At 58.2% G+C, this 54,427-nt stretch carries 55 protein-coding genes, 2 tRNA genes and 5 pseudogenes (1 of these 62 cut by a window edge); 29 read left to right on the forward strand and 33 right to left on the reverse strand.

The window, feature by feature from the left end:
- The 5 genes from rpmD to EGH25_RS04300 form a co-directional block, all read left to right on the forward strand.
- Positions 1 to 163, forward strand: the final stretch of a protein-coding gene (rpmD, locus tag EGH25_RS04280) for a 50S ribosomal protein L30 (protein ID WP_266086411.1). Its footprint begins 296 nt before the window's first position; only the last 163 of its 459 coding nucleotides appear in the window; the start codon falls outside the window, past its left edge; its stop codon occupies positions 161 to 163.
- Positions 163 to 609 (forward strand): uL15m family ribosomal protein, encoded by a 447-nt coding sequence (locus EGH25_RS04285; protein ID WP_266086412.1) that lies wholly within the window; start codon positions 163 to 165, stop codon positions 607 to 609. Before rpmD ends, EGH25_RS04285 begins: the two co-directional genes overlap by 1 nt.
- Before the next feature lie 19 nt (positions 610 to 628).
- Positions 629 to 2,101 (forward strand): preprotein translocase subunit SecY, encoded by a 1,473-nt coding sequence (gene secY / locus EGH25_RS04290; protein ID WP_266086413.1) that lies wholly within the window; start codon positions 629 to 631, stop codon positions 2,099 to 2,101.
- A gap of 3 nt (positions 2,102 to 2,104) precedes the next feature.
- Entirely contained in the window at positions 2,105 to 2,614 is a 510-nt protein-coding gene (locus EGH25_RS04295) for a GNAT family N-acetyltransferase (RefSeq protein ID WP_266086414.1), read from the forward strand.
- A gap of 56 nt (positions 2,615 to 2,670) precedes the next feature.
- Positions 2,671 to 2,745 (forward strand) — tRNA-Ile (locus EGH25_RS04300).
- 1,352 nt (positions 2,746 to 4,097) lie between these two features.
- Here EGH25_RS04300 and EGH25_RS12250 read toward each other — a convergent pair.
- A pseudogene (locus EGH25_RS12250) lies at positions 4,098 to 4,236 on the reverse strand (DnaJ domain-containing protein); the annotation flags it as partial.
- Positions 4,237 to 4,329: 93 nt separating this feature from the next.
- On the opposite strand from EGH25_RS12250, the gene EGH25_RS04310 reads away from it, so the two are divergent.
- On the forward strand, positions 4,330 to 4,887 hold the full coding sequence (locus EGH25_RS04310) for a DUF192 domain-containing protein (protein WP_266086416.1): 558 nt from the start codon (positions 4,330 to 4,332) through the stop codon (positions 4,885 to 4,887).
- A gap of 56 nt (positions 4,888 to 4,943) precedes the next feature.
- Here the strand turns inward: EGH25_RS04310 and EGH25_RS04315 are convergent, their stop codons facing one another.
- From EGH25_RS04315 to EGH25_RS04320, 3 genes are all read right to left on the reverse strand, one after another.
- Positions 4,944 to 5,069, reverse strand: a complete 126-nt coding sequence (locus tag EGH25_RS04315; protein ID WP_266086417.1) for a hypothetical protein — start codon at positions 5,067 to 5,069, stop codon at positions 4,944 to 4,946.
- Positions 5,070 to 5,209: 140 nt separating this feature from the next.
- Positions 5,210 to 5,353 carry a hypothetical protein gene (locus tag EGH25_RS12255; protein ID WP_420841088.1) on the reverse strand — a complete coding sequence of 48 codons (144 nt, stop codon included), beginning with the start codon at positions 5,351 to 5,353 and terminating at the stop codon, positions 5,210 to 5,212.
- Positions 5,354 to 5,834: 481 nt separating this feature from the next.
- Positions 5,835 to 6,428: a DUF8170 family protein gene (locus EGH25_RS04320; RefSeq protein WP_266086418.1), complete on the reverse strand. Its 594-nt coding sequence runs from the start codon at positions 6,426 to 6,428 to the stop codon at positions 5,835 to 5,837.
- A 132-nt stretch (positions 6,429 to 6,560) separates the two neighbouring features.
- On the opposite strand from EGH25_RS04320, the gene EGH25_RS04325 reads away from it, so the two are divergent.
- The 4 genes from EGH25_RS04325 (at position 6,561) to EGH25_RS12360 (ending at position 8,664) form a co-directional block, all read left to right on the forward strand.
- Positions 6,561 to 6,962: a winged helix-turn-helix domain-containing protein gene (locus EGH25_RS04325; RefSeq protein WP_266086419.1), complete on the forward strand. Its 402-nt coding sequence runs from the start codon at positions 6,561 to 6,563 to the stop codon at positions 6,960 to 6,962.
- A gap of 20 nt (positions 6,963 to 6,982) precedes the next feature.
- Complete coding sequence (locus tag EGH25_RS04330; RefSeq protein WP_266086420.1) at positions 6,983 to 7,636, forward strand: hypothetical protein; 654 nt, start codon at positions 6,983 to 6,985, stop codon at positions 7,634 to 7,636.
- A gap of 62 nt (positions 7,637 to 7,698) precedes the next feature.
- Positions 7,699 to 8,244: a DUF7342 family protein gene (locus EGH25_RS04335; RefSeq protein WP_266086421.1), complete on the forward strand. Its 546-nt coding sequence runs from the start codon at positions 7,699 to 7,701 to the stop codon at positions 8,242 to 8,244.
- A 213-nt stretch (positions 8,245 to 8,457) separates the two neighbouring features.
- Positions 8,458 to 8,664: a toxin-antitoxin system TumE family protein gene (locus tag EGH25_RS12360; protein WP_476729810.1), complete on the forward strand. Its 207-nt coding sequence runs from the start codon at positions 8,458 to 8,460 to the stop codon at positions 8,662 to 8,664.
- A 126-nt stretch (positions 8,665 to 8,790) separates the two neighbouring features.
- Here the strand turns inward: EGH25_RS12360 and EGH25_RS04340 are convergent, their stop codons facing one another.
- Positions 8,791 to 10,176 carry a signal recognition particle protein Srp54 gene (locus EGH25_RS04340; RefSeq protein WP_266086422.1) on the reverse strand — a complete coding sequence of 462 codons (1,386 nt, stop codon included), beginning with the start codon at positions 10,174 to 10,176 and terminating at the stop codon, positions 8,791 to 8,793.
- A gap of 114 nt (positions 10,177 to 10,290) precedes the next feature.
- Between EGH25_RS04340 and EGH25_RS04345 the strand changes: the two genes are divergently transcribed.
- Positions 10,291 to 10,614 (forward strand): PadR family transcriptional regulator, encoded by a 324-nt coding sequence (locus EGH25_RS04345; protein WP_266086423.1) that lies wholly within the window; start codon positions 10,291 to 10,293, stop codon positions 10,612 to 10,614.
- A gap of 71 nt (positions 10,615 to 10,685) precedes the next feature.
- Here EGH25_RS04345 and EGH25_RS04350 read toward each other — a convergent pair whose 3' ends face one another.
- Together EGH25_RS04350 and EGH25_RS04355 are read right to left on the reverse strand one after the other, a co-directional pair.
- Positions 10,686 to 10,889: a hypothetical protein gene (locus EGH25_RS04350; RefSeq protein ID WP_266086424.1), complete on the reverse strand. Its 204-nt coding sequence runs from the start codon at positions 10,887 to 10,889 to the stop codon at positions 10,686 to 10,688.
- Between the two features lie 387 nt (positions 10,890 to 11,276).
- Positions 11,277 to 11,906 carry a helix-turn-helix domain-containing protein gene (locus EGH25_RS04355; protein WP_266086425.1) on the reverse strand — a complete coding sequence of 210 codons (630 nt, stop codon included), beginning with the start codon at positions 11,904 to 11,906 and terminating at the stop codon, positions 11,277 to 11,279.
- 126 nt (positions 11,907 to 12,032) lie between these two features.
- Here EGH25_RS04355 and EGH25_RS04360 point away from each other — a divergent pair, with 126 nt between their 5' ends.
- Together EGH25_RS04360 and EGH25_RS04365 are read left to right on the forward strand one after the other, a co-directional pair.
- Entirely contained in the window at positions 12,033 to 12,404 is a 372-nt protein-coding gene (locus tag EGH25_RS04360) for a hypothetical protein (RefSeq protein WP_266086426.1), read from the forward strand.
- 40 nt (positions 12,405 to 12,444) lie between these two features.
- Positions 12,445 to 13,791 (forward strand): MmgE/PrpD family protein, encoded by a 1,347-nt coding sequence (locus EGH25_RS04365; protein ID WP_266086427.1) that lies wholly within the window; start codon positions 12,445 to 12,447, stop codon positions 13,789 to 13,791.
- 16 nt (positions 13,792 to 13,807) lie between these two features.
- Here the strand turns inward: EGH25_RS04365 and EGH25_RS04370 are convergent, their stop codons facing one another.
- The 3 genes from EGH25_RS04370 to EGH25_RS04380 form a co-directional block, all read right to left on the reverse strand.
- On the reverse strand, positions 13,808 to 14,923 hold the full coding sequence (locus EGH25_RS04370; protein ID WP_266086428.1) for a citrate/2-methylcitrate synthase: 1,116 nt from the start codon (positions 14,921 to 14,923) through the stop codon (positions 13,808 to 13,810).
- A gap of 103 nt (positions 14,924 to 15,026) precedes the next feature.
- A complete protein-coding gene (locus EGH25_RS04375; RefSeq protein ID WP_266086429.1) occupies positions 15,027 to 16,544 on the reverse strand; it encodes a stage II sporulation protein M in 1,518 nt (505 codons plus the stop codon).
- Positions 16,545 to 16,586: 42 nt separating this feature from the next.
- Complete coding sequence (locus EGH25_RS04380) at positions 16,587 to 17,498, reverse strand: carbamate kinase (RefSeq protein ID WP_266086430.1); 912 nt, start codon at positions 17,496 to 17,498, stop codon at positions 16,587 to 16,589.
- A 31-nt stretch (positions 17,499 to 17,529) separates the two neighbouring features.
- Here EGH25_RS04380 and EGH25_RS04385 point away from each other — a divergent pair, with 31 nt between their 5' ends.
- From EGH25_RS04385 to EGH25_RS04395, 3 genes and pseudogenes are all read left to right on the forward strand, one after another.
- On the forward strand, positions 17,530 to 18,870 hold the full coding sequence (locus EGH25_RS04385; RefSeq protein WP_266086431.1) for a GTPase: 1,341 nt from the start codon (positions 17,530 to 17,532) through the stop codon (positions 18,868 to 18,870).
- A gap of 223 nt (positions 18,871 to 19,093) precedes the next feature.
- A pseudogene (locus tag EGH25_RS12260) lies at positions 19,094 to 19,273 on the forward strand (CAP domain-containing protein); the annotation flags it as partial.
- A 48-nt stretch (positions 19,274 to 19,321) separates the two neighbouring features.
- Positions 19,322 to 19,732, forward strand: a complete 411-nt coding sequence (locus EGH25_RS04395; protein WP_266086433.1) for a TRAM domain-containing protein — start codon at positions 19,322 to 19,324, stop codon at positions 19,730 to 19,732.
- Here the strand turns inward: EGH25_RS04395 and EGH25_RS04400 are convergent.
- The 3 genes from EGH25_RS04400 to EGH25_RS04410 all read right to left on the reverse strand — a co-directional run bounded on the left by EGH25_RS04400 (position 19,729) and on the right by EGH25_RS04410 (position 20,794).
- Complete coding sequence (locus EGH25_RS04400; RefSeq protein WP_266086434.1) at positions 19,729 to 20,121, reverse strand: universal stress protein; 393 nt, start codon at positions 20,119 to 20,121, stop codon at positions 19,729 to 19,731. The two genes, EGH25_RS04395 and EGH25_RS04400, sit on opposite strands and share 4 nt — an antisense overlap.
- A 291-nt stretch (positions 20,122 to 20,412) precedes the next feature.
- Positions 20,413 to 20,485, reverse strand: a tRNA-Arg gene (locus EGH25_RS04405).
- 42 nt (positions 20,486 to 20,527) lie between these two features.
- Positions 20,528 to 20,794 carry a twin-arginine translocase TatA/TatE family subunit gene (locus EGH25_RS04410; protein ID WP_266086435.1) on the reverse strand — a complete coding sequence of 89 codons (267 nt, stop codon included), beginning with the start codon at positions 20,792 to 20,794 and terminating at the stop codon, positions 20,528 to 20,530.
- Positions 20,795 to 20,869: 75 nt separating this feature from the next.
- Between EGH25_RS04410 and EGH25_RS04415 the strand changes: the two genes are divergently transcribed.
- Positions 20,870 to 21,790: a Vms1/Ankzf1 family peptidyl-tRNA hydrolase gene (locus EGH25_RS04415; RefSeq protein ID WP_266086436.1), complete on the forward strand. Its 921-nt coding sequence runs from the start codon at positions 20,870 to 20,872 to the stop codon at positions 21,788 to 21,790.
- A 45-nt stretch (positions 21,791 to 21,835) separates the two neighbouring features.
- Here the strand turns inward: EGH25_RS04415 and EGH25_RS12265 are convergent.
- The 6 genes and pseudogenes from EGH25_RS12265 to EGH25_RS04440 form a co-directional block, all read right to left on the reverse strand.
- Positions 21,836 to 23,932 (reverse strand): annotated as a pseudogene (locus tag EGH25_RS12265) (elongation factor EF-2); the annotation flags it as partial.
- A 21-nt stretch (positions 23,933 to 23,953) separates the two neighbouring features.
- A pseudogene (locus tag EGH25_RS12270) lies at positions 23,954 to 25,627 on the reverse strand (LAGLIDADG family homing endonuclease); the annotation flags it as partial.
- A gap of 75 nt (positions 25,628 to 25,702) precedes the next feature.
- Positions 25,703 to 26,455, reverse strand: a complete 753-nt coding sequence (locus EGH25_RS04425) for a potassium channel family protein (protein WP_266086438.1) — start codon at positions 26,453 to 26,455, stop codon at positions 25,703 to 25,705.
- 12 nt (positions 26,456 to 26,467) lie between these two features.
- Positions 26,468 to 26,872 carry a 6-pyruvoyl trahydropterin synthase family protein gene (locus EGH25_RS04430; protein WP_266086439.1) on the reverse strand — a complete coding sequence of 135 codons (405 nt, stop codon included), beginning with the start codon at positions 26,870 to 26,872 and terminating at the stop codon, positions 26,468 to 26,470.
- Complete coding sequence (locus EGH25_RS04435; protein WP_266086440.1) at positions 26,869 to 27,219, reverse strand: 4a-hydroxytetrahydrobiopterin dehydratase; 351 nt, start codon at positions 27,217 to 27,219, stop codon at positions 26,869 to 26,871. Before EGH25_RS04435 ends, EGH25_RS04430 begins: the two co-directional genes overlap by 4 nt.
- Positions 27,220 to 27,277: 58 nt before the next feature.
- Positions 27,278 to 27,997, reverse strand: coding sequence for an SDR family NAD(P)-dependent oxidoreductase (locus EGH25_RS04440; protein WP_266086441.1), 720 nt, complete (start codon positions 27,995 to 27,997; stop codon positions 27,278 to 27,280).
- Between the two features lie 108 nt (positions 27,998 to 28,105).
- On the opposite strand from EGH25_RS04440, the gene EGH25_RS04445 reads away from it, so the two are divergent.
- Entirely contained in the window at positions 28,106 to 28,711 is a 606-nt protein-coding gene (locus EGH25_RS04445) for a 7-cyano-7-deazaguanine synthase (protein ID WP_266086442.1), read from the forward strand.
- Here EGH25_RS04445 and EGH25_RS04450 read toward each other — a convergent pair.
- Positions 28,708 to 29,844, reverse strand: coding sequence for a metal-dependent hydrolase family protein (locus EGH25_RS04450; RefSeq protein WP_266086443.1), 1,137 nt, complete (start codon positions 29,842 to 29,844; stop codon positions 28,708 to 28,710). The two genes, EGH25_RS04445 and EGH25_RS04450, sit on opposite strands and share 4 nt — an antisense overlap.
- A 113-nt stretch (positions 29,845 to 29,957) precedes the next feature.
- On the opposite strand from EGH25_RS04450, the gene EGH25_RS04455 reads away from it, so the two are divergent.
- Together EGH25_RS04455 and EGH25_RS04460 are read left to right on the forward strand one after the other, a co-directional pair.
- Positions 29,958 to 30,836: a sulfurtransferase gene (locus EGH25_RS04455; RefSeq protein ID WP_266086444.1), complete on the forward strand. Its 879-nt coding sequence runs from the start codon at positions 29,958 to 29,960 to the stop codon at positions 30,834 to 30,836.
- Between the two features lie 78 nt (positions 30,837 to 30,914).
- Positions 30,915 to 31,265, forward strand: coding sequence for a rhodanese-like domain-containing protein (locus EGH25_RS04460; RefSeq protein WP_266086445.1), 351 nt, complete (start codon positions 30,915 to 30,917; stop codon positions 31,263 to 31,265).
- A gap of 8 nt (positions 31,266 to 31,273) precedes the next feature.
- Here the strand turns inward: EGH25_RS04460 and EGH25_RS04465 are convergent, their stop codons facing one another.
- The gene (locus EGH25_RS04465) at positions 31,274 to 32,521 is read right to left on the reverse strand and encodes an MgtC/SapB family protein (RefSeq protein WP_266086446.1); all 1,248 of its coding nucleotides are present in this window, start codon (positions 32,519 to 32,521) and stop codon (positions 31,274 to 31,276) included.
- 113 nt (positions 32,522 to 32,634) lie between these two features.
- Here EGH25_RS04465 and sod point away from each other — a divergent pair, with 113 nt between their 5' ends.
- From sod to EGH25_RS04480, 3 genes are all read left to right on the forward strand, one after another.
- Entirely contained in the window at positions 32,635 to 33,240 is a 606-nt protein-coding gene (sod, locus tag EGH25_RS04470) for a superoxide dismutase (RefSeq protein ID WP_266086447.1), read from the forward strand.
- A gap of 110 nt (positions 33,241 to 33,350) precedes the next feature.
- Complete coding sequence (locus tag EGH25_RS04475; RefSeq protein ID WP_266086448.1) at positions 33,351 to 34,427, forward strand: DNA-methyltransferase; 1,077 nt, start codon at positions 33,351 to 33,353, stop codon at positions 34,425 to 34,427.
- 33 nt (positions 34,428 to 34,460) lie between these two features.
- Positions 34,461 to 34,964 carry a COG2426 family protein gene (locus EGH25_RS04480; RefSeq protein WP_266086449.1) on the forward strand — a complete coding sequence of 168 codons (504 nt, stop codon included), beginning with the start codon at positions 34,461 to 34,463 and terminating at the stop codon, positions 34,962 to 34,964.
- A 96-nt stretch (positions 34,965 to 35,060) separates the two neighbouring features.
- On the opposite strand, the pseudogene EGH25_RS04485 reads toward EGH25_RS04480, so the two are convergent.
- A pseudogene (locus tag EGH25_RS04485) lies at positions 35,061 to 35,294 on the reverse strand (ArsR/SmtB family transcription factor); the annotation flags it as partial.
- A 233-nt stretch (positions 35,295 to 35,527) separates the two neighbouring features.
- Complete coding sequence (locus tag EGH25_RS04490) at positions 35,528 to 38,467, reverse strand: oligosaccharyl transferase, archaeosortase A system-associated (protein ID WP_266086450.1); 2,940 nt, start codon at positions 38,465 to 38,467, stop codon at positions 35,528 to 35,530.
- A gap of 77 nt (positions 38,468 to 38,544) precedes the next feature.
- Here EGH25_RS04490 and aglG point away from each other — a divergent pair, with 77 nt between their 5' ends.
- Positions 38,545 to 39,507 carry a glucosyl-dolichyl phosphate glucuronosyltransferase gene (gene aglG, locus EGH25_RS04495; protein WP_266086451.1) on the forward strand — a complete coding sequence of 321 codons (963 nt, stop codon included), beginning with the start codon at positions 38,545 to 38,547 and terminating at the stop codon, positions 39,505 to 39,507.
- On the opposite strand, the gene EGH25_RS04500 is transcribed toward aglG, so the two are convergent.
- Complete coding sequence (locus EGH25_RS04500; RefSeq protein ID WP_276591912.1) at positions 39,508 to 40,167, reverse strand: endonuclease V; 660 nt, start codon at positions 40,165 to 40,167, stop codon at positions 39,508 to 39,510.
- A gap of 95 nt (positions 40,168 to 40,262) precedes the next feature.
- Between EGH25_RS04500 and EGH25_RS04505 the strand changes: the two genes are divergently transcribed.
- From EGH25_RS04505 to EGH25_RS04520, 4 genes are read left to right on the forward strand one after another with little or no spacing between them, the layout of a single operon-like run.
- On the forward strand, positions 40,263 to 41,519 hold the full coding sequence (locus EGH25_RS04505; RefSeq protein WP_266086453.1) for a nucleotide sugar dehydrogenase: 1,257 nt from the start codon (positions 40,263 to 40,265) through the stop codon (positions 41,517 to 41,519).
- Positions 41,519 to 42,337, forward strand: coding sequence for an FkbM family methyltransferase (locus EGH25_RS04510; protein ID WP_266086454.1), 819 nt, complete (start codon positions 41,519 to 41,521; stop codon positions 42,335 to 42,337). The genes EGH25_RS04505 and EGH25_RS04510 overlap by 1 nt, the downstream gene beginning before the upstream one ends.
- A 41-nt stretch (positions 42,338 to 42,378) precedes the next feature.
- Positions 42,379 to 43,353, forward strand: a complete 975-nt coding sequence (locus tag EGH25_RS04515; RefSeq protein WP_266086455.1) for a glycosyltransferase — start codon at positions 42,379 to 42,381, stop codon at positions 43,351 to 43,353.
- A 50-nt stretch (positions 43,354 to 43,403) separates the two neighbouring features.
- Positions 43,404 to 44,906 carry a sulfatase-like hydrolase/transferase gene (locus EGH25_RS04520; protein ID WP_266086456.1) on the forward strand — a complete coding sequence of 501 codons (1,503 nt, stop codon included), beginning with the start codon at positions 43,404 to 43,406 and terminating at the stop codon, positions 44,904 to 44,906.
- A 4-nt stretch (positions 44,907 to 44,910) separates the two neighbouring features.
- On the opposite strand, the gene EGH25_RS04525 is transcribed toward EGH25_RS04520, so the two are convergent.
- The 3 genes from EGH25_RS04525 to EGH25_RS04535 are packed head-to-tail and all read right to left on the reverse strand — an operon-like array spanning position 44,911 to position 48,118.
- Positions 44,911 to 46,170 carry a glycosyltransferase family 61 protein gene (locus EGH25_RS04525; RefSeq protein WP_266086457.1) on the reverse strand — a complete coding sequence of 420 codons (1,260 nt, stop codon included), beginning with the start codon at positions 46,168 to 46,170 and terminating at the stop codon, positions 44,911 to 44,913.
- A 22-nt stretch (positions 46,171 to 46,192) separates the two neighbouring features.
- Positions 46,193 to 47,137 (reverse strand): UDP-glucuronic acid decarboxylase family protein, encoded by a 945-nt coding sequence (locus EGH25_RS04530; RefSeq protein ID WP_266086458.1) that lies wholly within the window; start codon positions 47,135 to 47,137, stop codon positions 46,193 to 46,195.
- A 51-nt stretch (positions 47,138 to 47,188) separates the two neighbouring features.
- The gene (locus EGH25_RS04535; RefSeq protein WP_266086459.1) at positions 47,189 to 48,118 is read right to left on the reverse strand and encodes a hypothetical protein; all 930 of its coding nucleotides are present in this window, start codon (positions 48,116 to 48,118) and stop codon (positions 47,189 to 47,191) included.
- Positions 48,119 to 48,236: 118 nt separating this feature from the next.
- Between EGH25_RS04535 and EGH25_RS04540 the strand changes: the two genes are divergently transcribed.
- Positions 48,237 to 49,031: an SDR family NAD(P)-dependent oxidoreductase gene (locus EGH25_RS04540; protein WP_266086460.1), complete on the forward strand. Its 795-nt coding sequence runs from the start codon at positions 48,237 to 48,239 to the stop codon at positions 49,029 to 49,031.
- Between the two features lie 27 nt (positions 49,032 to 49,058).
- Here EGH25_RS04540 and EGH25_RS04545 read toward each other — a convergent pair whose 3' ends face one another.
- From EGH25_RS04545 to EGH25_RS04565, 6 genes are all read right to left on the reverse strand, one after another.
- Complete coding sequence (locus EGH25_RS04545) at positions 49,059 to 49,808, reverse strand: 3-deoxy-manno-octulosonate cytidylyltransferase (RefSeq protein WP_266086461.1); 750 nt, start codon at positions 49,806 to 49,808, stop codon at positions 49,059 to 49,061.
- A gap of 53 nt (positions 49,809 to 49,861) precedes the next feature.
- Complete coding sequence (locus tag EGH25_RS04550; protein WP_266086462.1) at positions 49,862 to 50,797, reverse strand: phosphoglycerate dehydrogenase; 936 nt, start codon at positions 50,795 to 50,797, stop codon at positions 49,862 to 49,864.
- Between the two features lie 50 nt (positions 50,798 to 50,847).
- Entirely contained in the window at positions 50,848 to 51,690 is an 843-nt protein-coding gene (locus EGH25_RS04555) for an MBL fold metallo-hydrolase (RefSeq protein ID WP_266086463.1), read from the reverse strand.
- Complete coding sequence (locus tag EGH25_RS04560) at positions 51,691 to 52,695, reverse strand: glycosyltransferase family 2 protein (RefSeq protein WP_266086464.1); 1,005 nt, start codon at positions 52,693 to 52,695, stop codon at positions 51,691 to 51,693.
- Between the two features lie 246 nt (positions 52,696 to 52,941).
- Positions 52,942 to 53,100 (reverse strand): transposase, encoded by a 159-nt coding sequence (locus EGH25_RS12275; protein ID WP_420841086.1) that lies wholly within the window; start codon positions 53,098 to 53,100, stop codon positions 52,942 to 52,944.
- A 307-nt stretch (positions 53,101 to 53,407) separates the two neighbouring features.
- A complete protein-coding gene (locus EGH25_RS04565) occupies positions 53,408 to 54,088 on the reverse strand; it encodes an alkaline phosphatase family protein (protein WP_266086465.1) in 681 nt (226 codons plus the stop codon).
- Positions 54,089 to 54,427 lie beyond the last annotated feature (339 nt).

Raw genomic sequence — 54,427 nt, forward strand, 5'->3', positions numbered from 1 at the left:
CGTTGACGGCGAGACGACCCTCCGCGAAGAGGGCGTCAATCCTACGGTACGTCTCCATCCGCCACGTAAGGGGCACGACGGAATCAAGCAGAGTTATAAGCAAGGCGGCGTTCTGGGCAACCACGGCGACGGTATAGATGAGCTACTCAGGAGGATGCGATAATGTCACGTGACTCGAAGAAACGCGGACGCGGTTCGCGGACGCACGGCGGCGGTACGCAGAAGAACAGACGCGGCGCAGGACACCGCGGCGGGCGCGGCGACGCGGGAAGGAAGAAGCACGAGGCGAAGAACCATCCGGAGTTAGGAAAGACGGGGTTCAAACGCCCGCAGAAGGTCGTCGACGATGTGGATGTATCGAACGTTGGTGACATAGACCGGAGTATCGAGACACTCGTCGAGCGCGGCGTCGCGGAGGAGACCGACGACGGATACACCGTCGACGCGTCCGCCCTCGGCGTCGACAAGGTTCTCGGAAGCGGACAGGTGCGTAACACGCTCACCGTCCACGCCGACGACTTCTCCGACTCGGCTGTCGAGAAGATAGAGTCGGCGGGCGGCGAGGTCGTCGTGACCTCCGACGAGGACGAGACAGAGGAAGAAGAGTAGAACAAGGGACGGAACAGGAATGGGCATAATAAACGTACTCGAACCCGTCATCGTCCGGATGCCGAGCGTCAAGCGTCCGAAGAAACACGTACCTTTTAGGAAGAAGCTGTACTGGACGCTCGGTGTTCTGGTGCTGTACTTCGCGCTCACGAACGTCACGCTGTACGGCGTTAACGTACAGGGCGACCTTTTCGGACAGTTCCGATCCGTCCTCGCCGGCGCGCAAGGCTCGATACTACATCTCGGTATCGGACCTATCGTCACGGCGAGTATCGTTCTCCAGCTACTCGACGGCTCCGACATGCTCCCTATCGATACCAACGAGCCACGGGGTCAGGCGCTCTACCAGGGGCTTCAGAAGCTACTCGTCGTTATAATGGCTGTACTGACAGCCGCGCCGATGGTAGCGAGCGGCTTCCTTCAGCCCGCGACAGGTATGGGTCTACCGCCTAACATAATGGCGTTCGTCGTCTTCCTTCAGGTCGCACTCGGCGGCGTACTCATACTGTACCTCGACGAGATAATCTCACAGTGGGGCGTCGGCTCCGGCGTCGGTCTGTTCATAATTGCGGGTATATCACAGCAGATAATCGGCGGTCTGTTCGACTGGAGCATGACGGGCGGTGCCGCGGGTATAGCCGACCTTTCGACGGGTCTCCTGTTCCGTTGGTACCAGATATTCTCCGGAGGATACGACCCCGGCTTCGCTCTGACGAGCGGTGACGGCTTCTGGTTCCTGATGACGTACGGCGGGCAGATACTGTTCGTACTGACGACCATACTGATCTTCGCCGTCGTCGTCTACGCCGAGTCCGTCCGTGTTGAGGTTCCTCTCTCGCACTCACGCGTCAAAGGCGCACGCGGACGTTACCCCGTGAAGCTCATCTACGCGAGCGTCCTACCCCTGATCTTCGTCCGCGCTATACAGGCGAACATCCAGATGGTGGGACAGATAGTCTACTCACAGGGGTTCCAGCCCGCTTGGTTCGCCGTCTACGAACAGGGGCAGGCGACCTCAGGTCTTATGTACTACCTGACACCCATAAACAGCCCGTACGACTGGATGTGGTTCCTGCCTATCGGACCCGATCAGGCTACGTGGCAGATACTCCTGCGTCTCGGTATCGACTTCCTCGTTCTCACCATCGGCGGCGCTATCTTCGCCGTCTTCTGGGTCGAGACCGCCGACATGGGTCCCGACTCGGTCGCGCAGAACATACAGCAGTCGGGGATGCAGATACCCGGGTTCAGGCAGAACCCCGCGGTGGTCGAGAAGGTGATGGATCGTTACATACCCCAGATTACGGTGATGAGCGGTATACTCCTCGGCGTCCTCGCCGTACTCGCAAACGTCCTCGGAACCATCGGAAACGTGACGGGTCTGGGTCTCCTCCTAACCGTCTCTATCACGTACAAGATATACGAGGAGATCGCGGAGGAGCAGATGATGGAGATGCATCCGATGATGAGAAAGGTCTTCGGCGACGAGTAACGTGTGTCGATCGAACACGAGGTCGTAGGCTGGTCGGACGCGACTCTCGAACTCGACGACACCGACTTCGCGTACGCGGGCAAGTTCCGTCTTCCGTCCGGAAAGGCGGTAACGCGCGACACTGACACGGGCGATACGGTCGCTGTCCTCTCGTTCTCGCCCGACCGCGCCGACCCCGACGGCGTGCGCGTCCGTTACTTCACCGCACGCGACGACCTACGCGGCGAAGGTATCGGCTCTTCGCTCCTCGGTTTCGCCTCCGACCGCCTTCTCGAACGTTACGGTACCGTCCGTATCTCCGTCAACAACCCGTACGCGTACGAGGCGGCGCACAAAGCCGGCTTCGTCTGGACGGGCGATACCGCCGGACTTGCCGAACTCGTCCTGCGTAAGCCCGCCGAAGACACCGATACCGGCACGGACGAGAGGTACGTCGAAGGTCTGCGCCGGTTCGCCGACCGCGACCTGACCGACGGTGAAGAGGGCTTCGTCCGGCGTAAGCTACGTGACTAACCTCGGTACAGTCCGCAAACGTTTTAGAACACGCCGCCTCAGTAAGAACGCGGACGGGGTCCATAGCTCAGTCCGGTTAGAGCGCTCGGCTCATAACCGAGTGGTCACCGGTTCAAATCCGGTTGGACCCAGAGTGAACGAAGTGAGCGAAGGAGACAAAGGATTTGGAGCAGGGAACGGAGCCGAACGGCGGAGCGACCGAGGTTCAAATCCGGTTGGACCCATGAGAGAGGAACGCGGTGACGAGCGAATAAGGACGGAGGATCTGAACCAGTGAGCGACCGTCGGAGCGACCGAGGTTCAAGTCCGGTTGGACCCATACGCGGACAGACGTTTGACGGGTGGATTCGTCCACCTCTTTTTTACGAATCGCCCAGCAGAGCGGCGAAGAGGAGTACCACGAACGCGGAGTAGACAAAGAGCGGGAACATGCCGCCCGTGAGGGTGCGCACGAAGCCCTCACCGAACAGACTACCGACAGCATCGACCCCCCAAGTGGTGTCGATGATGAACAGGGCGTATCCGGCGACGACGGTTTTGAGAAATGCCTTCGTGAAAGCCGCCAGACGGGCGAAGGTCACGTAGTGCAGGAACGATACGACGGGGTCGCGTGATATCTTCATGAAGCTTCCGACGGCGAACCGGACGTGGGGTACCACGGAGGGGAGACGTCCGGGTACCGAAGCTAACCCTTCGATGACAACCTGTACGACGGGATGCCTGTGTACGTGTTCGGTCTTCGCACCCCTCCCGGCTGACCCCGTGTTACCCTCCCGTCCCGACGCCGTGGATCGAGCCTCTCTCATCTCACGTATGTAGCCCTCGTAGCCCTCCTTCGCACGTCTCTCGGTCGAAAACCAGAACTCGGTGCCTTGGTAGTCGCCGTCGGCGTTTATGTAACGTTCGTCGGCTTCGACATCGGTCGTGACGCCCCAACGTCTTCTTTTCTTTCCTCCGTCCCGTGTACGTCCCTCCTGATAACACAGTCGCCAGAGGCTATCGAGATGCGTCGACATACGTGTACCTCCCCATCTCACGTCGTCGTCCTCAAAGGAACCCTCGCGTCTGTCCGTCTGTCCGTCCTTCTGTTCTCCCGTCGGCTCGTCAGTACCGTCCCTCTCGGAGCGCCCGTCGCCGTACGCCTCGCGGTACGTCGCCCTTGCCGTCTCCTCCGTCCCGAAGTACACGCGGTCGGAAGAAACCGTCCCGTCGGTACCGAGGTACATACTTACCGTACCGTCGACGTGGGGCGCTGTCTCCGTCTCCGTAAAGACGTACCAGCCTTCTTCGCCCCTGCCGAGGCTCCAGCCGTCGCCGAGGCTCTGAACCGTCTCGTCCTGGTTCCGTCCGTCGTTTTCTTCGCGTGTCTCCGTTCTGTCCCCGTCCTCCTCGGCGTCCGCGCCTTCCGCTCTCTCTTCTGCGCCCGCCGCCGTTCCTTTCCCTCCGGCGTCGGTGAGCGCGACCTCGTAAGCCTCCCTGACCCGTTTGAACATCTCGGTGGCGTCGTCCCTGTCGCAGACATCGGGATGGTACTGCTTCGCTTTCTCCCTGTACGCCTCCTCCACGTCGTCGTCGGAGGCGTCGCGGGGTATTCCGAGGAGTTCGTACGGGTCTTTCGGCATCCGTTCGGTGTATAGGTACGCACGCGTTTTATTTTTACCGTCGTGCGCCGCGTATCCGCGGTTATATGTTACACCGGCGGCTACGCCGTAGGGATGCCAGAGACACACGGTGCGGTCGCCGTCCTCGTCATCCTTCTTCTCATCACGTCGGGATGTATCGGTGCCGGTGGTAGCCCACGGAACGGTACGGAACCACCGAACGGTTCGGACACCGAAGGAGGCGAAGACGTGACCGTACCCGAGGTCGACGCACCGGAGCCGTACACCGACGCGACCGCCGGCTTCGTTATCGATGGTGAGGTTCGCGGCGCTATCGGTGTCGAGATAGCCGAGACGCGGCGTGAACGTGCGGTCGGTCTGATGGAACGTGACTCCCTTCCCGACGGTACGGGCATGCTTTTCGTCTACGGCTCCGCCGCTCCTCGCTCGTTCTGGATGAAGAACACGCTCGTCCCTCTCGACATAGTCTTCGTCGGTTCCGATATGCGTGTCCTCAACATCGAACACGCCTCACCCGAATCCGGTGTTCCCGAAGACGAACTCAACCGTTACGGAAGCGACGGAACGGCGCAGTACGTCGTTGAGGCTGAGCGCGGCTACGCCAACGAGACGGGTCTGTCGCCGGGTGACGAACTCATCGTTAGCCGTTGAGACAGAGCGGTGTATCCTCTACCCTGAAACCCGATTTAGTCCCCTTCTTCGCTCGATTATGGCATCGCTGAGAGGATGGCGACGGTAGCCACAGCGATGAACTCGGATTTGGAGACGTACCGATCCGTCTCCTCCGGATGGCTATGCACAAACAAAAGACGGTTATCGAAAGCCTTCTTCATCGGTGGGAGACCGTCCAACCACTCAAGGTGTTCGTAAGACAATTCATCATACGCGTGCTCCAAGCCCGCCTGTGCCATCTCGTTGTGCCAGTACTCTTCGGTGGACCCTACCTCACTCGTGGTTGCCCTGTAGCACGATGTCACAGTCCTCTCTGACTCGTTCTACACACTCTGCAGGGTGTGGTTCCCACTACATCCCCTACACACACCAAGCTGTCTGCCCTCGGCATGTCATCAAGTACCGCTTCGAGTGCCGGTAGGTTAGCGTGAATATCGGATATTATCTAAAATCAAGGGCAAGACCCTTTCCTCAAGGAGCGAGCGGAGCGAGTGAGTAGGGGGGATACGCCCGACAACCATAATAGTTAAATAAAAGGCTAACATAGACAAATATAGAATGGTTCAAACAGTAGCTACTTCCAATATCTGTGAAAACAGAGGTTTGACCCATTCAGGTAAGCCCGATCCAGAACTGTTCAGTTCTGCGGAGGGTGTAAAGCGGGCTGTGGACGCCCCACAGCGAATAAGACTCTCTGACTTGGAACGAAGTCAGACTTTGCAGGAATCTCCGCTGGAAGCCCCGTCATCAGAATCGAAGATTCTGATTGGCTCGTCAGGCGAAGTCTGACGAACGTCCTCAAGAAGTCTGCGTCAGCAGACGAGTAGGTCGGGGTAGTTCACTTCTTCGACGGTAACGGTTGACGAGTACCAGAGACAGGGAACGGTCTCAACTGTACTTTGGTTAAAGTAATGAAAAGATAGAACTCAGCCCTCGAGGTACTCCTCGTATACTGCTTCGATTAACTCCTTGACATCGTCCCAGTAACGTAGACGACCTGTTTTCTCGAAATCGTAGAAGAAACCCTCAGTCATCCATCCATATTCGATTTTGTCCCCGTCCAAATCGGACTCCCGGACGAACACACGGGACTTTTCTAAGTACTCTTCTGACATCAGGGTCAGTTCGTGCGTTTCACCGCCGTACTCACGCTCGAAAACACCGACCAAGTGGTCGGAGTAATCCGCGACGAGCTTGAACTTGTACCTCGAAAGCTCCGGTCTATCTTCCTTCAGTTCTACTTCTTCGAGCAGAAACGCGTGCGTACCCTCAGGCGTACCGAGAACTTCGGATATCTTCTCAAGACGTTCCTTCTCGCTGCTTTCCTCGTCGTAACTCCCCAAAACAAGGTAGGACTCATACTCCAGGACCGGAATCAACTCCCAGGTGTCTTCCTCCACTACAAACTCCCGAACCTCTCTGAGAAGATCTGTCGCCTCCTGCGGAGGTATCCCGTCGGGTACGTGCCCTAGAAGGCGTTCCCGAACTTTGTCTATATCCGGATCCTTGTCTTCAGCCACGTCAAGTCAATCTCTTGCGGATCAGATAACTATTTCCAAACCAGTTCCGAAGTCGAATTCTATCCCTAGTTCAACCTAGACCAATTCGGTCACTGTCGAAATAGTTAAACGGCTACGTAACTTACCTAGTGTATGGCTCAGATACACGGCGGTATGGCGGAAAAGAGAAAACGCCTGCAGGTAGTCCTCCAGGAAACGAGGTACGTCATCCTCCAGTACGTTATAGGGCACCCGAAGGAGTCGATAACCCTTGAAGAGCTGGACCATCTCATTCCGGACGTATCCAGAAGCACGATACACAGCCACCTTGATCGACTTGTAGAAGCCGACGTGCTCGAGAAGCAGGAACTCCCGTCCGAAAGTAGACAGAGGGACTTACCACACGTATTCTACCAACTTTCCGACGACGGCGAAGAGTTTCTGGAGGAGCACGGCTTACTCGAGAGCGAAGAAACCCTGAAAGAGTTCTACGACAAGATAGAAAAAGGCGAAAAGGCAGAGAAGTACGAGAGGGCTCCGCGTCCCTCGGAGTGAGCCGGAATACTACGAAAACAATGACGGAGAGCAAACGGTTAGACGAGAGGGAAGCCCGCCGGTTCCTGGAGTTACTCGAAAAGGTCGAAGAGGACATGGAACAGGCAGCCTACGGAGAGACCACGGATAGTTTCGACGACAAGTCTGAGTATGAATCGTACGAGGAGAAATGGGGTGCTCCGCGGGGTCAGATATCTGTCGAAGAGGCGCGCGGCAAGATTCGGAAGTTCGTTGAACACGCCTACTTGCAAGACGACGAGAACCCCGATGTCAGAATAGACGACGAAATCGAGGATAAGGTTGCCAATGTTGCTGAGGAGGCTGGGATGGCTGAAGACCGTGAGGAGGCGCTGGAAGAAGTACGCAGAGGTATCGCTGAGAACATCGAAGACGCGGAGCCGATGCTTCAGTCGCCGTTGGAGAAGGACGAGATTGAGAGTATCGAATCCGAAGAACTACGCGCTCTGGCTTGGGACCTGGATGCGGTAGCGAAAGCATACAACTACGCTACTGATCCCACGCTCCCGGATATTACACGCGAAGACGGTGACACATGGATCACCAACAAGGAAGAAATAAGGCTCAACGAAGCGGGTTCTTTGCTGAAGGAGGTCTACAGCCGTATTTACGGTCGTGTCGGTGAGGATTTGGAGGGCTACTCTACGGAGGAGTAGGAGTATTATCCCGTCGTCAAAAGATATATCCCGCCTGAATACGTAAGTAGAGTATAAACGACATGGGGTCACCACGGAAAGCACCTGAAGAGGAAACCTCTCCTGATTTCGGAGACTGGGAAGATCCATCGGCAGTCATCTCCGGCGAGCGTACACGTGATGATTTCCTAGACGTGGCTCTACAGCTTCGCGAGCCTGCTTCTATATCCGAGATAGCCGAAAGGGCAGGTAGGGGAGAGGACTCCGCCCGCGAGTATATGCGTTTCTTCGCTGAACTCGGTGTCGTTGAGCGAGTGACCGAAGGTCCTGAACAGTACCGCGTCGATAGGGGCTACCTCCGGTGGCGCAGAGTCCGACGCGTCAAGCAACAGTATTCTCCTGACAAGATAGCTAAGATGCTCTCTGAGTCTACCAACACGATAGACGAATACCGGGAAGAGTTCGGCGTCGATTCGCCTCGACGGGTGTCTGTAGCCGAGTACGCCGAGGAGAGCGGCATGGATGTCGAAGAAGTCTGGCGTAGGGTTTCAAAATGGAAGACGGAGGTGAACCGTCGTAGAATCCTTGACGAGGCGTTGAAGACGGCTGAAGAAAAGGCCGTCGCGTGATGACGGCGGGAGATTCCGAATCCGCGCCCATAGACTTCGAGGTTCTATATAGAGTATACTCCCGCTTACAGGGGGACGAGCGTTTCGAGGAGGTCAAGCTTAGACCCGATTATGCTCCGAACTCCTTGGTTCCTCGGTACGACCTCCGATACTTCCCATCGTTCGTCGTAGCAAACTATCTACAGATACTGGTATACGAACGACGACTTCAACATCCACTACGAGGAAGAGTACGAGAAGGGTGATACCTGGAACTGCAGGTGGGATAGACATCCGAACAGCCGCAACCATCGGGGTCACTTCCACCCTCCGCCTGATGGGTCAACCCCCGGAGAAAACCGAGATTATCCCACCGATTGGCGAGATGTACTCTCCTTAGCACTCAACGAAGTTGACGACCATATACAGGGGTTCTGGTAGTCTCAGTACGGTGCTCCACTACCCGCTACGGGATCTCATCGGAACTGACCTAAGCTCTTCCATCCTGCTCCCCATCCAAACCTTATCTTCGCTTAATGCGGATACGACTACTTCCCTGACCGTACTTTAGAACGGCATGTTCCCGCCCATACCGCCCATGTCCATGTCGCCCTCGCTCATCTTCTTCATCATACGTTCCATGTCGCGCCCTCCGCCAAGCTGGCTCATCGTACGTTCCATCGTGTTGTAGTATTCGAGAAGCTCGCGTACGTCCTCCTCGCTCGTCCCCGAACCGCGTGCGACACGCCGTACCTCGCTCGCACCGACGCGCGACGGGTTGTCGAGTTCCTCATCCGTCATCGAGTCCATGACAGCACGGTACGTGTCGAGGCGTTGCTCGGTCACCTCGGCGAAGTCGTCGGGCATCTCGTCCTTGAGGTCGCCCATACCGCCCATGCCGGGTATCATGTCCATCACCTGATCGAGTCTCCCCATGCTACCCATCGCCTCCATCTGTTTGTAGACATCGCGGAGCGTGAAGTCGCCGCTCAACAGCTTTTCGGGGTCGAGTTCCTCCTCGTCAACGTCGCTCTCCTCCATCGCCTCCTCGACGCGGTCGACGAGCGCTCGTATGTCTCCCATGCCCAGAAGACGCGATATGAAGCCGTCGGGGTCGAAACGCTCCACGTCGCTGACCTCCTCTCCCGTGCCTATGAACGCGATCGATGAGTCGGTCTGATCGACCGCCGTGAGAGCGCCGCCACCCTTTGCCGTACCGTCAAGCTTCGTTATGACGACGCCGTCGACGCCCACTGCCTCGTCGAACGCATCCGCCTGTTCGCCAGCGCTCTGTCCTATCGATGCGTCGAGGACGAGAAGCGACATGTCGGGGTCGACGACCGACTCTATATCCTCTATTTCGGCGACGAGTTCGTCCTCAAGCGCGTGCCGACCCGCGGTGTCGACGATCACGACGTCCCTGTCCTCGAACTCCGCCATACCTTCGCGCGCTATCCCAACGGGATCCTCCGAATCCGGATCACCGTAGAAAGGAACCTCCGCACGATCAGCCATCTCCTTCGACTGCTCGTACGCCCCCGGACGGAACGTGTCTGTCTGCACGATCGCGGGGCGCAGACCCTTACGCGAGAACCACCGCGCCATCTTGGCGCTCGTCGTCGTCTTACCCGAACCCTGTAGACCCGCGAGGAGTATAGTCTGCTCCTCTAACTCGAACTCCGTAGCGTCGCCGACGACAGCCACCATCTCCTCGTAGACGATACGTAGAACGTGTTCGCGCGCCGAAGTCCCCGCGGGAGGCTCCTCGTTGAGGGCGCGTTCACGTATAGAGTCGCTTAGGTCGTTCACGAGCGAGACGTCGACGTCCGCCTGCAGGAGGGCGCGCTGTATGTCGCGCACGACCTCCTCGACAGCCTCCTCGTCTATACGTGACCTGCCCGCGACCTTTTCGAGCGCGTCCTGTAGAGAGGATCCGAGATCTCCGAGTACCATTAACGGCGTTACGTGGTGACGTCTAATGACGGTTTTGATGCCCCGCCCGTTCCAGCGCCGGCGTCCGAGGTACTACCTGTAACGATAAGTGGCGCGGGTACGTCGTTCACACGGATGCAGAAACTGACGGAGTTCCAGAAGAACATACTCAACGTACTCGTCGGCGAGCCGAAGTACGGTGTGGAGGTAAAGAAGGCGCTGGAGGAGTACTACGGCGAGGAGATAAACCACGGACGCCTCTACCCCAACCTCGACAAGCTCGCCGACCGCGGATACGTCGACAAGCTCTCGCTCGACGACCGCAAGAACGAGTACGCCGTCACCGACGAGGCGCGCGCCGAGATACGCGACGAGATAGCGTGGCGCGTCGAGAGCTACATCGACGGTTCCGACGACCGCGAGAAAGAGCTACTCAAGGCGATAAACGGCGAAAAGTAACGGCGTTTGGCACAGTCTCAAAGCAAAGCTTTGACGGCTTGCAAACCTTCGATCCGTAAACAGTCTTCAGTCTATCTGTTACCGCCGTCGAGGTCCGCAGTCGGGTCGTACGGCTCGAAGGAGTCTTCGGAGTTAACCGCTTCCTCAACCTCGTCAAGGAGATCGTCGGACTCCTCTTTGGTCATCCACGTCACGTACTCCATACGCTCATCAGGATCCATCTCTCGAACTTCCTCCGGTGAGAGGTCTTCTTTGCGTTTTTCTTTACCTGTCATTGCTCTCTGAACCTCCGTACTCCGAGGTCTTTTTCGTAGTCCGTGACCAGCGACTCCCCTCGTTCAAGTATCCTTTCTACGCGCATCCATATCTGCATGAGAGACGGCGCTACTTCAAACTCAGCAAAATACTATTCTCGACGTTGCGCCTCGTGTTTTCTGTCGCGTGCCTCAAAACCGCAGTACGAAGCTTCTTGACATTCTCACCCGTCATCAGACGCTCCGCGTCTAATTGGCTCAGAAATCAAAGATTTCTGAACGTTCGTGACTCCACCGGAGTCACGAGCAGGCGAATTTTTCGATTCGCATAAGCCTAAAGCCAAGAACATTCTGCTGTGCTATCTGTAAAACCGGGTGGAAAGATGGTACGTTGGGTGGGTACCGAAGCTACGCTTCGACGGGGATCTCCTCGCCTTCCTCTTCCTTCGGCTCTATGACGAGACGGTAGGGCGAGAAACGCGTGTCGAGTACGCGTTTTCCGTCGTCGTCACCCTCGACGAACCCGCGGACGCGGTCGACGACCCTACTCGGAACGTCGACGACGAGTTCCGTGGGCGAAACAGCGGTGTAGACGGTGTCCTCTCCGACCGTTTCCGTCTCCACGACGCCGTCGTCGTCAAGCTCGCCGAGAACCGCGTCGACCTTGTCGGGGTAGAGACCCGTCTCCTCCGCGACCTCGTCGGCGTCCGCCTCTCCGAGCTTACGGAGCGCGACGTAGACATCGGCGCGCGCGCTCGTGTCGAGTACGGCGGAGACAACGTCGACGACGGCGTCGTCAACGGTTTCGAGACCTTCGTCAACCGTCTCTTCGACGGTCTCCTCAACATCCTCGACGGTTTCCTCGACCCTCTCGCGCTGTTCCTCGACGGTTTCCTCGACCCTCTCGCGTCCGTCCTCAACCGTTCCCTCAACCTCTTCGACCGTCTCCTCTATACGATCCTCGACGCCTTCTTCCCCTTCGACTTCCTCTACTCCCTCGACTTCCCCTGTTTCCTCGGTGGTTTCTGTTTCTGTCATGGTATCTCACCTTTGTGTCGTTCGCATTAGGACATAAAATCCGCGTATATAAATATTTTGTCCTTTTGCCGGCGACACATAGCTGTACGCCGTCGGATTGATATGGGGCGTCGACGTTTTGGGGTTATGAGACGCAGAGAGCTTATACTTGCCGCGGGTGCTATGGCTGTCACGGGATGTATCGGCGGCGGTTACGACGTTCAGGCTGTAAAGTCGGATGCGGAGCAGATACCGTACGAGCAGATGAGCGAGGGCGACAGGATACACGTCGAACGCGGCTACGTGAGACAGGTACAGACCGACGGCGAGACCTACTTTGTCGCCGTCGAACAGGAGGACGGCGAGTGGGTCAGTGAGATATTCGGCTCGTGGGACGGCGATGAGTTTCCGGAGGACGGTACGGTCGAACTCTGGGGCGTCGTTGAGGGCGAGATAGACTCCGAAGGGGGCGGTACACTGCCTGAGGTTACCATCGTCGACATGCGGTCGGTGGAGTAGCTTTCGTTTCACTTTTGACCTCTCCGCGCGAGGGTCGTGTATGCTCGCGGAACAACTCGCCGAGTACGCCGACGAACTGAGCTACGACGACCTTGACGACGAGACGGTTGAGACGACGAAGGCGCGTCTTATCGACTCTGTCGCGTGCGCTTACGCGGGGCGCGACGAACCGCCCGTCGAAAGCCTACTGAGGTACGCGACGCGTAAGAACGGCGAACGCGACGCCTCCGTTCTCGTCGACGGCGCGACGACGACCGTCGAGCACTCGGCGTTCGCAAACGGTGCGCTGATACGTTACCTTGACTGGAACGACACCTACCTCTCGAAGGAACCCGCGCATCCGTCCGACAACTTCGGTGCCGTGCTCGCCGCCGCCGACGCGTACGACGCTTCGGGGCGTGACCTTCTCGTAGCCGCCGTTCTCGCGTACGAGGCGCAGTGCCGTCTCTGTGACGCCGCTTCGTTACGCAAGAACGGCTGGGATCACGTCAACTACGGTCTGGTTTCGGCGACGCTCGCTGTTGGTAAGCTTGCCGGATTAACGCAGGACGAGATCGTAGAGGCTCTCGGGCTCGCGATCAATCCCCACGCCGCGATGCGACAGGCGCGCGCGGGCGAACTGTCGGAGTGGAAGGGCTTCGCCTTCGCAAACGTCGACAGGAACGCCGTCGTCGCCGTCGAACTCGCAGGCGAGGGCGTTGAAGGACCCGCGCCGATCTTTGAGGGCAAGTTCGGCTTCTTCAACCAGCTAACGGGCGAGTTCGATTTGGATGTCGATACGTTCGGAGGACGCGGCGGAGAGTTCAAGATTAACGAGACGTATATCAAGTACTACCCCGTCGAGTACCACGCGCAGGCGGCTGTCAACATCGTCATGGATCTGATCGACGAGGTGGACGCCGACGAGATAGACCGTATCGAGAACGAGACGTACGAGGCGGCGGTTAGCATCATCTCGGAGGAGGAGGAGAAATGGGACCCCGAGACGCGCGAGACGGCGGACCATAGCATGCCGTACTGTATCGCGCGCGCCTTCCTCGACGGCGAGATGACGCTCGAACAGTTCTCGGAGGAGAAGATTCTGGGCGACGACGTCCGCGAACTCATGGACAAGATAGAGATAGTCGAGAACACCGACTACACGGAGGCGTACGGAGAGGCGTTCCCGCATAGGATGGTCGTCCACGCCGACGGAGAGACGTACGAGCGCGAACTGGAGTACCCGAAGGGTCATCCGGGCAACCCGCTGAGCGACGACGAACTTGAGGACAAGCTCCGTACGGGCGTCGGTGATGCACTCGGCGACGACGAGATTACGGAGGCGCTCGACTGGATGCGTAACGTTGAGGAGAAGGATGACGCGTCGGGGCTTTTCGAGCTCGTATAGCGCTACCGTCTTCGCTCTACCGTTCGTCGACCGGCACGTACCCGCGCCCCGTCTCGCCCACGAACTTGACGCGCGGGCGCATGATACGGTTGTCTTCGATCTGTTCGGCGATATGCGCCGACCATCCGGCGGCGCGCGACGCCGCGAAAAGCGTCGTGTAGAACGCGGGAGGCACGCCGAGTTCGCGGTAGAGCGCACCCGCGTACAGGTCGGTGTTGGGGAAGATACCCTTGTCGCCGAGACGCGCCTCGACCTCCTCGCGGACGGCGTCGGCGACGGCGAGAAGCTCGGAGTCGGGGTTGAGCGTCTCTATATGGCGTCTGAAATGCGCGCACCGCGGGTCGACCGTCTCGTAGACACGGTGCCCGAAGCCGGGTATCTTCCCCTTGTTCGAGACCTTCTCCTCGACGAACGGTTCGGCGTTCGACGCGTCGCCGACATCTTCGAGCATATCGATGACGGTCTCCGTTGCTCCGCCATGGAGGCGTCCTTGGAGCGTACCGACGGCGGAGGTCAGCGACGAGTAGACGTTTGCGAGCGTCGAGGCGGTGACGCACGCCGAGAACGTCGATGCGTTCATACCGTGCTCTGCGTAAAGTATGAAGGTTGAGTCCATGGCGCTCGCCTCCTCCTCCGTCGGCTCCTCGCCATGGAGCGTATACAGGAAGTTCTCGGCGTGTCCGAGGTCGTCACGAGGCTCGACAGGCTCTTCTCCCTCGCGGACACGGTGGGCGCGCGCTATCACGGTCGGCATCTTGGCGAGGACGCCGAGGCATTTGTCGGTCGGGTCGTCGAGGTTGTCCGCCTCGTCGTCGTACGATGCGAGTGCGGAGACCGAGGTGCGTAGGAGATCCATGGGGGCGGTGCGCTCCGCCTCGCGGTCGACGAGTTCCGCGACGCCGTCGGGTAGGGCGCGTCTAGCCGCCATCTCGTCACGTATCCCGTCGAGTTCGTCGCCGGACGGCAGACGGTCGTTTCGGAGGAGGAACAGGAGTTCCTCGTACGACGATTCGCGCGCGAGGTCGTCCATGTCGTAGCCCGCGTACCATATCTTGCCTTCCTCGCCGTCGACCTTACAGACGCGCGACTCGTCGACAACGACGCCTTCGAGACCTTTCTTTACTTCGTCCATACCGGTAGATGATGAGAGACGTTATTCAACCTTCTTGTTGCCACCGCGGTGTGCAACCCCTACAGCGATGTACCTAAGCCAGACACCGTCAGGGCTGGTGACGTTAGATACCGAGAAGTGGACCGTAGTAGTACGGGCTGATGAAGCCCTCTACGAAGCCCGCGACACCGAAAAGGACGAGAAGACCCACGAAGATACGGTAGGCTCTCCGGGTTTCGTCGGCGACCTCTTCGGCGGAGACTCTGCCGCGGACGTAGCCGATACCGACGCCGCCGAGATGCAGACCAAGCCCTCCTGAGATGAGTAACGCGGGTATCTCGATGATACCGTGCGGGACTATGAATGCGGTGAGTTCGACGAGGTTCGCCTCCGTCGCCGTAAGGAAGCCTATAAGCGAGCCGTTGAAGACGAGTGAGACGACGGTTGCGACGCCGAAGACGAAGCCCGCGTACGACTGTGCGACGCCGACAGCCCAGTTGTTCGCCGTGTAGTTGAAGAACTCGCCGACGGGCGACATGCCTTCGAGACGGTTCGAGATAGACGTCTCTATACCTACGCCCGCCGCCTGCGTCGCTTCCCATGCACCGACGGCGGAGCCGACGAAGATCAGACCGCTCACGGCTACGAGCAGTGGACGCGCGGTGACGAAGGCGCGCGTCTCGTCCAGTCCCTCACGGAGCGCACCTGTCACGCGGTGAACGTCGACCGACCCGTCCATATCCTCAACGTCTTCGCCCGCGTGTCTCGTATACATATCCGTCTTTACGACAGCGACGAAGGGTGAGAAGATCACGAAGCCGACGACCGTGACAGCCGCGGGTGCGCCGAGGACGTTCAGGAAGCCCGCGACGGAGCCGAATCCGATCAGCGCCGCGAACGCGAATATGAGGTAAGCGATAAACTCAGCCGGGTTTTGGGTGACAAAGTCAAGGTTGCCGCGTAAGGCGCCCCGTAGACCCACACCGTCGACGACTACCGACTGGGGCGCGAAGACGAAGAAGACGTGTATACCGACAACCGTTGCGAGCCAGACGAGACCGACGACGAGACCGAGCGCCGCGCCGAGTATACCGCCCGTCGAGACGGAGACGGAGCCTACGCCCAAGAGGACAGCCGTCGCAACGAGTATCGCAACCGCCTCAGCCACGAACAGAAGCACGAACGTGGACGTATGCTCGAACACCGACGAGATGCCTCTGTCTACGGGCTTCTCGACGCCGGTCAGTACGCCGTAGACCGCGCCCACCTGTCCCGCGTTCACCGCGGCGTTGAGCGCGACCACGACGACGACGAAGACGACCGACGCCAGTACGATGACTGCGACCACCTCAGGTACCAGGATCAGGTCAAAAAGCTCGGCTAACTCCTCTCCCGTTTCTTCCATCCCTTCAAAACCGCCTGCGTTTCCGACCTCGTCGAGGGGTACGTCGTCCAGAGCCGAACGTATCTCGTCTATACTCCCGCGACGGAGGAGTGCGAGGTAGACGAAGACGCCTGTAAGCAGGGGCGCGACACGTGCGACAGCGGGGACGCTGACGCTCATGAGGTAGAAAGGTAGCACCGACGAAGGCTTGGAGACGAGAGTCGCGTACGCCGAACGGAACGCCTCGTTTATGTCCATGCGAATCCGTGTCGCCGGAGCCACAAACAGTTTTCCGTCGCGTTACACGACACGCGTTCCCGTCTCCCCTGCGAGAGCGCCGTCGAAGCCGTCGGGCGACGTTATGATAGCTTCGCGTCCTTCGTTTCCTTCCACAAATCCGAGCGCCGACTCGATCTTGGGACGCATCGTACCCTCTCCGAACTCCCCGTCTTTGAGATACCGGCGGAGTTCGTCTGCTTCGACACGTCCGAGACCCTGAGGGTCGTCGCCGCCGTAGCCGACGTACGCGCGGTCGACATCGGTTACGAAGACGAGTACGTCGGCTCCGACCTCCTCGGCTAAGAGACGCGACGTTCTGTCCTTGTCGACGACCGCCTCCACGCCGCGTAAACCGCCTTCGTCGCGGACGACCGGTACGCCGCCGCCGCCTCCGCAGACGACGGTGACGCCGTCGTCCACGAGAGAAAGAACCGTGTCCGACTCGATTACCTCCTGTGGCTCCGGGGAAGCGACGACACGTCTGTAGCTTTCGTCGTACTCGCGCGTCTCGAACCGCAGTTCGTCGGCTTCGTCGGCGTCGTAGAAACGACCGACGGGCTTCGTCGGGTCTTCGAAAGCCGTGTCGTCAGGGTCGACGACCGTCCGCGTTACCAACGTTACAGCCCCGTCGGACACGTTGTCGAACGCCTGTCCCAGTGTGTAGCCTAACTGACCCTCGGTCTCCGCCACGAGGACATCGAGAGGCATCTGCTGAGTCTCAGGAACGGCTTCCTGCTGTAACATACGGTTCCCGACCTGTGGACCGTTTCCGTGCGTCACGACGACGTCGTCATCCTCGTCGGTCGCCTCCGCGACTGTTCGGGATGTCTTCTCCACGGTGCGACGCTGTTCCTCGAACCCCGACCCTTCACCCGAAAGAACCGCGTTCCCTCCGAGAGCGACGACCAGACGTTCGGCGTCGGTCTGCGTCATGGTTATCTGTTGCCCGCGTCTGTCATAAGCTATGTCCCGAAACGTCCTGATCATGGGTGCCGCCGGACGCGACTTCCACGACTTCAACACCGTCTTCAGGGACGACGAGACGTACAACGTCGTCGCGTTTACGCATACGGAGACACAGAACGTCGGAGAACTCGACGACGCCCCCGAACGCCGGTACCCAGCAGAGCTTGCCGGCGACCTCTATACCGACGGCGTCCCTATACGTCCCGAAGCCGAACTCGAACAGCTCGTCGACGAGTACGGTGTCGATACGGTCGTCTTCTCGTACTCGGACGTCTCCCACGAGGAGGTCATGCACGCGGCTTCGCGCGCACTCGCTGAGGGAGCGGGGTTCCATATACTCGGACCCGACGATATATGGCTCGATGCCTCCGTACCCGTCGTCGCCGTCGACGCCGTCCGTACGGGATGCGGCAAGTCGGGTGTTTCGCGCGCTATCGCAGACGCACTCGACGGACGCGGCGTAGAGCCTGTCGTCGTACGCGAACCGATGCCGTACGGCGACCTTGTCGAGGGACGCGTCCAGCGGTTCGGATCGCTCGACGATATCGACGCGTGTAACGTAACCATAGAGGAGCGCGAGGAGTACGAGCAACACGTCGAAGCCGGACACGTCGTGTACGCGGGCGTCGACTACGCCGACGTTCTCGAAAGCTCCGAGGACGAGGCGGACGTTATCGTCTGCGACGGCGGAAACAACGAGCTACCTTTCTTTGCGCCCGACGTTCATATCGTACTTGCCGACCCGCACCGCGCGGGCGACGAGGTAAGCTACCATCCGGGTGAGACGAACCTGCGTACCGCCGACTACGTCGTCATAAACAAGGAGAACACAGCTACCGCAGACGGGATACGTGAGGTCGAACGTAACGTCCGCGCCACAAACCCCGACGCACGCGTCGTACACGCCGATTCGGTCGTGACCGCCGACGGTGGTGAGATAGAGGGCAGGCGCGTTCTCGTCGTCGAGGACGGTCCTACGGTTACACACGGCGACGCGTCGTACGGCGCGGGTCTTCTATCGGCACGCGAACACGGCGCGTCGGAGGTTATCGACCCGCGACCTCATGCCGTCGGCTCCCTCGCGCGTATACTCGAAAGCTACGACCATCTTGAGGACGTTCTCCCCGCCATGGGGTACAGCGACGAACAGGTGGACGAACTCGAAGAGACGGTGAGGAACGCCGAACCCGACGCCGTCGTCTCGGGCACGCCGCACGACCTGAGCCGTGTTATCGATGTAGACGTACCCGTGGTACGCGTCCGTTACGACGTGGAGACGAAGGGCGTAACCTTCGACGAGATACTCGGTGAGAACGCCGCCGTCCTTGGACTCGACTGAAGGGCGCGAAAGAGGTTTACGTCCGCACGGACGATACGCCACGGTAAGCTAACCCACCCCTAAAGGGGTGGGATTCACGGGAAATCGGAGATTCCCCTGAAGTCGGAAACCTCCGGTTTCCGTAAATGAGTGCGCGGGACTACGCGACGGCAGGCGCGAGTTCCGTTACAGCGAGAACGTCGCCAACGTCTGGTACAAGACGGTCTATACGTCGCCCGCGAACCGCTCCGTACTTCTCGTCACCGAGGAAGGTGTCGCCGACGCACTCGTAGCGGAGTGGACCAACTCGACGACCCACCGCCGTAACCTGCTCGGCGAGGCTTGGAACACGACGGGCGTCGGCGTCGTCGTGGACTACAACGGCACCGTCTTCGGTACACACGCCTTCTGCACCGCGGGGTGAGCGACGCGGTGCCGTCAGCCTTAGGTAGGTGGAAGACGAACCCCGACCATGACAGGCGTCTGCCCTCTACTCGAAGACTGTGAAGCCGCGACGTCGCGCGAGATGTGCGCCCACTTCACCGACAAGGCGGGCGTGAACTGGTGCGACTACTTCGACTTCAGCCCCGTCAACGACCCCGTCGAGACGGGACAGGTCGTCGAGGTCGAGATAGACGGTATCGACGACCGCGGAAACGGTTTGGGGCGCACCTCGGAGGGCTTCGTCGTACGTGTCGACGGCGGTATACCCGGAAAGACCGCGAAGGTCAAGATAAAGACGGTCTACGACAACAGCGCGAAGGCGGAACTCGTCGAGTTCACGGGCGACATAGAGGACGACGAGGACGAAACCGAGGCGGTGGACGAAGAAGAGGACGACGAACCACGGTCGGGCGCACGCGGAAACTGGTACGGTAGCTAAGGAACCAGAACCACGGGTATATCGAGGTTTTCGAGCACCCTCTCCGCCGTGCTTTCGCCGAATACGTCCTCGAAGACTGACTTCTGCTCGTACCCCATGACGACCGTATCGACGTCGGTTTCGCGCGCTATACGGTAGACAGCCTCGCGCACCTTGTCCCTCGACTCAGCCCCCTCCATGCGGATCACCTCCGCGCTTATCTCTATGCCCTCCTCGTCGCCGAGCGACTCTATCGTATCCGCAACCGTCTCCTCCGAAACGCTCTCGTCGCCCTCCGTCAGATGGACGGCTGTTATACGTATGTCGTCGAGCGCCCCGAACGACGAGACGGCGTACCTCGCGGCTCTTTCGCTCACGGGTGCGACATCGAACGGTATCAGAACGTGCATAAATGAACGAGCGTCGAAGAGCGCAAAACAGTTACGGTACGTGAACGGGGTTTGGTGTCAACAGGCTCGGCGGGATTTGGAACCGACTGTATCGCGCAGTCGACACGCGTGAGCCATGCACAGCATGGCTTCGCAAATCAGAGATTTGCTGGCTGTCGAGCTTCGCTCGACAACTCCAACAGGTTCAGCGGGCTACGGTGGCTCGGCGGGATCTGAACCACGGTCACTTCGCGCTACGCGCTCCGTTCACTGGTTCAAACCCTTGAGCCGTTCGTTCGCTTCGCCCACTCACGGGCTCGGCGGGATTTGAACCCGCGGTCTAGAGGTTAGGAACCTCTCGCCCTGTCCACTAGGCCACGAGCCCCAGAGGTTTCTGGAACTCGCGCGCACTTAACCTTCGTGTTTGCTATCCGTCGGTCGAGGCTGTCGTCGTTCCGTCGCCGTTCTTCTCGCTCGTTTCCGTCGCCGCTTCTTCTTCCATCTCTTTCTTAGCCTCCTGAAGCTCCTTATCCGCCTCCATCTTCGCCTTCTCGAACTCCTTCTTGGCGTCCCCGGCGCTCCTTGCGAGCTTCGGAATCTTGTCGGCTCCGAAGAGGAGGACGAGGAGAATCAGGATGACCCCTATCTCCAACGGACCTAAGCCCCCGACGAACAGGGGTGTTAACGCTACCATGTTCCGCGATACGCCGCGGAGTCATATAGACCTTTCGAGAGTAGGATTAATGTTCGTCGCGCCCACGTCTCGCGTATGCTCGACGATCTTCTCGGCAGGACGGCGCTGAAGCACCGTATCGAGGAACTCGAAGACGAGGTTGAGAGCCTCGAAGAACGTCTCTCAGCCGAGGAGCGGCGTAGAAAGGAAGCAGTGACCGAGAAACAGGAGGCGGACAGACGCGTAAACCGGCTCGAAGACAAGACGGAGGAGCTACGTGACCGTCTCGAACGTGCGGGTGGCGACGAAGACGACCGGAGCTTCCGTCTCGCGCGTTCGGTCCGTGGCGACGGACTCAACGATGTCCTCGAACTCCTTTCGTCGGCGCGGTCGGGCGAGGAGGCGCTGACGACCGTCTCGGTCGCACCCGACGACCGCGTCCCCGACGAGTTCGGGACGGAGACGACCGCACTTCTACGCCGCGTCGACTCCGACCGCGGTCTGGTGGTTTTCGGTGACGACGTCGGCGTGGTGCGCGCCGCCCTCGCCCCACCTCTCGTCGCCGACGGTACACGCGTCGAACACGCCGACCGGTTCGTCTTCGACCGCTCCCTGTTCGAACTACCTCAGCCGTACGCCGTTGCGGTCGTCCGTTCCGACGAGTACGCCGGCGGTGTCTACAACGGCGACGGACGCGTCGGTTTCTCGTCTTTCTCTTCCGACATCATGTCGAAGCACTCGAAGGGCGGCTATTCGCAGTCGCGTTTCGAGAGGGGTCACGACGAGGATGTGAAGGAACACGTACGCGAAGCCGCCGAGATGTTCGAGGAGATGGTCGGAAACGGCGTCGAACACGTCTTCGTCGCGGGCGAGAAACGCGTCGTACGCCGTTTCACCGACGAAGTCGGTATTAGCGCGCCCGTCTCGGAACGAACCGCCGACGCGACCGGAGAGGGCGAGCAACTCCTGCGCCGGGGACACGACTCCGTCAGGAGCGCGCGTCTGTACGTCATCTGACTATGGATTTGTACGTTCCGACGCTGAAGAACCCCGAGAAGTAGCTTAGATGTAGTCGATGGCTTCCGGAAGCTCCTGCTTCATACCTTTACGTTCGCGTATCTCCATGACCGTCTCACGCTGGAGGTTGTCGGGTAGCGTCTGGAAGCCCGCGTTCTCGGCGTTCCACGTCGATCTGCCCTCTGTCGCGCTTCGTATATCGGAGGAGAAGCCGAAAAGCTCGGAGACGGGAGCCTGTCCGTGTATCTCCACCACACCGCTCTCCTGCACCATGTCGTCTATACGTCCACGGCGTCCCTGAAGCTCCGACGATGCAGGACCCATGTGCTCCTGCGGGCACTCTATGTAGACATCCTGTATCGGTTCGAGCAGACGTGTCTCCCCGTGTATCATACCGCGGTGTACGGCGTCGCGCACGGCGGGTATGACCTGAGCGGGTCCACGGTGTATAGCGTCCTCGTGTAGCTTGACGTCGAGTAGACGTACGAGCACACCTTCGGCGGGTTCGCCCGCGAGCACGCCCTCGTTCGTCGCCTCGTCGAAGCCCTCCTCGACGAGCTCCATAGTCTCACGCAGGTGCTGTATACCCTTGGTGTCGTCGACGAGTATGTTCGTACCGTTCATGTACTCGACGTTCTGCGCCGTATCCTTGTCCATCCCGGCGTCCATCAGCTCCTCGCGGCGCTGTTGCTCAGGCTGATCCATGCTGATGTCGCCGAGCTTGATCTTCTCAACGACCTCCTCCGGGACGGGTTCAAGCTCTATGTAGAACTTGTTGTGCCTGTTGGGCGAGACGCCCTCGACCGTATCCCCGACGGACTGTGTGATCGACTCACGGTAGACGACGATGGGTTCGCTCGTCGTCACCGGGATACCGCGGTTGTCCTCGATACGTTTGGTGACGACCTCAAGATGGAGTTCGCCCATGCCCGAAATAAGGTGTTCGCCCGTCTCCTCGTCTATCTCGACCTGTATCGTCGGATCCTCCTTCGATATCTGCTGGAGAACCTCGATGAGCTTGGGCAGGTCGTCCATCTTCTTGGCTTCGAGAGCGACCGTAACGACAGGCTCGCTTATGTGGTCGATGGACTCGAAAGGCGTCATCTCCGTCGACGAGACGGTCGAACCCGCGATCGCGTCCTTCAGACCCGTCACGGCGACGATGTTCCCCGCGGGAACCTCCTCGACCTCCTCGCGTTCGTCGCCCATGTACAGACCGACGTTCTGTATACGGTTCGTCCCCGCGACGCCGCTCACGTTAAGCTCCTGTCCGCGTTCGAGCGTCCCGGAGAACAGCCGTCCCGTCGCAACCTCTCCCGCATGCGGATCCATACCTATGTCGGTCACCATGAAGACGACCTCGCCGTCGGGGTTCGACCTTATCATGTCCTCCGCGATCTGTGAGTCGGGGTCGCCGCGCCAGATCGTCGGTATACGTCGCTCCTGCGCCTCGACGGGGTTGGGGAAGTGGTCGACGACCATGTTGAGAACGACGCGGTAGAGGGGCGACTCCTGCGCAAGCTCTATGATATCGTCCTCGTCGCCCTTGTTGTAGTCGTAGACCTCCTCGAATCCTATACCGCTCTTCGCCATGTACGGCGCGCTTATCGCCCAGTTGTAGAGTGCGCTACCGAATGCGACGCTACCGTCCTCGACCTTGACGCGCCAGCCGTCGTTGTACCTCTCCTCGTCAACCTGCCGTATCAGGTCGTTGACCTCCTCTATAACGTCTACGAGACGATCCTGAAGCTCCTGTGGACCCTCCTGTAGCTCGTTGATGAGGCGGTCGACCTTGTTTATGAACAGAACGGGCTTTACGCCCTCACGTAGCGCCTGTCTCAGAACCGTCTCCGTCTGGGGCATCGCGCCCTCGACGGCGTCGACGACGACCACAGCACCGTCGACCGCACGCATCGCGCGTGTAACGTCGCCGCCGAAGTCGACATGCCCCGGCGTGTCGATGAGGTTTATGAGGAAGTCGTCGTCCTCGTAGTCGTGAACCATAGAGACGTTCGCCGCGTCGATAGTGATACCGCGTTCCTGCTCGTCCTCGGCGGTGTCCATGAAGAGCTGTTCGCCCGAAAGTTCCTCCGAGATCATGCCCGCGCCTGCGAGCAGATTATCCGTAAGCGTCGTGTTGTGTACGACGACACCGTCGGCGACGAAGTTGTGGTTTTCCTCGACACCGAAGTCGTAGACATGTTCGCGTTCGACCGGTTCGATCGATTCAACCTCTACGAACGACGTGTCCGCGACGGCGAGCGACTTGAGACGCCGTATCCTCGTTTCTGCGTCACATTCTTCGTCGAGTTCCTCGAAGCTCCGTGCTATCTCATCCAACGACTTCTTGGTAGGGGACGTACGCCCCGTCTCGTAGTCGCGGTACGAACCGCCGACGGCTTTCTGTGACGCCCCGATATCCTCGCGTATCTCACGTAGCTTCTCGCCGTTGACAGGCACTGTATCGAGCTTCGACGAACGCGCCTTTCGGCGTAGCTCTTCGAACCTCTCCTGTTTCTCGGGAAGACCGAAGCCTACCGCAGAGAAGTTTTCGAGTGAGAGTTCACCCGATACGTATAGTGTCGAGTTCGCGCGGTTGAGCTTCGAAGCCACGTCAAACCTGTAAAGGAGAAGCTGGAGATCCTCAAGCATCCGTGTGCTCTTCGAAGAGACCGAAACGGCGGATCTGTTCCTTTCGACCGTGCCGTCCGCGTCCATGTAGCCGCGCACGAACTCGGCTACGTGCTCGTCGTCGGCTCCGAAGGCGGTGTCGGGGATACGTATCGAGGCGGACTTGTCTTCGTCGGGATAGTCGAAGAAGCACCGAAGCACGTTCTGAAGAGTCTCGCCCCCAATCTCGATACGGTCTCCACGCCCTTCGAACCCACGTACGGTGGCTTCAAAGCCGAGCGAGCGCGCCTTCTCACGCACGAGACGTTTAGCCTCATCCGAGTTGTTCGTGATGTTGCCTTGGGTGTCGCCGTCGCCGAAGAAGAAGCCTGCGAGGTAGAACAGGTCGGACAGGTCGTCGGGTATCTCCATATCCAAAGACGACTGCTCGCCGCGCTGACCGTGCCCGCGGTAGTTGAGCCATTCGATGCTGTCGTACAGGTCGGACACTACCGCGTCGGTTCTACCGCTCTCACATATCTTTACGATGTCACTCAGACGGTACTCGCCGCGCCAGACGGCGTGTTTGAGCGACCCCTTCTTGAGACGGGTTTCGGATACCTCGTAGAGGCTTTCGAGCGGTTCGTCCTCGATAACCTCGTTGAAGCCGTCGGAGACGCCGACGTAGAACCCGTAGTCCTCTGCGAGTGTGCGCAGTAGATCTTCACCCGTCTCCTCGTCTGTCTCGTCGGCAGGAACCTTCCGCGCACCCACGACGGTATCGCCCTTCGAAAGGCTGTCGGCTCTTTCAAACTCCATCACACCGTCGCCGTTCAGAACCATGTACCTGTGTTCGGGCGTGGTTTCGAGGACATGCCCGTTTGATGTCTCTATACCGATGAGGCTCTCGTCGGCTTCCCGTTTCGTGGCGTACGCGACCTCTTGGCTCTCCGTCTCACCCGTCTCCCTGTCGAGCGAGGCGACGGATACCTCCGAAGTAGGCTCGTAAGCGACGCCGTCCTCGCAGTCCGTCTCCTCCCCTTCACTCCGGATACGTTCGAAAAGCCCCTTGGCTTCCACCACGCTCCCGTTGTCGAGATGTATCCGCGTGTCACCCGCAACGCATTTTCCGTGGTCCACATGCGCCACTATACCGATGTTACGTATGAACCCGGGGTCGTCCATCAGGTCTGTACACTGATCTACAATCTGTTCTCTGCGTCCCATAGTTGCTCCTGAGTAGGCGCGAATAGGTCTAAACGGGGTAAAAGGATACTGGTTTGTGGCACGCCAGTCTTCGCGTCACAGACCTTCGGTCACGCTCTCGCCGCTCATAACCTCGGGTATCACGACATCGTCGGCACCCGCGCGCCGCGCGAGCGACTCGTACATCTCGTCGCCGACACGTACAACCACCCTGCAGTCGGGTGCTATCTGGCTGACGACGACGGCTGTCTGTATGTTGACGTTCGAGTCGTCGACTGCGCATACCACCCTGTTAGCCCTCCCCGTACCCGCCTCCGTGAGTACGTCCTCGCGTCTTGCGTCGCCGTTTACGGCGAGATGCCCGTCGTCGACCGCGCGCTCGTACTCGTCCGTCTCGCTCTCCACGACGACGACGGGCGCATCCCTTTTAGCCAGCCCGTTCGCTACCGTCCTGCCGAACATACCGTATCCGCATACGACGACGTGGTCGTCTGTCTCTTCTATCTCCTTTTTGAGTTGCACCTTTCTCAGCTCCTCCTTTATGCTCCCTCCGAAAGCCGCAGACAGAACCGACTCGGCTATCCATGCGCCGGTTAGAACGAGGAGAACCCTCGTTGAGACGGAGATAGCCTTCGCCAGCCTCTCCTGCGCCTCTGTCCCGTGCTCCCGGAAATGTAGCTCGACGCTCGTCGGATCTATCACCCAGAAGGAAGCGTCGAGAACCCCGATGTCTGCCACAGCCATGAAGCCACCTACGCCGAAAGCCACGACGGCGGTGAAAGCGAGAAGCGGGTACGCGGCGCGCCGAAGGACGCTCGCGCGTGCGCTGGTGGCTCGTGTGGCGCTCATGGATCCGTAGTCCTATGGCGCGTAAGTCGCGTACGACGAACCCGTCTCGTGCAGACGCACCTCGACGACGGGATGACCCTGCGACTCGGCGTACTCGTATATCTCGCGTGCTATCGCCTCCGCAGTCGGGTTCTCGTCCATCACGTAGTACGGTTCGCCCTCCTCTTCGAGGTACTCTATGAGCGGGTCGTCGTGACGGACGAGCATCGCGTGATCCATCTCGGCGTCTATCCAGCCCTTCACGTCGTCCTTCAGGTCGCCGAAGTCGTAGACCATACCGCGGTCGTCGAGTCCGTCGTCCCTGAGTTCGACCTCGGCGACGCCGTTGTGCCCGTGTATATGCTGGCAAGCACCGTCGTAGTTACGCAGGCGGTGACCGTAGCTGAACTCTATCTCCTTGGTAACGCTGTACGTCATACGTACTCATCGTATATCTCGTCGACCTTCGCCGCCATCACGAAGTCCGCCTCGTGTAGACCGTCTATCTTGTGCGTCCAGAACTTGACCTCCGCAGAGCCGTATTCGAGGTAGATGTCGGGATGGTGCCCCTCCTCCTCGGCGAGTTCGCCCACGTCATAGACGAACTCCAGAGAGTCGCGGAAGTCGTCGAAGTCGAAGTGGCTCTCTATATGGTGGTCGTCGACGGCTTCCCAGTGATCGCCCACCTCGTCGAGATACTCGTCTATCTCGTCGCTCTCCATCGGCGGTACGCCGCCCTGACACGGCTCACATTCCTGATCGGCGAGTGAGTCTGATTCGGACATTGCATGCTACATACGCGCGCGCGGCACTTAGTCGTGACGGGTGCTCGTGACGGGCTGTTCAGAGCGACCTTCCGCCGTCTACGTCTATAACAGCGCCGTTTAGGAACTCCGACGACTCGACGACGAAGGCGACGGTGTCTGCGATATCACCCGGCTCTCCGATACGTCCCACGGGCGTGTCCTCGGCGATACGGCGCTCCTCCTCGTCGGGACGGTCGGGCGGCGAAAGAACCGTGCCGGGCGAGACGGCGTTGACGGTCGTCTCCGGCGCGAGAGCCTTTGCGAGAGCCTTCGTGAGAGAGACGATACCCGCCTTAGAGACGGAGTAAGGTACGAACGAAGGGAAAGGGCGTTTCGCCGCGACGCCCCCGATGTTGACGACCTTCTCCGCACCGTGCTCCGCCGCGCGCTGTGACGCGAAGAACGGCGCGCGCAGGTTGACATTCATGTTCGTCTCCCAGTCGTCCTCGGTCACGTCCTCGACGGGGGTTTCGCCGAAGACCGACGCGGAGTTCACGAGAACGTCGATACCCCCGAGTCCGTCGACCGTACCGTCGACCGCGGCGCGCGCACCTTCGACGGTCGAAAGGTCGCTCCGAACCGTCGTCGCCTCGCCCCCGTGTTCGCGTACGTCGTCCGCCGTCTCGTCCGCCGCCTCGTCGCTCGTCCTGTAATGTACCGCCACGTTCGCGCCCTCGTCTGCGAGCGTCAGGGCTATCTCACGTCCGACGCGTACGGCGCTTCCCGTGACCAGAACGTCAGCGTCCTGTATATCCATGCCCGACCAAGGGGTGCGAGCCGTATACCCGTGACGGTGGTGGACGACGACGGTTCGTTCGTTTCGACGGTTCGTCCGTTTTATGCGCGCTCCCGCGCAAGTACGCGTATGAAAGGTCTACTGTACAGCGGCGGCGTCGAAAGCGCCCATCTCCTCCAGACGGTTGACGGTGACATACAGCCCGTCTACGTCGCGTACGGCTTTCCTTGGGAGGAGCGCGAGCGCGAGGCGGCGCGCGAACACGTCTCGCGCGTCGGTAACGCTGAACCTCTGATGGTGATCAACGTCGAACACGACGACGCTTCGCGTCTGCGCAGGGACGCCGACACGTCGGAGAAGGACTACACGTACGTACACGGTCGTTCGCCGAGCCTTCTCACGAACGCCGTCGTCGAACTCTCCGCTATCGGCGTCACCGATATCTACGAGGGTACGTTAGCGTCGGGCGAAGACACGTTTCCCGACTCGTCGCGCGGCTTCTACGACAGCATAGAGAGCGCACTGTCGATCGGTCTCGACGCGGATATCGACGTACACACGCCCCTGTATGGTATGTCTAAGCCGGAGGTGATCGCCGAACTCGTCCGTCTCGACGGTTCGGTGGGTTTCGAGGACACCGTTTCGTGTGTCGTTCCGGGCGACGAAGCCTGTGGCGACTGCTACAAGTGCGAGGAGCGACGTGAGGCGCGCGAGAAGGCGGAGAGGTATCTTTAGGCGACGCGCTCGCCGCGCGCGACAACCGCCTGCTGTTCCTTCCAGCTCTCTGCGTCGTCGCGTGGGTCGCCGTCGAGAATCAGAAGGTCGGCGGCGTACCCCTCACGGACGTAGCCTATCTCGTCTTCCATTCCGAGCAGTTCCGCGGCGTTCGCCGTCGCGGCTTCTAACACGTCCTCCTCGTCCATACCGTACCGCGACATGAGCGCGAGTTCCTCCGCGTTCTCGCCGTGGTTGTTGTACGAAGTTCCCGCGTCGCTCCCCACGGCGACACGTACGCCGTACTCGTCGAAAAGGTCGACGACATCCTTCTGACGCTCGACGACGCGTTCCGCCTTCTCTAACTTCGCGTCCGAGACACGGTCGGGGTGCCGTAACGACATCCTCGACGCCTTGAGCGTCGGCACCCAGAATACGTCGTTCTCGGCGAGCGCACGCGCCGCCTCCTCGTCGGCGTACTTTGCGTGCTCGACGCTGTCGACGCCCGCCTCGGCGCACGCGACGATCCCCTCCTTCCCCTCGGCATGCGCCGCGACGGGCACGTCCTTCATCCCCGCGACCTCAACCGCCGCCTCTATCTCGTCGCGCGTCATCTCCTGCGCGCCTTCGGTCGAAGAGTACGCCGAAGACGTAGCCATCAGCTTAACGACCTTCGCGCCGCGCTCTATCTGTTCGCGTACGGCGCGGCGCACCTCAGCGACGCCGTCCGCCTCCCTACAGCTACCGCTAAAATGTCCGCCCGTACAGCAGATACCCTGTCCGCACGCGACTACGCGGGGTCCGCGTATCTTCCCGTCCTCAACCGCGCGCCCGCCGTCGATGACGCACGCGTCGGGGGCGTTGAGATCGCGTACGGTCGTCACGCCGCCCTCGACGGTATCGCGCGCGTTCTCGACCACACGGTACCAACGCATACGGTCGTCGCCGTGTCGGTTCGTCGGTAGGCATTCGGAGACGAGATGGACATGGCAGTCGATGATACCCGGTACGACGTAGCCGCCGTCGCAGTCGTACACGTCCTCGTCACCGTCGGCTTCGAAGCCTCCGACATCTGCGATACGTCCGTCCTCGACGCGTACGTCGGCGTCGCGCTCACCGTCGGTATCGACGACCGTCCCGTTCCTGAGAATCATACCTAAGACACGTCACGCGCGCCGTTAAGCGTGCTGATGGCGGTTGGAGATACCCCGCAATAGTTGCCCCTACCGACCCTACTAATACGGACGCGCACCAACAACGGGGCGTAATGTCAGAAGACGTACTCGTAACAGCGGACTGGGTCGAGGATCACCTCGATGAGTTCCGGAGCGACGACGACGCGCACAGACTCGTAGAGATAAACAACCCGACGGTCACCGACGAGTCGGAGTATACGCCGTACGAAGAAGGTCACATACCGGGCGCTGTCTACCTCGACTGGGAGCGCGACCTGAGCGACGAGACGGAGCGCGACATCGCCTCCAAGGAGCAGTTCGAGAACGTAAACGGCGACGCGGGCGTCTCCGAGGACTCGACCGTAGTCGTCTACGGCGGCGGACGCGTACCCAACTGGTTCGCACTGTTCGGCTACTGGATATACAAGTACTACGGACACGAGGACGTACGCGTAATCGACGGCGGCAAGGGGTACTGGGTCGAAAACGACTACCCGCTCTCGACCGAGACACCCGACTACCCCGGTGTGGGGTACAACGCGCGCGGACCCTTCGAGAGCATACGCGCTTACAAGGACGACATAGACAACGCTATCGAGGACGGTCTTCCGATGGTCGACGTACGTTCCCCTGAGGAGTTCTCCGGAGACAAGATCGCCCCCGAAGGTCTTATGGAGACGGCACAGCGCGGAGGACATATACCCGGCGCGTCGAACGTACCTATCGCCGATACGCTCAACGACGACGGCACGTTCAAGTCCGCCGACGAACTCCGCGAACTCTACGAGGGCAAGGGCGTCAGGGGCGAGGAGTCCACCATCACCTACTGCCGCGTCGGCGAACGGTCGTCGATCGAATGGTTCCTACTCCACGAACTCCTCGACTACGAGGACGTAAGCAACTACGACGGTTCGTGGACGGAGTGGGGGAACCTCGTCGGCGCACCCATAGAGACGGGGTACGACGACTGAGGCGGTTTACAGAAACAACACAGTCTTGCCGGTATTGCAAGGGTTTTATATACAGGGGTCTTACAAGAAACCAGAAAGATGGTAGAGGAGATCTCCGCCGACGAGCTTGAGGAAAGGCTCGGCGATGCTCAGGTACTCGACGTGCGCGAGGAACACGAACTCGCACAGACCGAGGGGCGCGTCGTCCCCGGCTCCACCCACGTCCCCATGAGCCGTCTGCCAGCCGAGATGGACGACCACGACTGGGAAGACGAGATCTGTGTAATCTGTCGCCACGGAAACTCCTCCGTACAGGCTGTCCGTCTCCTCATGTCGTACGAGGGCGTTCCCGACGACGGCACCGTCGTCTCCGTCGCGGGCGGATACCTCGACTACGACGGCAAACTCGTCTCCGCCGAGGACGAGACGGCGAAAGCTGTCGCCGTATAGGCGCTCTTTTACACGACGACGGCGACGGCTATACCGACCGCCGATGTGGTGACGAGGACGAAGCCCACCTTCTTACCGAGTTCGCGTCCTCCTACGACCGCGGCTATACCGAACTTGACCAGCGTGTTGCTAACGACCCCTATCACGACGCCGAGAGTCGCGGTTCCGACGGGTATCTCGCCGCTCTCTGCGAGACGGCTGAGCGAGATAGCTATCGCGTCGGCGTCGGCGAGACCCGAAACGAAGGCGGTTGCGTAGACACCCGACTCTCCGAAGGCGCGCGCGCCTTCGCGCGAAACGACGAGTACGACGGCGAAGATGACACCGAAGACGACCGCGGTACGTATACGGAAAGGGTTCGAAGCCTGTATCTGTATCGCCTCTTTGTCCCTGCCCCGGAGAACGACGAAGGCGAGGACGGTTCCGACGACGGTCATCGCGCCTACCGGAACCGCGACATCGATAAGTATCGACGGGCTGACGACGGCTACCTCTATCAGTACACGCGGAAACATAGCCATCGAAGCCAACGAGATGGCGAATGCGTACAGCCCCATCAGGCTTTCCTCGCGCCGCGCACGTCCGCTTAGCGACACCGAGGTTGCCGTCGACGACGCCATACCGCCCAAGACGCCCGACAGCGCGATCCCGCGCTCCGCGCCGAGGTACTTCCGCAGAAGGTACGCGCCGAGGCTGATCCCGGAGACGAGTACGACCATGAGCCAGACAAAACGCGGGTTAAGACCGTAAAGGGCGTCAAGTTCCCTGTTCGGGACGAGTAGGAAGACGGCGGGCGCGACGAGAAGAAACTTGAGTATGTCGGTGAGTTCGCGGTCGTCGATACCCTCGGCGAACGAATGCATCCACGGCTTGGCGGCGAGTACAGAGGTCGTGAAGATCCCAAGGACGACCGCGAGTACGGTACCGTTCTCCGACCCCGTCGCCATAGCGCCGTAGACGAAGACGAGAAGCGCCGCAACCGCCGTCGTCGACCCGATGTCGTCCTCGAAGGCGACCTTACCGGCGTACGCGACACCGACTATGACGGCGAGGGCGGCGAAGCCTACGGGAAGGAGTTCGGGGAAGAAGCCGTTTAGTAGACCGCCGAGGAGGGCGACGAGCGGGAACGTACGGCTACCTGCGAAGAAACCCGCGGAGCCGCTCCTCTCGCGCTCCAGACCGATCAGAGCGCCCACGCCGAGCGCCACCGACAGACGGAAGACGACCGAAGCGGTCACAGCGTCGAGTACGTCCACAGAGTGCGAAACGCCCGCCTTGGGGATAAGGATTCCTGACACGGTCTGCTCCGCGCGCAACTGTTAAGTTGGGTACCGAAGTTTAAGTGGTACGCGCCCGTCTTCTAAACGCAATGTCAGAGCACGAACTACCCGAACTACCGTACGACTACGACGCACTCGAACCGCATATCAGCGAGCAGGTCGTCCGTTGGCACCACGACACCCATCATCAGGGATACGTAGACGGTCTCAACGGAGCCGAGGAGACGCTCGCCGACAACCGCGAGAGCGGGGATCATTCGAGCACCCAGTCCGCCCTGAGAAGCGTTAGCCACAACGGAAGCGGGCACTACCTCCATACGCTGTTCTGGGAGAACATGCATCCCGACGGAGGAGGCGAACCCGACGGCGCGCTCGCAGACCGTATCGAGGAGGAGTTCGGTAGCTACGACGCGTGGAAGGCGGAGTTCAAGGAAGCCGCGGGCTGGTCGGCGGGCGGATGGGCGCTACTCGTCTACGACACGGTGTCGAAGAGTCTGCGCAACCTCGCCGTACAGAAGCACAACGACGGTGCACTCTGGAGCGCGCACCCCATCTTCGCAGTCGATGTCTGGGAGCATTCGTACTACCACGACTACGGACCTGACCGCGGCGACTTCGTGGACAACGTCTTCGAGGTCGTCAACTGGGACGAGGTAGCCGAGAACTACGACAAGGTCGTCTCGACGTACGAGTAGGTCAGACGTCGATTTCGTCGTCCTTTCTGTGGAGGAAGACGGGCGGAGGTTAGAACAAACAGCCGTAGTCGGTGGGTACGCAAAGCCGTGAGAACGAGGCTCGACGAGGAATGAAGACCGAACACCGTGTACTCTACGACGACGCGCGTTCGATGGACGCCGTCGACGACGACTCCGTCGAACTCGTTGTTACCTCTCCTCCGTATCCGATGATAGGGATGTGGGACGAGACGTTCGCGTCGATGAGCGACGAGGCGTGCGAGGCGCTCGAAGAAGGCGAGGGCGAGCGCGCGTACGAGGCGATGCACGCCCAACTCGACGCCGTCTGGGACGAGGTCGACCGCGTTCTCGCGCCCGGAGGTACGGTCTGCGTCAACGTCGGCGACGCGACACGGAAGGTCGACGACGGGTTCCGTGTCTATACTAACCACGAACGCGTGACACGCGCCTTTGAGGAACGCGGCTTCCGTTCGCTCCCCGGCGTCGTCTGGCGCAAGCCCGCGAACAGCGCCGCGAAGTTCATGGGTTCGGGTATGATGCCGCCGAACGCTTACGTCACGCTTGAGCACGAGCATATACTTGTACTCCGTAAGGGTGAACGCTCCTTCGACGACGACGCGCGCGAACGCAGGTACGAGAGCGCCTACTTCTGGGAGGAACGTAACGACTGGTTCTCAGACCTCTGGCGCGTCCGCGGCGAAAGACAGGCGCTCGATGGCGATACACGCGACCGGTCGGGGGCGTTTCCTTTCGAGATACCGTACAGACTGGTCAGTATGTACTCCGTCTACGGCGACACCGTCCTTGACCCGTTCCTCGGCACCGGCACGACGACCGCCGCCGTCGTCTGCTCTGCGCGTAACTCGGTCGGGTACGAGATAGACGGTGACTTCGGCGACGCCGTCGCGTCCACGGTCGGAAAGACGCCCGGACTTTCGCGCCGTGTAACCGCCGAACGTCTCGAAGCACACGCGGGGTTCGTTGAGGAACGCGGCGCGGAGGCGTTCGGATACACGTCCGAACGTTACGGCTTTCCCGTCATGACGGCGCAGGAGGAGGATATACTCCTGCGTAACGTTGAGGACATCGAAACGACGGAGGACGGATACGTCGCGCACCACACGGTGGCGGAGGCTTCGGGCGAGGTCGAACGCCCGCAGACGACCTTAGGCTCACATGAAACGTAACATTTAGTCTCCGGACGCCCTTGGTTACGCGAAATGCTTCAGGGGTACACCGAGGGCGTCGCCGAACTCCTGCGGTTCCTACCGTCCGAGGTCACGGTCGTTCTTTTCGCCGCGTCGCCTTTCCTCGAACTACGTGGCGCTATACCCCTTGCGGTCGGCTTCTACGGCATGACCCCCGTCCGCGCCTTCGCGCTCGGTGTTCTCGGAAACCTCCTACCCGTCCTACCTCTCCTTCTCCTACTCGGACGTGTCTCCAACCTCCTCGCGTACCGTTACCGTGCATTCGAGCGCTTCTTCACGTGGCTTTTCGAGAGAACGCGCGAGAACGTTGAGGGGCGGTACCGTAGGTACGGCGCGGTTGCTCTCGTCCCTGTCGTCGCACTACCTCTTCCCGGGACGGGCGCTTGGACGGGCTGTGTCGCGGCTTTCGTCTTCGGTATCGAACCGCGTTACTCGCTCCCCGCTATCGTCCTCGGCGTCGTTCTCTCCGGCGTCTTGGTCACCACCGCCTCCGCGGGCGTTCTCAGCCTCGTCTAACGAACCGATGACGACCACGGGCGGCGAATCGGCTCCCTCGTACACAGACATCTCACGCCCTTTCTCCGAGTACCGTATACCGTTTACCTCTACCAAGCCTGCCGTCTCTAACTTACCGAGATGGTACCTGATGTTCTGCGTCGATGTACCGAACCGTTCGGACAGTTCGGCGGGCGTCTTACCCTCGTCACGCACCGACGCGAGTACGTCGCGCGCCGTCTCCGAGGCGACGGAGTTCAGAACCTCCTCCGTCCCGTCGTCCCCTATGCCGAGGACGTTACGGCTCTCCGTGTCGCTTCCCTCTTCGACGCGCGTAGACGGCGCGTTCATCGTGTCACCTCCGTCTCTATCCACGTCGTGTCCGTCTCTCGTCCGACCGTACGGTTGCTGTTACATGTCATGTATGCGACACCTTTTGTAAACTGACCTTTACATGAGGTGACAATCACGTATCGTGTAAATAAGTTTCGTTTTCTACTCGTCGTCGAAAGGCTGTCTCAGAACGGGTCGTGTCCGTCTAAGGGTCGCGCTAAGCGTCGCACCTGCCTAAGCGTCGCGGCTGTCTAAGAGCCGTTCTGCGTCTCCGCGCCCGTCGCGTCCGGCGTGGTGTTCGTCGTACTTCCGTTGCTCGTACCCCCGTCGTTCGTACCGCCGTCCGTACCGTCTCCGGTCTCCTCACCCGCTCCGTCTCGGCTGTTACCGCCGTCCGTCACGTTACCCGTCGTCTCGTTCCCGGCGGTTTCGTTCGCCGTCTCGTTACCTGTCTCGACCTCTTCGAGCGAGACCTCGACCTCGTCACCGCCGTACACGGCGCTCTCCGTGACGTTCACCGTGCCTGACTCCGTCGGGCTTCCGAGAACCTGAGAGGTACCGAGTACGTTCGCTATACCGACGTTGCCGACGTAGACCTGATACGGACCCGTCGACTCGACGCTCGCGTTGGTGCCGCCTTCCTCAACCGAAACGTCGTCGACCGTCGGGTACGGCACCGTCACCTCGAAGCTACCGTCGGCGTCCGTCTCGACGCGTCTCGTGTACGGGAACGACCTTTCGGTGTTGGTCGTCCGCATACGGACGAACGCCGTTACGTTCCTCGGTTCGGAGACGTCCGCCTGTCCGGTCAACGTCGCGCCCTCGACGCGCTCGAACGTCTTGACCGACGCCGTTCCTCGGACATCGTAGAGGTAGCTACCGCCGCCGGCGCGTATCATCTGCCCGTCAGGGAGGTTGCTCACCTGCGACAGACGGAAGCCGACCGCGCTCGAATCGTTGTAATGCGCGCGCGTGAAACGGCTGTTAAGCCGGGGTCGGCTGTCGGGCTGGCTCAGGTCGGCGAGGTTGCCTATGAGAGTGTACGTCTCAGTCTCGTGAACCAGCCTGTAGCCGTCCATCTCGTTGGCGTCGTCGTAGTAGAGGCGCGAGAGCGTCGTGTTCTCGTAGCTCGGTCCGAGCGCCGGTAGGTTAGCCGTACTGTTCTCCTGCACCGTAAACTCCTCACGCGTGTAGTACGGCTCTTCCTGACCGAACTCCGTCCATGTCGCTATAGCACCGAACTTGCCCGCCGCCATCTGGTCGTCGATAACGACGTAACGCGTGTCCTCGTAACGCTCCTGCTCGTTCTGGTTCTCGATGACAGAGCGGAGTTCATCGTTCGACATACCTTCGAGTTCGCTACCGCTCTCGACCGACGGCAACGCCTCAAGAAGGAGGTCGGCGCGTTCCTCCGACTGAGCGGTGAAGAACAGCGACGACACTATGTTACCCTCCTGGAACGGGTTGGCGTTGGGTATACGTTCGCCGCTCATCGTTATCCAGTGCCCGTAGTCCCACCACGACATGACACCGTACGCCCCTTCTGTGGGTGACGGACTAACGGGGTACTCGAAGTCGCCGTCGGCGGGTATCTCCCAGACGTCGTTGAACTCCATCGGCGGCGCGGGCGTGTTGTCGCTCATCCAGCCCATCGACTCGTCGTGCCATACCTGATCCGCGCCGCCTCCGACGGAGTTCCACGCGGGCTGAATGGCGGGCGCTATGGCGACGACGTTACCGGGGAGGAACAGGAAGACGATCAGAAGGAACGTTATAACCTGATACCCCTTGAGGCTCTTGAGATCCTCCCACGACTCGAACGACAGCTCTTCGACGTTGGTTATCTCGATGATACCGTGTATACCGTACGCGACCAGAACCGCGGCGGAGACGGCGAGATAGTAGCCGAACCTCGCCTGCGTGAAGTACGCCGTGAACATGTTGATAGACCACAGAAGCACGATAAGCTCCGCAGGACGGTTCTCACGTACGACGCGGTTGATCAGGAACGCGATACCGATCACCGCGACCACGAGCAGAAGACCGTAGCCCGCGACGGCGTTCGTTAGCCCCGCGGGCTGTATCTCCGAAACCGTAAGCGCGCCTTCGCTCGTCAGATAGCCGAAGCTGTACATAGTCGTTATGAGCCTTTCGAGGAAAGAAGCCAGACCCGTTGCCCAGAGAAAGACGAGACCGACGATGACGACACCGCCGACTGCGACGGGGTAGGCGTCGTCGGGCTTGTCGTCCCCCTGAAGATAGCTATGGAGGAAATGCAGGAACAGCGCGCCGGCACCCGCGGAGAGAAGGGCGACGGGATGTAACGCAGAGAGCGCCAAGCCCGAAACGCGTCCGTAGCCACCGACGAGGAACGTATAGATAGCAACGGGAACGAAAGCGACGAAGAAGAACGTCGCGACCGACAGACCGAGGTACTCCGTCGAACGTCCGTTGAGGTCGTCGCGTACCATCTGTATCAGAAGGAACGCCCCGAACGGTGCGAGTAGGTATATCGACGCAGGCCAAGTCAGCATGTACGCCGCAAGCCCCAGACCGCCGAGTACGGCACCCGAAAGAACGCCGAGGTCGCCGTCACGTATATGCGCGAACGTCGGCTTCTCCGTGTATGCGCGTTCGACGGCGAGTATGAAGCCGAGAACCGCGATACCGACGAAGAACGCCTCACCCGCCTCGTGCTGTACGTTGCCGAAAGTCGTCCTGTTTAGGAACTGTCCCGTAAACAGCGCGAGCGACAGCGGCGCGAGGAGCGCGACCCATCTGTCCGTGATACGTTTAGCGAGGAGGTAGACGGGTATCGCCGTCGCCGCACCGAAGACGGCGGGCGCGAACGCCGTGATTATCTCTACCTGACGTCCCGACGGATCTCCCAGACCGACGATGACGGCGACCGTCGCTATTATCTGGTCGAAAAGATTGCCGTAGCCTGTGGACGCCGCCGAACCGTATGGGAAGTAGGTCCATGGGTCGAACGGGAAGACCGTCGGATAGTTCTCGACGAAGTGGTCGACGACGCGTATATGGTACCACGAGTCGTTGGCGGAGAACATCACGCCGTCTTCGGTTACCATAGACGAGTACGGTAGCGTGCGTACCCAGACCATGTAGGCGAATGCGGTCGCCAAAAAGACACTAGGGACGTACTTCTCGTACCGCGAGATGTCCGTTTCCATGTTGGCTAACGAACGTCGCGTTCCACGCATAAGTCTTACCATTACGTTTAATTCGTACCCCTGGAAAGAGGAACATGATGAAAGTCTCGGTTGCTGTCTGCACTCACTCGGCCGATAGGTACGACGACCTCCGTGACGCCGCAGAGAGCGTCTACGCGCAGACGTACGACAACACTGAACTCGTTCTCGTCTCGGACGGTAGCGACGAGGTCTACGAGAGGATGGTCGACGACTACGGAAAGTGCGACGACGCCGTCGTGGGGAGAACTGAGGAGAACGTCGGTATCTCCGGGGCGCGTACCCGTGCGGGTGAGATAGCTTCGGGCGACGTTGTCGCGTTCATCGACGACGACGCTATCGCGCGCGAGGACTGGATCGAAGAACTCGTTAGAGTCTACGAAGAGAAAGACGTTATCGCCGCTGGCGGGCGTATGGCACCGCGGTGGGTAGCCGGGAAACCCCGTTTTCTTCCGGAAGAGTTCTACTGGCTCATCGGTGTAACACACCGGGGATTTGCCGATGGTGAGGGGGAAGTACGCAACACATTCGCATCGAACCTCTCGTTCAGGCGCGACGTCTTTCTCGAACTCGGTGGATTCAACACATCCGTCGGACGTAAGGGGGACAGGCAGATACAGGCGCACGAGAGCGAGATATGTTCGCGTATGCGGCGCGAGTACGGAAAAGGAGTCTACTACAACCCCGGAGCCGTTGTTGAGCATAAGATATTCGACTACAGAACGAGTGCACGCTGGTTAGTCAACCGTTCGTTCTGGCAGGGCTACTCGAAACGCGTTATGGATATACTCGTCCCGGAAGCCTCGGGCGACAAGAACGACTTCCTCAAACGTCTCCTGTTCGAGTTCGTGCCCGAACGCCTCGGATCCCTCGTACGGCGTCCGTCTTCGGCGAAGGCACAGCAGTTCGTGATGCTCTTTATTCTCACCGCCTTCGTAGGCTTCGGGTTCGTCTACGGCTTACTGACGGTACGACAGGGTGACTTCGAAACTGTCGAACCGAGTACGGCGTCCGAGAGTTAATTACTTCGCCTCGTAGGCGAGAGCGTCAGCGCGCCGGACGGGTTCGGGTAGCTTGTAGCCGTCGCAGGCGTCTTCGACTATATCCGACACCGTCTCTGCGCTTACTCTGTGACCCGGCGAGACGTAGAGCGGGTTTACCGATGTCGACGCGTCGGGCGCGTACTGCTTCGTCTGTACGGCGTAGCCTACCGTCGTACCGTCGGGTGTATCGATACCGTCGTCGGCGAGTATAGGAACGCGTTCACCCTCCTCAAGACGTTCGACCGAGCGCAGAGGTTCACCGCAGAGGAGCGACTTAGCGACGCCGACGGTCGGTATACCAAGCGCCACGCCGACGTGCGTCGCCAACCCGGACTGACGCGGATGTATACGTCCGCTTCCGTCAACGAGTACGACATCGGGCGTCGTTTCGAGCGCGCGTAGAGACGCGACGACGGCGTGCCCTTCGCGGAAGGCAAGAAGTCCGGGTATGTACGGTATACGAGTTTCGCGCCGCGCCGTCGCGGTTTCGATCGTATCGCCGTCACGCATCACGACCGCCGCGCTCACCGCGGTGTCATCGTTGAAGGCTTGGTCAACGCCGGCAACTGTTTCAACACTCTCGGAAATACCGTCTCCGAAGACCGCACGCTTGGAGATGCGACGTTGTATGGAAGCCATCTCGCCGTGCTCCGCGCTCTCCGGAAAGAGTTCCGTTTCCACGGGATACCCTCGCAATCCATAGATATAACTGAAACGGTGCCGAATTCCCGCCGATGACAGAAATGGGTGTCGTTGGTCTTGGGTACGTCGGTCTGCCTCTCGCCCTCGCAATGGAGGGTACAGGGCACGACGTGGTGGGCGTCGATGTCGACGCTTCGAAGATAGAGGACTTGCGCAATGGCGAATCGTATGTCAACGATGTCACGGACGACGAAGTCACCGAAGCCAGCGGGTTCCGTGCGACGACGGATTACTCGGCACTCGCCGAGGCGTCACTGGTCTCCGTCTGTGTACCGACGCCTCTACGCAAGACGGGGACGCCTGACGTCTCGTACGTCGTTGACGCGACGGAGGAACTCGTCGAGGTTCTCTCGGAAGATACGACTGTCGTGCTCGAAAGCACCGTCTACCCCGGATGCACAGAGGAGGTTATCGTGCCTATACTGGAGGATAACGGCTTCACCGTGGGCGAAGACGTTCACGTAGCCTCCTCCCCCGAACGAATAGACCCCGGCAATAAGGAGTACGATCCAATAGATATACCCAAGGTTCTCGGCGGCGTTACCGACGCGTGCGGTGACGCCGCGGAGTCAGTGTATGCCACAGTCTTTGACGAGGTCGTCCGCGTCGATTCCTCAACGGAGGCAGAGCTTGTCAAACTCCTCGAAAACACCTTTCGGGCGGTCAACATCGGCATGATAAACGAACTCGCGACGGTCGCTAACGAGTTCGACGCTGATATATGGAATGTCGTAGACGCTGCGGCTACGAAGCCCTTCGGATTTATGCCTTTCTACCCCGGTCCGGGTCTGGGTGGGCACTGCATACCCATCGACCCCCTTTATCTCTCTTGGAAGGCGAACGAGAAAGGTGCCGAGACGCGTTTTGTCACCCTCGCCGACCGTGTCAACCGTAGTATGCCGGCACACGTCGTTGAGCGCGTGACAGATATTCTGAACGAGGCGCATGTCGCTGTGCCTGACGCAGAGGTTCTTGTTCTCGGTGTGGCTTACAAGCCTGATGTTTCCGATACGCGCGAATCGCCTGCATACGACGTGATTGAGAAGCTACGCGAAAAGGGAGCGTCACTCACGTATCATGACCCATACGTACCTACCTTCGGCGTTGGAGACAAAACCTATGAGTCGCGCGAGCTCACCTCTGATCTCATAGCCTCGCACGACTGTACCGTGATACTCACCGATCATTCTGAGGTGGAGTACGGTGAGGTAGTTGAGAACGCACCGTTCGTCTTTGACACGAGGAACGCAACGGAAGGATACAGAGGAAACAATGTGAGACGGTTATGATGAGCGGTTTAGTCGATCTCTTAGAGAAGGTACGTGAGACCGTGTACCGCGGACCTATCAAGCGCGCCGTGGTCGCCATGGGACTTGAGCCGAGACTGAAAACCGCATACTCGGCTCTACTTTCGACCGCCTCGAATGACGAAACCGTTACTCATGATGTAGCAGGGGTGGAGGCCACCTTCCGCGTCTCAACGGGTATGGAAGTACAGCGTTTCCGCGGTCTGATGAACGAGCAGGGTGTCGTCAAGTCGATACTTTCGGATATCACAGAGGAAGATGTTTTCTACGACGTGGGAGCGAACGTTGGGCTATACACCTGCTTTGTCTCCCAGGTGTCGGAGAGTACTGTGGCTTTTGAACCCCACCCGGAGAATGTGGACAGACTTCGTGAAAACTTGGTACTTAACGACATAGGCAACATTGAGGTTCGTGAGGAGGCACTATCACATACAAACGGTGATGCCGAACTGGCTGTAACCGGGGCGGACGTAGCGGGTGAAGGGACACACGCACTCGCAACCGGCTCTGAGGAAAAGACCGTCGGGATCCGTACTATCCGTGCCGACAGCCTCTCTCCTGAGGTTCCTAACCCGGACGTAGTTAAGATAGATGTTGAGGGGGCTGAGATTTCCGTTCTTCGCGGGATGGGGGATCTGCTCGACAGCTGTAGGCTGGTCTACTGCGAGACACACCCGGAAAGGCTGGAGGAACGGGGTGAATCCCACGACGAGGTGGTGAAGCTCCTGACAGGCTCGGGATTCTCGGTCGAAGAGATAGAGTCAAGAGGCGAGGAGACGTTCTTGCGTGCCGTGAAATGAAGGTACTTTGGCTCCGTCCGTCTACAGGTGAGAACGTTAGCGTGAGACGCGAACGTATCGCCGAACACCTGCGGGATATGGGGATTGAAGTAACACTAATGGACACGACCGGAGTTGACGTCTTTCCTGTGATTAAGGAAGCTCTTACCGGTGACTACGATGTTATTGCGGGGACCGTCCGGTTAGGCGTTCCTATTGGTTATACTCTCTCAAGAGTTCTACGTAAGCCTTTCATAGGGAGCGTAAGTGACCTTCTTGAAAGCCAAGACTACCTTTCTGTTCCCGTATATCGTCTGATGTGTTTCGTAGAATGGTGGGTTCTAAAAAGAGCTGACGCTGTCTTTTTTGCACATCCGAAGTCATACGAAGACGCCCTTAAGCGTGGTATAGAAGGCAGCTTGGTCAGAAATTCGGTTAACTATGATGCTTTCGCTGACCCAGATGACGAGGTTTTGGAAGAGGCTTACGACATACTTACCGACTCTGGCGTGGACACCGAGAAAGAGATAGCTATCTATATAGGTAGTCTAATCGAAAACGGCTATTTCGGAGAGATAGTTGAAGCCGCTAAACAAACCCCTGACTGGGAGTTCGTGTTTGTCGGAACAGAGCTGGACGTTGACATGTCTCAGCTCGTTTCGGGAGTTGAGAACGCGCACTTCCTCGGCGAGTACGATCATGAACTGATGCCGGGCTTCCTGCACCACTCGTCGGCGGCTTTCTGTCTCGTCGACAACGAGGTGCCGCTGAAGATCACCGAGTACGGAGCCGCGGGTCTGCCAACCCTAGGATACCCTGGGAAGCTGAAGAGCGTCTTCTCGGAGGATGAACTAATATACGTGGAGCCGGAACCGGAGAAGATTTCCGAGGAACTTCAGAGATTATCTTCTGACCCCGAGTACGCCCAGAAGTACGCCGAAAACCTGCGTGACTATGCGAGAGAGAACAGGTGGGAGGACGTTGCCAATGAGTACTACGAGAGTATGCAGAAGCTTACCGAGGGCGATCACTCCTGACCGCGTGGTTGCGGAACTGTTATTACGGTAGCGGGCTTCATCTCTCTTCTGTGAGACAGCCGAACATCCTACTTGTAGTCTGGGACGCGTGCAGGTACGACTACGCGGTTGAACACGCGTCCTTCCTGAACGAACTCGCGTCCTCGAACCTGTCCTTTGAGAACGCCGTCGCTCCTTCGCCTTGGTCACTTCCGTCGCACGCATCCATCTTTACCGGTGAGTACCCACACGAACACGGCTCAAACCGTTTCGGCGACTCGGTCGATACACCTCTCGTCACCGAACTGTCCGACCGCGGCTACACGACGTACGGCGTCTCGGCGAACGGATTTGCGAGCCAACGCACCGGTTTCCACGAGGGGTTCGACGAGTTCCGTTACACGGGCGGACGTGACCCTTACGTCGATGGGATGGACGTCTCGGGAACCGCTCAGCGGATACTCAGGGAGTCCGGAGGAACGTACGGTGAGGCTCTCCGGGAGGTACTCGGACGGATACCACGGCACGACCATCCGCTCAAGAGCCTCGCCAACCTTGTCGCCGTAGGCTGCGGCGAACTCGCAAACAAGTTTGAGTCCCTGCAACGTATACGCCATCCCGTCTTCGCTCCCACAAGCGACTACTCGTACAAGCCCGAGAACAACACACGCACCATACGTTCGATGCTCCGTGGTCACGACGACGAACCTCTCTTCCTTTTCACCAACTACATGGACACCCATAGGTGCTACAAGCCCGACGCCGAACTACAGGAGAAGCACCTCGGCAGAACGCTCGACTACGGCGAACTCGTCCGTCTCAACGAGGAGGTCGCCGCGCCATGGGCTTTCGAGAGCAAGAAGGCGCGCGACGAACTCGACGAGGAAGACGTCGAGACGTTACGCGGTCTCTACGCTGGCGAGGTTGAGACCGCCGACCGTCACCTGAGGAAGCTATACGAAACGCTGGATGAACAGGAGATGCTTGAGGACACGCTCATTATAGTCACCGCCGACCACGGCGAGAACCTCGGTGAGACTGATGAGATGGGACGTACTCGGATGGGACACGTTGCTTCGGTGAGCGATGCGGTTCTGCGCGTTCCTCTTGTCGTCGCACATCCCGAACTTGACGCCGAGACGATAGATAAGCCGGTGTCGCTGGAGTTCCTCCACAACCTCTTCGTTTCAGTTGCCGGCGATGACAACAGCGAGGTTCCGTCCGAGAATACGGTTCGTGACGCTATACCTGACATGCCTGCGACAAGCCAGTACCCTGCGACAGGAGGCGGAGAAGAGACAGTTGATAAGTATCCTGAAATTCCGGACGAGACTGTTCATCATCAGTCGTCCGAGAACTCCGCGGTCGTGTACGAGGACGGCTGGAAGGTCGTTGCCGAGTCGAAGGGAGAAAGGTCGTCCTTTTACAATGGTGGTGCAACACCTGCTCCAGAAGCACCCGATAATCTTGTTGAGGTCGTAGAAGAATACCTGTTAGAGTTGCAAAGGAAGGATGATACGAGCAACCTCTCTGATGAAGACGTATCACAGCTTGAGGCACTAGGGTACATGTAGAGGGTCAGGTGACTGATTCCAGACGTGAACGTAGTAAGTCGGTATCTACTACGAGTTCAGTTCCTTTGGCATCTGTAACGATTCCCTCGTACCCAAATCCCATCATGTCAGAAATAAAGTAAAAATGCGGCTTAACTTTGCTTTCGGGAAACAGTTCGACGACCAACGGGTTGTCAGAGAATATTATGTTCACGAGTCCAGCTCCGTGCGGACCCATGACGACATCCGCGTCGGCAAAAAGCTCAGCCTGTCTTCGGAAGGGTAGGTTTTCCATGATATAGGGCTCAAAACCGAACTCATCCAGAACCCCTTTGACTTCGTCGTAGTTGAGTACTTTCCTGCTCGATGTGTGGTCAGAGTCCACCTCTTGACGTGAGATATATATTCTCCTGCTTTTCGATTTCTCCTTTCTTACATCCCCTCCACGATCCCGGTTAGTGCTAGAGCGTACTCTTTGTCTCAACCAGCGTATATCGTCGCGCGATGGGTTGTAGTTTGAGAGAGGAGGATTACGATAGTTGAAGCTGTGTATCCTATGTGGAGTTAAGATGAGGCTATCAATACGTGCCTTGCCGCCCCTCCACTCCTCATACGAGGAAGAAGGGTACCCGATGGTCTCTAGCGTTCCCCGAACGAATCCGCGCGGGTCGGATTCGACGAGAACCGTCGGCTCCTTTCCGGTCTTCTCTATATAGTGCTCCAGAAGACGTAGCTTCGGAAGATACTCTACCATCCAGTGATAGTAGCTTGCGTACGGTGTTACTAGCGGAAAGACATTTTCGTAATCGTACTCGGGCTCAGTTCGTCTCATAGGTACCGAGGAGCGTAGAACTTCACCCATACCTATGCCGAGCTTCTTTACAGAGCCCGTGCTCTTGTATACAGGGGCAGTCTCGGAAATTATACTACCCTCTTCTGTCATACCAACCGCGTAGTCTCCAAGCAGGTAGCAGTCAGATAGCTCACAGACAAACGGTGTTTCGGGAGCAAATTCACTGGGATACGGTTTGAACTCCTCCCTTATTTGATGGTTAGGTGCTGGATCTATGTTTATTGAGCCTTCCTTCTGGGCGTACCATATATTTTCGTCTTTCTCTGCGATGCTTTGCAGTTCCGATCGGGAAATAGAGCGTCTCTCAATTACCTCCTCCAGCCAGAAGTCCCTCGCTACGAAACGGAACCCGTTGGCTATGAAGGATCTTAGACCCTTGTTTGAGTACTCCCGACGTGCCCGCCTTGCGAGGTTCGATATTCTATCCTTCATTCGCGTTTCGACCGCCCTCCGGCTATGTGGAATTAACTATCGAGTTGAAGTAAGAGACAGTCTCTCTCAGCCCTTCACTCAGGTCTACCTTTGGCTCCCAGTCCAAGTCTTCCTTGGAGCGCTTGATATCAGGCTTCCGCTGACTCGGGTCGTCTTCAGGAAGCGACTCGTATACGATCTCCGACGAGGCACCCGTCACCTCTATGACCTCCTCCGCTAACTCTTTGATACTACGCTCGTTCTGCTTGCCCATATTATAGACATCGTACTTTGTTTCGTCGGCTTTCATCAGCGTTACGATACCACGTATCAGGTCATCGACGTAACAGAAGCTACGTGTCTGCTGACCGTCGCCGTAGACCGTCAGATCATCGCCGCGCAGTGCCTGTGTAACGAAGTTGGGTATGACACGCCCGTCGTCGGGTCGCATACGCGGACCGTACGTGTTGAAGATACGTACCGTCCTGACACCAAGGTCGTACCGGCGGTTGTACGCGACGGTTAAAGTCTCGCCGAAACGCTTCGACTCGTCGTAACAGCCACGGACACCGCGTATGTTGACGTTTCCGTTGTAGGTCTCCTTCTGTGGATGTTCTTTGGGGTCGCCGTAGACTTCGCTCGTGCTCGCGTACACCATCCGGGCATCACATGCTCGTGCGTGGTCGAGAAGACGACGTGTTCCCTGCGTGTTCGCCAGAGCTATCTTGACAGGGAACTCCGTGAATGCCTCTGGCGAAGCACGCGACGCTAGGTGATATATGCGGTCAACCGAGGGTAGTGAACTCGGCGTCCGTACGTCGCGGTCTATCAGCTCGAAGTTATCCCTTCCAAGGAGGTGCTCTATGTTCTTTTTCTGTCCGCTCCCGAAGTTGTCGAGACAGATGACCTCGTGTCCGTCGGAGACGAGTCTCTCACAGAGATGGCTACCGAGGAAGCCCGCGCCGCCGGTTACCAGCACCCGAATCATGTCTTTTGCATTATGCTGGGGATACATCAAGCAATTGGTTGTAGCTATACCTCATGTACTCGCATCTGATAGTACATCTTCTAAACCAACCTTTTCGTATATCTCCAGTTCACCTCCAAGGGTGGCGTTGTATATGTTAACACCTTTGTCTTTACAAATACGTTGAGTGGATGCGTGTCCCTTTTGTATCTCAGCATCGTTTTGGGGACCGTCGGCGATAGATACTTGGCTCAAATAATCGGATGTAAAGTGATCATTAGTACCTTCATTAATAACCTTTTCTAATTTGCTATCTTCTAATGATTGGATAAGTTTCATAGCAATTGCATTAACAGCAGATCGTACTGGATTCTTGTTCTTGAGAGACTCTCTCAAATATTCATATTTATTGCCATTGAACCTAAATGGATCGGTTCCTGATTCAAATATCATATGTGGGTTCTTGTACTCCTGACCCATATCGCACCCAAGGAGATAAATCTGCTTAAAGCCCATATATACAGCCACCTGTATAGCCCCGTATATTGTATGATAATGGTATACAAGGTTTGATACATCATTTGACCAAAATTCATAGAGGTGTTCCAGCGGTGCATTATTTACATTTTCAATATCCATGGCATCATATGGGCTACCGAAAAGATCCCATGTGTCAAAATAAAATACATTATCTTGGTTGCCTAGAATATCTAACCATGCCGAATGAAGAAAACACTGTATGCCCATATCAGCATTTTGAGTTATTATAGTCTTATCATTTGGCGTTACTCTGTGGTCTGGCGGTAAAGCAAAGTAATAAAATGACGGCTCCCACGTCGTGTCCGGGTAAATTAGACCAATCTTACTCATAGCTAAAGTATACTCTAAGTCCAACTTTTTCAATGGAGTTTTATTAAGACTAGGTCCGTTACCTATTATGTATATGGACTCTCCTTTATGAACTCCCTCCATGTCTTCTATCGTCTTTTTTACTTTAGACATTATATCTTAGCAAGCAACTCCATTATTTATATGTTTTGAATTACGTTTACGTGCTCAGAGGTACTTAGATCCTCCCCATCGGTACTATTTTGAAATACGGATTCAATCATTCTGTAGTATGGTTCCCTTCTCCGTTAATAACAGAACAGCTATTATAACCGGAAGTACCCGGGGTATAGGCGAAGCGACGGCGCGGCGTCTCGCCGAGGCGAACGCGTCGGTCGTCGTGAGCGGGAGGGCGGCGGAAGACGGAAAACGTGTCGCCGACTCGATACGCGCCGACGGAGGCGAAGCTGTATTTGTGCGCGCCGACATGCGCGAACCTGATGATATCGAAAGTCTCGTCAAAGCCGCTGTTGACGAGTTCGGCGGCTTGGATATTCTCGTAAACAACGCAGGATACGAGACTGAAACGTCGCCCGAGGAGGTTGACATTGAGACTTGGAACGGCATCGTCGAGACGGACTTCCGTGCGTACTGGCTGACCGCGAAGCACGCATATCCATATCTCGTTGAGAGCGACTTCGCCGCAGTCGTAAACATGAGTTCGAACCACTCGTTCGCAACACAGCCCAAGAAGTTTCCATACAACGCAGTCAAGGCGGGAATCGATGGCATGACGCGCTCGATGGCTGTCGCGTGGGGGGTGGACGGTATCCGCGTGAACAGCGTTAATCCTGGATGGACGATGGTAGGACGTATCGAGGAGTCGTTAACCGACGAGGAACTATCCGAACTCGAACGGATACATCCGCTCGGACGTATCGGCACACCCAAAGACGTTGCGGACGCCGTACTATACCTCGCAAGTGACATGGCGAGTTTTGTGACGGGCGAGTGTCACGTCGTTGACGGCGGACGCACCGCTGTTCTTCAGGACGACCTTTACCTAGACGACCATGGGTTAGAATAGCTATATATTATCATAGCTGTAGTCGGATTAGCTGTACTCCTGAAATAGTTCGTCATTCCTCATCATCTCGTTTACTCTCTCGTGGTCCTCGGGCGTATCGACAGCGTGAATATCTCTGTCGGTCTCGACGAGACGCACGTCGTGGTCGTTTTCGAGCAGCCTCAACATGTCTATCGACTCTATCTTTTCGAGCGTCGTCTCCTCCATAGACGTGAACTCGAAAAGGAACTCGCGCTCAAACGGAATGACACAGACCTGTTTGTAGGCGTCAATCTCGTCAAAGGTCGCGTCGTGTAGATTTGGAACGGGTTCGCGTGAGAAGTAGAGGGCGTTCCAGTCTTTGTCCACGACGACCTTGACGTTGTTCTCGTCCCTGAAGTCCTCCTCCGTCTCGATACTCTTCGCAAGGTTCGTGCAGCGAACGTCTTCCTCCTCAGCGACAGGCTCCACGGCGTCGTCTATCATGTCGGGGTAGACAAGAGGCTCGTCGCCCTGCATGACTATCACGATGTCACTGTCGAGTCCCTCCGCGGCTTCCGCGACACGGTCGGTCGCACGCGGGTGCTTGCCGGTCATTATTGCTTCGCCGCCGAAACTCTCCACCTCGTCGTAGATTTCTTGGTCAGGAGTTGCGACGTACGTGTTGTCCACGGAGTCGCTCATCCGCGTCCTGATGTAGACGTGTTCGACCATGCTGAAGCCCTCAATGTCAACGAGAGGCTTCCCCGGATACCTCGTAGAACCCATCCTTGCTGGAATTACTGCGTCGATACGCATGATTCGAGAATCCATCCGGCGTCACTTATCGTTTGCCAAACTAAAAGCCGAACTTACTCCCTCAGACCTTCTATGAGGTTCTCGACGGCGCGGTCGTTGACCTCCTGAACCGCCTCGTCTGTGTTCTGTGCGTTGTGCGAGCCGAGAATTACGTTGTCCATCTCGGTGAGCGGATGGTCGGCAGGCAAAGGCTCCTCCTTGAAAACGTCGAGTGCCGCGCCCTGAAGCACTCCGTCGCGCAGAGCCTCGACGAGTTCGTCCTGCTTCACGAGTTCGCCGCGTGCGGTGTTGATGAGATAACCGCCTAACTTTTCGAGTTCTTCAGAGCCTATCATCTTCTCCGTCGCGGGCGTGAGAGGGCAGTTTAGGCTCACTATGTCCGACCTGCGCAGGAGTTCGTCTATTTCGACGGCTTCGACGCTCGTATCGCGTTTCAGGTCGTCGGATATCGGCTGTACGTCGTTCCCCAAGACTTTCGCACAGAGCGCGTCGGCACGCCGGACGACCGCCTCTCCTATGCTTCCGACGCCGACGACGCCGAAGGTCTTGTCGGCGAGCGACGTGCCGCGCGGGCATTCCCATCTTCCTTCGCGCACGAAACGGTCTATCTTGTGCAGGTCACGTGTGAGCATGACGGTGTAGCCGACGACAACGTCTCCGACTTCGTCGTCGAACGCGCCGGGCGTGTTGTACACTTCGACGCCGTTGTCACGCGCCGCCTCCTCGTCGATGCTGTCCGTTCCGATGCCCCACTTGGAGATTACCTTCAGGTTTTTTGCGCTCTCTATCACCTTACGCGTGAACTCATCGTCGCCGGCTATAACGCCGTGGTAGTCATCGATTATTTCGAGAAGTTCGTCCTCGTCAAGCTGCTGGCCTACCTCCGGTACGTCCGCTGAGATACTGTTTTCCTCAAAAACCCCTTCATACTGTTCGACGGAACCGTGCATCAGAGGACACGAAACCAAGACGCGGTGTTCGTTGGTCATGGACTGAACGAGACTCTTCGACCTTATCAAGCTAAGTGTTACGCGTCGCACTACTTCGTCGGCAAGCTATTCTCCGCCGTAGTTAGCATGTCTCCTACCTCGACGACCTCTATACTCTTGGGGTACTCGTGCGACGCCGCGTGCTCGTGCAGAACCTTCGGGTCGGCGTTGAGACCTTTCCAAAGGTCGTGGTGTGTTGGCACAAGTCTATCGAGACGGAGTTGGTTCGCGACTTCTATCACTTCGTTTTCATCCATATACCACTTCGTGCGTCTGATTTCGCCGTCCGGATAGCGGACGTTTCCGACGCTCCCGAAAGCAAGCGCGCCAACGTCTATATCGAACTCGTCTCCGATCTTTCCGAAAACGTCCGCGGGCTTCGTGTCGCCGCCGTGGAAGAAGACGCCGGAGTCATGCTCGATTACGTACGAGACAGGATGAAGTGAGTCTGTATCGTTCGCGCCTCTGACGTGTACGTTTATGTCGCCCAGTTCGAACACGTCGCCTTCTTCGACTGTCACGCTCCTTTCGTCCGGAAGCCCGGACACGTCGCCGTACTCAGGCTCCTCAAACGCCTCCATCGGCGCGTAAACCTTCGCGTCGGGATTATCGTCGAGAAGAGGCAGGAAGGAGGGGGGATGCATGTGGTCGAGATGTTCGTGCGTGATGAGTACCCCGTCGCACATCGTCGCGTCCTTCGGATTCATCGGCACGGGTATCATCCTCCGTGTGAACGGTGGATTCCCGTCGCCGAAGTAAGGGTCGATGTACACGGTCGTATCTTCGGAGCGTACGACGAATCCGTTGCCGCCGAGGTACCAGAGCGAGAGTCCTTCTACGGTCGTGCTCTCGACTTGCCTGACGAACCAGTCTCCCCATGTAGAGTGAACCATCTAATCGACTTCCGGCTCCGGAACCGCGCCCGCTTCGGTGTAGTCTATCTCCTCCGTTTCGGATGTGTCTCCACCTTTCGCTTTCACAGTCTTGTTCCTGTCTTCCGGATAGCCGTTCTTGTCGGGGTAGTAGAACCTCTCGCGTAACTCTTCGGTCACAGGGTCATGTCGCCTGAAGCCTTGGTAAGTACCCCAGAACTGCATCAGACGGAAGGTAGGTATACTACGGATGTTACCCCACAGGCTTCCCTGTCGCGCCGCCGCTGTGTAGTCGGAGAACATGTTCCTGAGGAACGCGCCAATAAAGTCTCGGAAGCCGAAGCTCTGCTCCGGTATTATCTGCTTGTGCGCTATTGCCTCCCGCCTGTACCGGTTGAGTATCTCGCTCGGCGTCTCGTCGTGAACGTGCACTATTTCGGCTTCGGAAGCGTACGATATCTCGTACCCAGCATTCTTCACCCTTTTCGCCCAGTCGAGGTCTTCGAGACCGGTAAGCGACTCGTCGTACGGAAACTCCTCCCAGAGTTCGCGGCGTATCGCGGCGTTGGCGTTGTTACAGAAAGGCGTTATCTGGTAGTCGATGTCTTCTTCGGGGAACCATCTCTGGAAGATACGTCTCTCGGAGAACTTCGTCGTCTCGTCGCCGCGTTGCTTTCCGTAGACGAGCGCGACATCTTCGTCCTCGAACTTCTCCAGAATCTTTTCGAGCCAGTCCTTCCGTCTCGGATAGACGTGCGCGCTCGCAAAGACGCAGTACTCGCCGTCGGCTTCCTCACATCCATAGTTCAGCGAACGTCCGAAGGAGAACTTGTCGGGCGATATGTACACAACATCGTCTATCGGGTACTGTCGCGCGACTTCGAGCGTGCCGTCCGTCGAACCCGAATCGACAAGAAGTACCTCGAAGTCCTGAAAAGTCTGCTCGAAAACCCCGTGTAACAGCTTTCCGATGTGCTCCCTCTCGTTGTAACACCGGATGATTATCGACGCCTTCGGCGAACTCATCTTTGTCCACATGAGGGGGACGAATGTGTAAATCCCTTTCGGTGGCTCTAATGCTACCGATCGGTCGAATCACAGTCTCGCAACCGTCAACCCAATTTGGTCATACGTAGTCATCTGTAAATCAGCATTATATTCAGTTACGAACACATGCACCCTATATCCAATTATTCGAGAGCGGTAATTCTCCAAATGCACTTGGATATCGAGATTCTGTTCTGTAGGATCGCCCCAAGTAGTTTGAATCGGTTATTTCGTGGACTGCTTGATGTTGTAGATAGCGGCTTTGAGGATGACCCTCCTGAACTCACGATGCCATAGCCGTGCCCGTACTCTTCGTCTAAAGGGACGCTTCATTGAGAAGAAGGCTGTCTCGGACATCCAGCGTTGGTTGTAATCATCGTTCATTCGGCTGTTGTGGGGCTTTCTTAGGTGTGTGAAACTATGCTTGATCAAGAGATGGACTCCGCTAGAGTAGAGTTCATCTCATAACTTCTTCCAATCGTATCTCCATGTGCAGACGTAGACAGTAAAGCCACATCAGCTACACATTACACACTTCTTGGTGAAGTGTCGCGAATCGAAGATTCACGTACGTACGGAAAGCTTCGCTTTCCGACACTGCGTAGATTGCCTGTCATAATTATCACGTCTCCACACTCCACTAAAATTGCCTTTCCCCCACTACGTCTAGTGATCCTACAGAGCAGATTATTTATCTGTCATTCAGATATCCTAAATCAGCTAATCTTTTCTCAACATCACCCTCAATATCCTTGGTGTCCCGGGACTTGTGCTCCGGAGTGCATGTCCCCTCATCTGTCGCTTCCGTTATACAGTAGGGAACCTTTCTCAGAACCTTATGTGCTCTACTAGCTGGATGAGCATATATACCTTCTTCTCCGAAACCGTTACCATGGTCAGCGGTGATTATGACCTTTCGGGCATCGTGGTTGTTCAACAGCGTCTCAACGCTTTCGAGCACATCTCGCAGATTATCGCGGTATGCCTCCCATAAGGTATCACGGTCTATCTCTCCTTCCTTTAGTTTGTCCCACACCTCTCTTGTTACGGTAGTTTCTGGGTCTTTTTTCCACTCTGGATCAATTACGTTGGATCCTAATTCAGGCTGGCTGAGTGAAGGAAAATGAGGCTGCATATAATGGATGAGTAGCCTTTCCGGAGACTCATTTCTTGCTACATCTATCGCTCTGTCGGTCAACACATCCGGCGGCAGGGTTCCTATTTCGTCGTCCCAACCATACCTCCAAACCTCGTCGAACAACGCGAAGTTCGACTCGTCAGCGCAGTCAACGTAATTGGTGTATGGATTAGCAGTGACATACGCAGTTTCACTCATGACCTCAGCGTACCGGTCCCTGAAGTTCGCCTGCATCCACTCTTTGCTTGAACTCGCCGGAGAGTGAACCGAGCGGTGTTCTGCCGACTTTAGAAAATCGTATTCATGCGCGACCTCGTTCCAGACATCGTAGCGACAAGCGTCAAGTATAATAAGCGTATCCCAATCGTCATCGAATATATGCTTTACTGGGTGTCTGAGTTCGTAATAAAATTCCTCATCAGGAATCCGTGAGTTAAGCTGCCTTAGGGCAAAGCTTGAAGTCTCCGATGCTAATGAAGTTGCCCCTTCCTCACGTGGTAGTGTTCAGATAAGCATATTCCAAGCGAAGCTGAACGACCTAAGCCAGTCGTCGGCTGTTTGAGCGTGAGCGTT

Source organism: Halorutilus salinus (assembly GCF_026242195.1).
Lineage (GTDB): Archaea > Halobacteriota > Halobacteria > Halobacteriales > Halorutilaceae > Halorutilus > Halorutilus salinus.

Coding starts and splice junctions, on each gene's coding strand:
- EGH25_RS04415 (WP_266086436.1), top strand. CDS start 20,870: ATGCTCGACGATCTTCTCGGCAGGACGGCGCTGAAGCACCGTATCGAG.
- secY (WP_266086413.1), top strand. CDS start 629: ATGGGCATAATAAACGTACTCGAACCCGTCATCGTCCGGATGCCGAGC.
- aglG (WP_266086451.1), top strand. CDS start 38,545: ATGAAAGTCTCGGTTGCTGTCTGCACTCACTCGGCCGATAGGTACGAC.
- EGH25_RS04330 (WP_266086420.1), top strand. CDS start 6,983: ATGACGGAGAGCAAACGGTTAGACGAGAGGGAAGCCCGCCGGTTCCTG.
- EGH25_RS04545 (WP_266086461.1), bottom strand. CDS start 49,808: ATGCGTATCGACGCAGTAATTCCAGCAAGGATGGGTTCTACGAGGTAT.
- EGH25_RS04410 (WP_266086435.1), bottom strand. CDS start 20,794: ATGGTAGCGTTAACACCCCTGTTCGTCGGGGGCTTAGGTCCGTTGGAG.
- EGH25_RS04440 (WP_266086441.1), bottom strand. CDS start 27,997: ATGGATATACAGGACGCTGACGTTCTGGTCACGGGAAGCGCCGTACGC.
- EGH25_RS04395 (WP_266086433.1), top strand. CDS start 19,322: ATGACAGGCGTCTGCCCTCTACTCGAAGACTGTGAAGCCGCGACGTCG.
- EGH25_RS04360 (WP_266086426.1), top strand. CDS start 12,033: ATGAGACGCAGAGAGCTTATACTTGCCGCGGGTGCTATGGCTGTCACG.
- EGH25_RS04460 (WP_266086445.1), top strand. CDS start 30,915: ATGGTAGAGGAGATCTCCGCCGACGAGCTTGAGGAAAGGCTCGGCGAT.
- EGH25_RS04400 (WP_266086434.1), bottom strand. CDS start 20,121: ATGCACGTTCTGATACCGTTCGATGTCGCACCCGTGAGCGAAAGAGCC.
- EGH25_RS04350 (WP_266086424.1), bottom strand. CDS start 10,889: ATGACAGGTAAAGAAAAACGCAAAGAAGACCTCTCACCGGAGGAAGTT.
- EGH25_RS04380 (WP_266086430.1), bottom strand. CDS start 17,498: ATGACGCAGACCGACGCCGAACGTCTGGTCGTCGCTCTCGGAGGGAAC.
- EGH25_RS04565 (WP_266086465.1), bottom strand. CDS start 54,088: ATGCAGGCGAACTTCAGGGACCGGTACGCTGAGGTCATGAGTGAAACT.
- EGH25_RS04455 (WP_266086444.1), top strand. CDS start 29,958: ATGTCAGAAGACGTACTCGTAACAGCGGACTGGGTCGAGGATCACCTC.
- EGH25_RS04490 (WP_266086450.1), bottom strand. CDS start 38,467: ATGGAAACGGACATCTCGCGGTACGAGAAGTACGTCCCTAGTGTCTTT.
- EGH25_RS04445 (WP_266086442.1), top strand. CDS start 28,106: ATGAAAGGTCTACTGTACAGCGGCGGCGTCGAAAGCGCCCATCTCCTC.
- EGH25_RS04510 (WP_266086454.1), top strand. CDS start 41,519: ATGAGCGGTTTAGTCGATCTCTTAGAGAAGGTACGTGAGACCGTGTAC.
- EGH25_RS04345 (WP_266086423.1), top strand. CDS start 10,291: ATGCAGAAACTGACGGAGTTCCAGAAGAACATACTCAACGTACTCGTC.
- EGH25_RS04365 (WP_266086427.1), top strand. CDS start 12,445: ATGCTCGCGGAACAACTCGCCGAGTACGCCGACGAACTGAGCTACGAC.
- sod (WP_266086447.1), top strand. CDS start 32,635: ATGTCAGAGCACGAACTACCCGAACTACCGTACGACTACGACGCACTC.
- EGH25_RS04535 (WP_266086459.1), bottom strand. CDS start 48,118: ATGTCTAAAGTAAAAAAGACGATAGAAGACATGGAGGGAGTTCATAAA.
- EGH25_RS04315 (WP_266086417.1), bottom strand. CDS start 5,069: ATGAAGAAGGCTTTCGATAACCGTCTTTTGTTTGTGCATAGCCATCCG.
- EGH25_RS04355 (WP_266086425.1), bottom strand. CDS start 11,906: ATGACAGAAACAGAAACCACCGAGGAAACAGGGGAAGTCGAGGGAGTA.
- EGH25_RS04480 (WP_266086449.1), top strand. CDS start 34,461: ATGCTTCAGGGGTACACCGAGGGCGTCGCCGAACTCCTGCGGTTCCTA.
- EGH25_RS04530 (WP_266086458.1), bottom strand. CDS start 47,137: ATGATTCGGGTGCTGGTAACCGGCGGCGCGGGCTTCCTCGGTAGCCAT.
- EGH25_RS04335 (WP_266086421.1), top strand. CDS start 7,699: ATGGGGTCACCACGGAAAGCACCTGAAGAGGAAACCTCTCCTGATTTC.
- EGH25_RS04385 (WP_266086431.1), top strand. CDS start 17,530: ATGTCCCGAAACGTCCTGATCATGGGTGCCGCCGGACGCGACTTCCAC.
- EGH25_RS04340 (WP_266086422.1), bottom strand. CDS start 10,176: ATGGTACTCGGAGATCTCGGATCCTCTCTACAGGACGCGCTCGAAAAG.
- EGH25_RS04435 (WP_266086440.1), bottom strand. CDS start 27,219: ATGTCCGAATCAGACTCACTCGCCGATCAGGAATGTGAGCCGTGTCAG.
- EGH25_RS04540 (WP_266086460.1), top strand. CDS start 48,237: ATGGTTCCCTTCTCCGTTAATAACAGAACAGCTATTATAACCGGAAGT.
- EGH25_RS04425 (WP_266086438.1), bottom strand. CDS start 26,455: ATGAGCGCCACACGAGCCACCAGCGCACGCGCGAGCGTCCTTCGGCGC.
- EGH25_RS04500 (WP_276591912.1), bottom strand. CDS start 40,167: ATGGCTTCCATACAACGTCGCATCTCCAAGCGTGCGGTCTTCGGAGAC.
- EGH25_RS04310 (WP_266086416.1), top strand. CDS start 4,330: ATGCCAGAGACACACGGTGCGGTCGCCGTCCTCGTCATCCTTCTTCTC.
- EGH25_RS04560 (WP_266086464.1), bottom strand. CDS start 52,695: ATGAGTTCGCCGAAGGCGTCGATAATCATCCGGTGTTACAACGAGAGG.
- EGH25_RS12275 (WP_420841086.1), bottom strand. CDS start 53,100: ATGAACGATGATTACAACCAACGCTGGATGTCCGAGACAGCCTTCTTC.
- EGH25_RS04555 (WP_266086463.1), bottom strand. CDS start 51,690: ATGGTTCACTCTACATGGGGAGACTGGTTCGTCAGGCAAGTCGAGAGC.
- EGH25_RS04475 (WP_266086448.1), top strand. CDS start 33,351: ATGAAGACCGAACACCGTGTACTCTACGACGACGCGCGTTCGATGGAC.
- EGH25_RS04450 (WP_266086443.1), bottom strand. CDS start 29,844: ATGATTCTCAGGAACGGGACGGTCGTCGATACCGACGGTGAGCGCGAC.
- EGH25_RS04370 (WP_266086428.1), bottom strand. CDS start 14,923: ATGGACGAAGTAAAGAAAGGTCTCGAAGGCGTCGTTGTCGACGAGTCG.
- EGH25_RS04375 (WP_266086429.1), bottom strand. CDS start 16,544: ATGGACATAAACGAGGCGTTCCGTTCGGCGTACGCGACTCTCGTCTCC.
- EGH25_RS04505 (WP_266086453.1), top strand. CDS start 40,263: ATGACAGAAATGGGTGTCGTTGGTCTTGGGTACGTCGGTCTGCCTCTC.
- EGH25_RS04285 (WP_266086412.1), top strand. CDS start 163: ATGTCACGTGACTCGAAGAAACGCGGACGCGGTTCGCGGACGCACGGC.
- EGH25_RS04325 (WP_266086419.1), top strand. CDS start 6,561: ATGGCTCAGATACACGGCGGTATGGCGGAAAAGAGAAAACGCCTGCAG.
- EGH25_RS04550 (WP_266086462.1), bottom strand. CDS start 50,797: ATGACCAACGAACACCGCGTCTTGGTTTCGTGTCCTCTGATGCACGGT.
- EGH25_RS04430 (WP_266086439.1), bottom strand. CDS start 26,872: ATGACGTACAGCGTTACCAAGGAGATAGAGTTCAGCTACGGTCACCGC.
- EGH25_RS04525 (WP_266086457.1), bottom strand. CDS start 46,170: ATGAAGGATAGAATATCGAACCTCGCAAGGCGGGCACGTCGGGAGTAC.